Source organism: Luedemannella helvata (assembly GCF_039528415.1).
GTDB classification, from domain to species: Bacteria; Actinomycetota; Actinomycetes; order Mycobacteriales; family Micromonosporaceae; genus Luedemannella; species Luedemannella helvata.
The window spans coordinates 114,494-170,558 of sequence record NZ_BAAALS010000003.1; the positions used below are offsets into that span (position 1 = coordinate 114,494).

Consider the following 56,065-nt stretch of genomic DNA (forward strand, 5'->3'; position numbering starts at 1 on the left):
CGCAAGCGCAGCACCTGGTCCAAGGTGAACCGGGTGCGGGTGGCCAAGCTGATCGAGGCCGGCCGGATGCGTCCGGCCGGCCTGCGTCAGGTCGAGCTGGCCAAGGCGGACGGGCGCTGGGACGCGGCGTACGACTCGCCGAGCCGGGCCGAGCCGTCGCCGGAGTTCGCCGCCGCGCTGAACGCCTCGCCGGCCGCGAAGGCGGCGTGGGACGCGCTGGGTTCCAGCGCCCGGTACGTCATGATCGTGACCCTGCAGAAGCTGAAGCGCCCGCAGACCCGCGAGCGGCGCATCCGCGAGTTCATCACGAAGCTGGCGGCGGGTTCCTGAGGGCTTCGAGCTGGTCGAGGTAGTGCGGGCTGTACATGATGCCCAGGACGTTGCCGAAGGGGTCGGTCACGGCGGCGGTCACGAAGCCGGCCTCGCGCTTGGTGATCGGCTGGTACTCGGTGGCGCCCATGGCCAGCAGGCGGTCGTACACGGCCTCGATGTCGTCGACATGCCAGTACGCGACGGCGCCGCCCGGGCCGGCCGCCGCGCCGGGCGGGGCCCAGCTCCGGTCGATGATGCCCAGCTCGTGCTCGTGGTCGCCGATCCGCCATTCCATGTACGCGCCGCCGCGCTCGAAGTACGGCTCGGCGCCCAGCAACTCCGTGTACCAGGCCCGGGCCGCCGGCACGTCGTCCGTCCAGAAGCTGATGGTGCTGAGCCCTCGAAGGGTCTGAATCTTCTGCACGATATGCCGCCTTCCGTCCGATAGAGCCGCAAATCATACATTCCGGCGTCGGTACGGTCGGCGGCCGGTCCCGAGAAGAAGCCCTTATCGCGGGTCCGTTGTTCCGATCTTGTTACCAGCATACCGTTTTGATCGGTAACTACATCGGAGCGTGGAAGGGAACGACGTGATGAAGACCTATGCCGCCTACATAGGCGGCCGGGACGTCGTCGGTGACAACCCCCGGTACGTCCACACCGTCTCCGCCCGGGCGCTGCTCGACGACACCTTCGCCGCGCTGCGGCTCAAGCGCGACCTGGACGAGGGCCGTCCCGGAGTGTCCATCCCCGACGGTGACGTGGTGGCCGGGGCCTGCCTCGTGGCCGGGGAGGACCTGGCGCGGCAGGCGCTGGAGGCGGCCGCCGCGGCGGCGCCGCACTGGCGCCGCGTCCCGCTGGAGCGGCGGATGGCCATCGGTCGCCGGATCGTCGAACGCCTGGCGGAGCGCGGTGGCCCGCTGGTCGAGCTGCTCGTCGCCGAGGGGCAGCCCCGGGACATGTCCGAGGGCATCGTCTACGGCGTCCCGCACACCACGTGGAGCGAGCAGACCCTCGGCTGGTGCGCCGAGCAGATGGCGGTCACGCGCCGCGACGAGCAGCGCGAGATGCTGCTGCGCCGGGTCCCGGACGGGGTCGTCTGCCTCAACCCGCCGCAGAACGCGGCCACCGTCAACACCCTCAACGGGCTCGCCGCCATGCTGGCCGGCAACACCCTGGTCGTGCGGGCACCCCGCGGGGTCGGGCTCAGCTGCATGTACCTGCTGCGTGAGATCGTGGCGCCCGTGCTGGAGGAGGCCGGCGCCCCGCCCGGCACCCTCAACGCCCTGTGCGCGCCGCCGCTGCTGGACAGCTGGGTCGCCAGCCCGCTGGTCAACGACATCATCTACTTCGGCGGAAGCGCCAAGGGCATGCAGTTCGAGCGCGACTGCGTCGCCGCCGGCAAGAAGCCGATCCTGGAGCTGGCCGGCAACGACTGCTGCGTGGTCTGGCACGACGCCGACCTGGTCGCCGCCGTCGAGTCGCTGGCCCAGTTCTTCATGAACTCCGGCCAGATCTGCAACGTGCCGAACCAGGTCGTGCTGCACCCGGCGATCGCCGACGAGGTGATCGAGATGCTGGTCGCGGCGATCGGGAAGATCCGGCCGGGCTACCCGCACGAGCGCGGCGTGGTGCTCACCCCGGTGCTCGGGGCCGACTGGTTCTTCGGCTGCCTCGGCGAGGCCCTGGCGAAGGGCGCCAAGCTGGTGCACGGCGCGCGGCGGCTGGAGGTCGACGGCACCCCCTCGGACACCGGCTTCTTCATCGAGCCGACCGTGGTGCGCGTCGACGGCCTGGCCGGTGCGCGTGACCTGTCGGTGGTGCGCGACGAGACCTTCTTCCCCCTGCTGCCGATCATCGTGCCGGACACCGGGTCCGCGGACGACGAGCTGTTCGACGAGGTGCTCGCTTTCGTCAACAGCAACGCGTACGGGCTGCGCAACTCGCTCTGGTCGCGCGGCGAGGCGAACGTCACCCGGTTCCTGGACACGGTCACCAACGGCGGGAACCTCAAGATCAACGACTCGCACGGCAACTTCCTGCCGTTCCTGCCCAACCAGGGTGGCACCGGCCTCACCGGTGGCGCCTTCGGCGAGGCCAGCCACCCGATGCTGCGCACGACCCACCTGCAGGCCGTCAGCATCGGCCGTCCCTGACCATCCGGAGGAGACACATGGCAAAGCGCGCCCTGACAGCGATCGTCGACGGGACCGCCGACGACATCATCCGCCGGCTCGCCCACGACGAGACCTTCCCGGCGTACGCCCCCGAACTGCTCTCCGTCGACCGCGACGGCGATCGCAGCGACTGGGTCCTCGCCTTCCGTGGCGGCGTGGCCCGCTGGACCCAGCGGCGCCGGGTCCTGCCCGGCCGGATCGAGTTCACCCAGACCGACGGCGACTTCCAGGACTACGCCGGGCACTGGGCCGCCACGGACGGACCGGACGGCTGCGCGGTGGAGTTCGCGGTCCAGTTCCGCACGAGCGTCCCGCACCTCGCCGGCGCCGTGGAGTCGGCGGCCGGCCGGGTGCTCACCCGCACCGCCCTGGCCGTCCTCGAAGGCGTCGCCGGCCCGGCCCGGGTCACCAAGGGGCGCCACTTCCTGCAGGACCTTCCGGACGGGAGCCCCAGCCATGCGCTTCGATGACATCTGGATCGCCGGGACCGGCGCCACCCTCGGCGACGCGGTGCCCATCTCCGGCGCGGTCGCGGCCGGGTCGTACTCGGCGGAGGCCGCGGAGAGCACCGGCATGATCAGCTACTCCCAGACGGCCGAGGCCCCGCCCGAGATGGCCGTCACCAGCGGTCGTCAGGCGATCAAGGCCGCCGCGGAGCGCGGGGTCGAGGTCGGCCCGGCCAGCCTGCACCTGCACAGCCACGCCGGCTTCCAGGGCATCGACCAGTGGTCTGCCGCCTGCTGGATCGCCGGCGAGCTGATCGGCACCCGGCTCGACACCATGCCGATCACCGTGGCGGCCTGGTCGAACGGGTCCGTGGCCAGCCTCGACGTGGCGGCGGGCATGCTCAGCGCCAACCCGGCGCTGCCGTCCGCGTTGATCACCCTCGCGGACCGCTTCGGCCCGCCGGGGAACCGCTTCTACACCTCGCCGGGCATGGTCTTCGGCGACGGGGCGGCGGCTGCGGTGCTCACCCGCGGCGGCGGCCGCCTCCGCCTGGTCTCCTGCGTCGCGGAGGCCGACACCGTCCTGGGTGGACTCTCGCGCGGCGACGAGCCCTTCCGCCTGTCGCCCAGCCCGGAGCCGGCGGACTCCCGCCGGCGGACCCGGGAGTTCCTGGCCCGCGGCGAGGTGTCCCTGCGCGACGTGCGTGACCGGACCGCGGAGCGCATCCGCAGCGTCGTCACCCGCGCGTTGGCCGAGGCGGAGGTCGGTACGGCGGAGGTGGACTGGCTCGTCGGCCCGTTCATCGGCCGCGCCCTCTACCACGACAGCTTCGTGCGCCCCCTGGACATCCGGCCCAGGAACACCCTGCTGGAGCTCGGGCTGACGATCGGGCACCTGGGCGCCGCCGACCAGATCTACGGACTGCACCACCTCGTGGAATCCGACCGGCTCGATCCGGGATCCCGGATCCTCCTGATCGGCACCGGTATGGGTTTCACCTTCTCCGCCGCGGTGCTGACCGCGGAGGACGTCTGAGACGGAAGGATCATCGCGATGCACATCGCCCGGACCATCGCCTCACGGATCACCGCGACCCAGCCGCTGATGTCACCCGCGGACCTGCGCGCCGAGATCCCGTTGCCGGCAAGCGTTGCCGATCGGGTCGAGCACGCCCGGCACACCATCGCCCGCGTCCTGCGTGGCGAGGAGGACCGCCTCGTCGTGGTCGCCGGACCCTGTTCCGTCCACGATCCCGTCGCGGCGCTGGCGTACGCGGAGAAGCTCGCCGCCGTGGCCGCCCGGTTCGCCGGCTCCCTGCAGATCGTCATGCGGGTGTACGTGGAGAAGCCGCGTACCCGCCTCGGCTGGAAGGGACTCGTCAGCGACCCGCTGCTCGACGGCTCGGAGGACCTCCCGGCCGGGCTGCGCGCGGCCCGCCGCACGATGATCGACGTGCTGGGCACGGGCCTGCCGGTGGGCTGCGAGTTCCTCGACCCGGCGGTCGCCCGGTACCTCTCCGATGTCGTGTCGTGGGGCTCGGTCGGGGCCCGTACGGTCCAGAGCCAGCCGCACCGCCAGCTCACCAGCGGCCTGCCGATGCCGGTCGGGTTCAAGAACTCCACCGGCGGCAACGTCGCCGACTCGATCGACGCGATCGTCGCGGCCGGCCGGGGGCACGCGTTCCCCGGGCTCAGCGACGACGGCCGCGGCGCCGTGCTGCGTACCGCCGGCAATCCCGACTGCCACGTGGTGCTGCGCGGCGGCAGCGACGGCCCCAACTACGACCCGGTGCACGTCGCCCGGGCCGTCCACCAGCTGCGCGCCGCGGACCTGCCGCCGGCCCTGTTCGTGGACGCCAGCCACGGCAACTGCGGCAAGGACCACGAGAGGCAGTCGAAGGTCGTCGAGGACCTGGCGCTGCGCATCGCCGACGGGGAGAACGGCATCGCCGGCGTGATGATCGAGAGCTTCCTGGCCGAGGGCCGGCAGGACCTTTCGCCGGGCCAGAACCACCGGCTGACCTTCGGGCAGAGCGTCACCGACGCCTGCGTCGGCTGGGAGCGCACCGAGCACCTGATCGAGCTGCTCGCCGACGCGGTGAGCACCCGCCGTTCCGCCTACGACCTCGCGATGGCCGGCTGATCCGCCGCCGGAGAAAGGAAGGTTCCCATGTCCACGACATCCACCCCGTCGCTGCCGCTGGCCCGACCGGGCACGGGAGCGGCCGGCGCGCCGCCGCACCGGGTACCGATCGCCGGCGTGGCCGACCCGGCCGCCGCCGTCACCGCGCTCGCGGCCTTGCTCCAGCGGTACACCGGGGAGACCGAGATCCGCATCGGGCGACGCGCCCCGGGGGTCTCCACGACGCTCGCCCTGTCGGTCGCCGACAACGCCCCGCTCGGCGGTCTGGCCGGCACGGCGGTCGAGACCCCGGCCGGGGACGAGCCGCCGCACGCCATCGTGATCAGCGACGGCGCGCCCGCCCGCGCGGCTGCCGCCGCGCTGACCCTGGTGGTCGGGGAGACCGGTCTTGAGCTGCTCATGCCGGCCGAGAGCTTCGACGGGGAGGCGGTGGCCCAGTACGCGCGGCACCTGGAGCGCGTCCTGGCCGCCGGGCCGGACACGACCGTGGCCGACGTGGCGCTGCTGACCGGCGAGGAGACCCACCGGGCGCTGGTCGAGTGGAACGACACCGACGCGCCGATTCCCGCGCCGTTCATCCACGAGCTCGTCGCCGGGTACGCCCGGAGCACCCCGGACGCGGTGGCCGTGGCCTTGCCGGGGGAGCAGGTCACGTACCGGGAGCTGGACCGCAGGGCCAACCAGTTCGCGCACCGGCTGCGCGCGGCCGGGGTGCGGCGCGGCGACCGGATCGGCGTCTGCTTCCCGCGCGGCGCCGACGCCCTGATCGCCCAGCTGGCCTGCTTCAAGCTGACCGCCGCCGCGATCCTGATGGATCCCGGCTTCCCGGCCGACCGGCTGCGGTTCATGCTCGAGGACTCCGCGGCCGCGGCGGTGCTGACCCTGACCGAGCACACCGCGCTCGTCGAGGGCGGCGGCTGCCCGGTAATCACCCTGGACACGACCGACTGGGCCACCGCGCCGACGACCGAGGTGCACGAACAGGTCGGTCCGGACGACTTCATCCACATCGGATACACCTCCGGGTCGACCGGGGCGCCGAAGGCCGTACAGGCCCGGTTCGGTCCGGCCCGCAACCTGATCCACGGCATGCGCAGCCTGTGCGGGATGACCGCCCGGTCGCGCGGCACCTGGCTCGCCGCCCCGGGGTACGGGATGATCCAGGTCGAGTGCTTCCCGGTGCTCGCCGCCGGTGCCACCGTGCACATCCCGGAGGCGGGCGTCGTGGCCTCGCCGGAGCGGCTGCAGGAGTGGATCCTGGCGCACGGCATCACCACCACCCTGCTGATGAAGCCGATGGCCGAGCGGCTGTGGCTGCTGGACTGGCCGGCCGACGCGGCGCTGCGCGACATCCGGGTGTGCGGCGAGCGCATCCAGGCGTGGCCGCCCGCCGGCCTGCCGTTCCGGCTGATCAACCTGTACGGGTCGTCCGAAGCCACGACGGTCTCCTCCTGCGACATCACGGCGCTGGGGGAGGCCCTCGGCGAGGCCGGCCGGGCGCGGACCCTGCCGCCGATCGGCCGCCCGATCGAGAACGTGCGGACCTACGTGGTGGACGGCCGGTTCCGTCCGGTGCCGCCGGGCGTGGTCGGGGAGCTGTGCGTCACCGGCGACAGCCTGTCCGCGGGCTACGTCAACCGGCCGGAGATGACCGCGGACAAGTGGATCCCCAACCCGATCGACCCGCAGCGTTCCCCGATCCTGTACCGCACGGGCGACATGGCGCGCTACTGGGCGGACGGCAGCATCGAGATCGTGGGGCGCCGCGACAACCAGATCAAGGTGCGCGGCAACACCGTGCACCTGGCCGAGATCGAGATCGTGCTGGGCGCCCAGCCCGGGGTGCGGCGGGCCGCGGTGCTCGCCCGTACGGACGGGCAGGGCGACACGCAGCTCACCGCGTACATTGAGCCCGACCGGGGCACCACGCCGGCGGTGCGCGACATCCGGAGGGCGCTGCGGCTGCGGCTGCCGGCGTTCATGGTGCCGTCCTCGTTCGTGGTCGGCGACATCCCGCTCAACACCAACGGCAAGATCGACCGCAACGCGCTGCCGGAGCCGCCGCGCTCGCGGCCCGATGTGGACAGCGCGTACCGGGCACCGGCCACCGACCTGGAGCGCGAGCTGCACGGGCTGTGGACCGCCGCCCTGGAGATCGAGGGGATCGGGGTGCTGGACAACTTCTTCGACCTGGGCGGGGACTCGCTGCGGGCGGCCCGGGTGGCCGGTCAGGTGTCCGAGCGGTACGACCTCGACGTGGAGGTCGACGACCTGTTCCACGAGCCGACCATCGAGCGGATGGCCGCCTACCTGGTGCCGAACGTGCGGCCGGTCCTGGCCAACGCCTGAGACATAAGGAAAGGAGGGCCGCCCACCCGGGCGGCCCTCCTTCGGCGTATGTGGCCGTCAGTCCCGCAGGTCACGGTCGACGAGGTCACCGGCCGCGCCGAGGTACGCCACCGGGTCCAGCAGGCGCGCCAGCTCGGCCTCGGTCAGGTGCGGCGCGACCTGCGGGTGCGAGCCGAGTACGGTCGCCAGCGGGTGACCGGTCAGCTCGGCGGTCTGACCGGCCTCGGTGAGCAGCGCCTTGGCCCGGGCCTTGCCGACGTGCGGGGCCAGTACCGCGGCCACCCGCTCGGTGGCCACCCGGTTGCCGGTCAGGCCCAGGTTCTCCAGCATCCGCTCCGGTCGCACCGTCAGCCCTCCGGCCAGTTCCACGGCCGTGTGGGCGGCGCCGCCGACCAGCCGCAGCAGCTCGCGCAGTGGCAGCCACTCGGCGTGCCACACCCCGGCGGACCGCTCGTCCTCCGCGACCAGGCACTGGGTCAGGGCCGCCGCGTAGCTCGGCGCCTGCAGGGCGGCGCTGCGGATGAGGGTGGACAGCACCGGGTTGGCCTTGTGCGGCATCGCCGAGGAGCTGCCGCGGCCGGCGACGGCCGGCTCGGCCACCTCGCCGATCTCGGTGCGCACGAGCACCAGGACGTCGGCCGCGAACTTGCCGAGCGCCCCGGCCGTCAGCGCGAGGGCCGCCGCGAGGTCCGCCATCGGGGTACGCAGGGCGTGCCACGGCAGGACGGTCGCCGCCAGGCCGGTCTCCGCGGCGTACGCGGCGGTCAGCCGCTCGGCGTACCCGTCGCCGGCGTATCCGTCCACATCGGCGTACTGCAGGTAGCCGGCCAGGGTGCCGGCCGCGCCACCCAGGGCGACCGGCAGCACGAGCGCGTCGAGGCGGTCTCGGGCGTCGAGCACCAGCCGGCGCCAGCCGGCCGCCTTGAGTCCGAAGCTCGTCGGCACGGCGTGCAGGGCCAGCGTCCGCCCGGCCATCGGGGTGTCCCGGTGCCCGCCGGCCAGCTCGCCCAGCGACCGCGCGATCGCGGTCAGGTCGGCGCGGATCAGCCCGACCGCGCGCCGGGCCACCAGCATCGCGCCCGTGTCGAACACATCCTGGCTGGTGGAGCCGCGGTGGACGTACTCGGCCGCGGCCGGGTCCTTGCCCGCCACCTCGGCTGTCAGCGCCTGCACGAGGGCGACGACCGGGTTGGCGGTCTCGCGGGAGGCCAACGCGATGGCGCGCACGTCGAAGGCCTCCACCCGGGCACACCGGGTGATCACCTCCGCGGCCTCCGGCGGCAGGGTGCCCAGACGGGCCTGGGCCCGGGCCAGTCCCGACTCGGCGTCGAGCATGGCCTGGACCCAGGCTTCGTCACTGACGGCGGCCTCGACCGGTGTCCCGGCGCGGACCGGCGACAGCAGTCCGGTCGATTCGGTCATACGATCACTCCAATCAGGTCGTTGTCCGGCACCTGCGCGTAGGCCGGGCGCACCTCGGCGGGCACCCGGGCGACCTCGGGCAGGCCCAGCACCTCACGGGCGATGGCGTCCGAGTCGGCGAGGGTCACCGAGTCGACCCCGGGCCGGATGCCGGCCGCGGTCACCCAGTGCACCGACTCGGTCGGCACGCCGTACGCGAACCGGCGGGGGTGCGGCCGGCCGCGCCCGTCGAGCACCCGGTACGGGCGCTGCGTGACGGCCAGCCCACCGGTCTCGTAACCGCCGATCCGGTACGGCGCGGCCTGATCGGTGTCCAGCAGGTGGCGCAGCAGCGGGTCCTCGGTGCGGCGCAGGTCGGGCTCCGGCAGCCGGGCCTCGATGAGTACCCGGGACCGGATCGGCTCGCCGGGCACGACCGTGGACCCGGTGACGAAGGCCGGCTCGGTGACGTCCAGGCGGATCCACGTGCCCGGCCCGGTGAGGGTGAGCACGCCCGCCTCGATCAGGGCGATCATCTGCTCGATCCGTACGGCCGGCGGCCCGATGGAGAGGAACCCGTTGAGCGGCGTGTACCAGCCCTCCAGGTCGTCGCGGTGCGAGTCGCCGGTCAGGCCGCCGTGGTCGACCGCGAGCCGGATCTCGTTGCGCAGGTCCCGGAGCACGTCCAGGGCGGCCTTGAGCGGCCCGTCGACGTTGCCGGCGCGGGCGTGCCCGACATCGGTGCGCAGGTAGTCCAGCAGCCAGTCACGGAACTCGGCCCGGTCGGTGAAGGCGCGCTCCCCGTACGGGCGGGCCAGCCGTTCCCAGCTGAACCGCCGCTGCGGCGCGATGCCGAAGGCGTCCAGCACCGGCCCGGTGTCCTCGCCGAGCGGGACCTCCAGGAACCGCCGCTGGAACGCCTCCCGCGTCGGGCCGCGGCCGAGCAGCGTCGTGTAGTACACGGTCTCGACCTCGCGGGCGATCACCGGCCACAGGTCGCGGGTGAAGACGATCGGCCGGGTCAGGCCGGCGACGTACTCGGCCGTGAGCAGCAGCGGCAGGTGCCGGCCGTACGCGCCCTTCTGGTTCTCGCCGCGCGCGTGGTACGGGACCCCGCGCCGGGAGCTGGCGTACAGCCGGGGCTCGCGGCCCGACGGGTGATAGGCCAGCCGCCCGTCCGGTCCGGTCGCGAAGGAGCCGCCGCGGCCGGTGGTGAACAGCGCCATGTGGTCGAAGAAGTTGAGCCCCAGCCCGCGAAGCAGCACGGGCTCGCCCGGCTCGATGCCGTCCAGGTCCAGCTCGGCCGGGTTCGCCGGGGTCACGTACGTGAGGTTGTGGATGCGCGCCAGGCTCGCCGTGCGCGCCTCGCGGGCGGACAGCCGGACCGGCTGGTGGCCCAGGGCGAGCACGACCGCGTCCAGGTCGTGCAGCCGGGTGCCGTCGGCCAGCCGGACGCCCTGCGGCCCGCCGGGCACGCCGTGCGTGTCGGCCAGCGCGACCGCCCGCGACCGGTGGGTGCGGATGGTCACGTGGTCGGGCGCGTTGGCGATCACGTGCCGGAAGGCGGCCTCCAGGTAGCGACCGTAGAACGCGCGGGTCGGGTAGGAGTCCGGGCCGAGCGCACGGGCCTCCTCGTCGTCCTGGGTCCGCGCCCACTCATACAGGCTCGGTCCCGGCTCGATGGGGCCGTCGATGCGCGAGCGGGGGTCGGTCCAGACGGTGATCTGGGAGGCCACCGTGTTGGTCATCAGGTGCCGGGACTGGTCGCAGCGCCAGACCGCCCCGGCCCCCGGGCCGGCCGGGTCGACCACGTGCACGACGACGGTGTCGTGGGTACGCCGGGCGCGTTCGTTGGCGCAGAGCCGCTCCAGGACGGACAGCCCGCGCGGGCCGGCCCCGACGACGCAGATCTCGGTCATGTCGACACCCCTCCCACCGCCGGCACGGGCGCGGCCAGGGCGACCCGCATCCCGTGCATCCACGCCACGTGCCCGCGCAGGTCGTCCTGGGACAGCCCGCGCAGGGTCGCGTTGCGGGCCCCGGCCGCGGCACCGGCCGGGTGCCACAGGGCGACGCTGGCGCGGGCGGCCCGCTGCACAGCCGCTGTCCGGTCGCGGCGCCGCGCCGCGTACGCCTGAAGTTGATCTTCAATGTCCGGCCCGCCGACCAGGTGCCGGGCCAGGACCACCGCGTCCTCGACCGCCTGGCAGGCGCCCTGCGCGGCGTAGTGCAACATCGGATGGGCCGCGTCGCCGAGCAACGCCACCCGCCCGTCGGTCCACGTGTCCACCGGCTCCCGGTCCACCAGGGTCCAGGTCTTCCACTGGTCGCCGAGGGCCAGCAACGCCTGCGCGGTGCCGCCCAGGGCGGGGAACTCCGCGCGGGCGCGCTCCCGGCTCACCGGCCTGCCGGCGACCGCCTCGGTGCTGCCGTCGACGCTGCTGGCGGCCAGGTTGAGATACCGGCCCCCGGCGATCGGGTAGTGCACGAAGTGGCAGCCGGGCCCGGCCCACCACACGACCGACCGGTCGTAGCGCAGCTCCCTCGGCACCCGGTCCATCTCGATGACCGCCCGGTACACGGTGATGCCGGAGACGACCGGGTCACCGTCGCCGACCAGCTGCCGCCGGACGGCGGAGTGCAGGCCGTCGGCGCCGATCACCACCTCGCCGCGGACCCGTTCCCCGCCGGGCAGGTTCACCCAGGCCCCGGCGGCGTCCTGGCCGTACCCGGTGACCGGGGAGCTGCCGCGCAGCTCGATCGCGCCGTCGCCGACACACCGCTCCAGCAGGGCGGCGTGCAGTTCGGCGCGGTGCACCACGACGTACGGGCTGGCGAAGCGCCGCCGGTACGCCTCCGTGAGTTCGAGGCTGGTGACGTGCTCGCCGGTCACCCCGTCCATGAACCGCAGCTCGTCCATGTGCACCGCGCCGGCGCGCACGGTGGCGCCGACCCCGAGCTGGTCCAGGGCGTGCAGGCCGTTGGGGGCGATCTGGATGCCGGCCCCGATCTCGGCGAAGCGCTCCGCCTTCTCCAGCACGGTGACCCGGTGACCGGCACCCGCCAGGGCGAGGGCGGCGGCGAGGCCGCCGATGCCGCCGCCCGCGACAATCACGTGGGCCATCACGCGCCCCTGTCCGCGGCCAGCAACCGGGCCAGCTCCAGCCGCTTGATCTTCGTGGTCGCCGTGTGGGGCAGGTCCTCGATGAGCCACTGGACCGGCTCGGACATCGGGGGCAGCCCGGAGACCGCCCGGCGCCAGGTGTCCGGGTCGAGCGGGCTGCCGTCCCGGGTGCAGATCACCGGCACGGCGGAGCCGTCCGCGCCCGGCACGATGACCACCTCGGCCAGCTCCGGGATCTTGCCGAACAGGGTGTCCTCGGCGGCCAGGGTCGAACCGAAGCCCTCGATGAGGTCGACCTCGCGGTCGAGCAGGTGCACGCAGCCCCAGCGGGTGCGGTACCCGACGTCGCCCATCCGCCACCAGCCACCCTTGGACAGCTGGGCGTCGTAGCGCTTCTGCTCGCCCAGGTAGGTGACGATCCGGCCGTCGCTGCGCACCTCGATGAAGCCGGGGTTCTCGGGCGAGGGCGGCCGGCCGTTGCGGCTCACCACCCGCACCTCGGTCATGCCCGGGAACGGCATGCCCACGCACCGCCCGTCGGCGTCCTCCCGGCGGTGCCGGGTGTACGTGCGACCGATCACCGGGCCGACCTCGCTCTGCCCGTACAGCTGGCCGAACAGCGGGTTGCGCCGGCGCGAGGCGCTGAGCAGGCGGCGGATGGTACGCGGGTGGATGGCGTCGAACGTGGAGCTGAACAGCTTCACCCCGGCCAGCGGACCGCGCGGGTCGTCGGCCAGCTCCTCCCACTCCATCAACGAGTTGGGGTGCGCCTCCACCACGCCCGGCCGCAGCCGGCTGAACAGGTCCGCGACCCGGGCCGGATCGGAGTCGACGAGCACCGCGATCGGGCAACCGCGCAGCAGCGACATGGCCAGCGCGGTCATCAGCCGGGAGTGCACGAAGGACACGTGGATCGCCACGGTCTCCCGGCGCCGCAGCAGCGGGGTGACCACGGAGATCTGCGGACGGTACCGGGCCTGCAACGTCCGTCCGGTGTGGACGGCCAGCTTGGGGATGCCGGTGGTGCCGGAGGTGTGCGTGACCAGGGCCGGGTGATCGGCCGGCATGGCGACCGCCGGCACCCGCTCGACCCCGGCGAGGCCGCTCAGCTCGACCGCCCCCGGGTGGCTGCCGGCGCTGAGCAGCACCGCCTCGGCCCGGTCGAAGACCACCTCCGGCAGGTCGGCCAGCTTAGCCCCGTCGGTGATCAGATAGGGCCGGTCGGCGCGCCGCAGCAGCTCCGCCACGGTGTCGCCGTCCAGACTCGGGGACAACAGCACCGGTACGGCACCGATCCGGGAGACCGCGAAGGCGAGCAGGGTGATGTCGAACCCGTTGGTCTTGTGGATGACCACCCGGTCGGCCGGGCGCACCCGCGCGGCCCACAGCCGGGAGGCGTAGTCGTCGATCACGTCGGCGATCTCGCCGACCATGGCCCGCCGGCCCAGGTGCGGCGCGATCTCCAGGTCGTGGTCGAGGACGACCACGTTGGCGGGGTGCCGCTCGGCGGCCCGCTCGAACAGGGTACCCAGGCGGATGCCCTTGTTGTTGACGCGCTGAAGAAGCATGGATCAGTCCCCCTCTACGATCTGACGGATTCGGCCGAGGGTCACCCGCATGTCGCCGGCGACCTTGGCGCCCCACTCGGCGAAGAACCGCTCGCGCGCCGCCTCGTCCATCCCGGCGGTGATGCCGCGGATGCCCTCGGTGGCCTCGCCCATCCGGAACCGGTGCGTCAGCACCGATCCGCCGCCGGGCGCCGCGGCGATGTCGTACGCCCACACGCTGTCCTGCCTGACGCCCGCCCTGGTCCGCATTGACCACGCGAAGGTCCGGCCGGGCTCGGCCGCGACCACCTCGGACTCGGTGAACCAGGTGCCGCGCACCACCGGCGCCCAGGCGACGACCTCGACGGCCCGCCGGTTCTCGCCGCGGAACACGGCACCGACCGTTCCCGGCTCGCCGGTGGTCCACGACCCGCCCACGCACTCGGGGCTCCACTCGCCGCTGCGCCCGAGGTCGCTGATGACCGCGTAGACGCGATCGGGTGGCGCGGAAACCTCGGTCTGCACCGACACGTCGAACAAAGGCCGGGAGACGGTCTGCATCTCAATCCCCTCACGTCGTTGCCCATTCGCTTCTTTTCTCGAAGCTAGGGAATGCCGGGATGGGGATCGATGGCTTGGCGATAAGGCCTTCTAACCGCGATATTCCGGTGCGTGCATAACCGCCGTGCGACAGTGGCGACCATGCGAGCTGCGTACATTGAGCGATTCGGGCCGCCGGAGGAGATCCGGTGCGGCACGCTGCCCGACCCCGTCGCCGGCCCCACGGACGTGCTCGTCGAGGTGCGGGCGACCACGGTCAACCCGGTCGACACCTTCGTCCGCTCGGGACTGTTCCGCACCCCGGTGGCGTTCCCGTTCGTCGTCTCCCGTGACCTGGTCGGCCGGGTCGTCGCGGCCGGGCCGGGGGCGAGCGGGTTCGCGCCCGGCGACCCGGTGTGGTGCAACAGCCTCGGCCACGGCGGGCGGCAGGGCGCCGCCGCCGAACTCGCGGTCGTACCGGTCGACCGGCTGTACCGGCTGCCGGCCGGCGCCGACCCGCTCGCCGCGGTGGCCGTGCTGCACCCGGCGGCCACGGCGTACCTGGGCCTGTTCCGTCACGGCGGCCTGCGTACGGGCGACACCGTGCTGGTCGCGGGCGCGGCCGGCAACGTGGGCGGCGCGGCGCTCACCCTGGCCGCCGAGGCGGGCGCCCGGGTGATCGCCACGGCCCGGGCCGCCGACGCGGACCGCTGCCGGTCGCTCGGCGCGGCCGAGGTGATTCCCTACGACGAGCCCGACCTGGCCGCCCGGCTGCGCGCGGCCGCCCCCGACGGCGTCGACGTGCATGTGGACACCTCCGGCCACAACGACCTGCGGCTCGCGGTCGACCTGCTGGCCCACGGCGGGCGCATCGTGCTGCTGGCCGGGGCGCGCACGGAGCCGGTGCTGCCGGCGGGCCGGCTGTACATGAAGGACGGCTCGATCCGCGGCTTCGTCATCTCGCACGCCACCACGGCCGACCTGGCCGACGCGGCCCGGGCGATCAACCGGCTGCTGCCCTCCGGTGCGCTGCGGTCCCGGGAGGTGGAATTGCTGCCTCTCGACGCCGCGGCCGACGCGCACGCAGCCATCGAGAAAGGCGCCGATAAAAGAATCTTATTGGGGCTCTGAACCATTTCCGGGCTAACGTCCTGCGTTATTCGAGACGTCGGCGAGAGAAAGAGAAAATCATGGCCAAGGTATGGTTCGTGACCGGTTCCTCGCGCGGCTTCGGCCGCGAATTCGTCACCGCGGCGCTGTCCCGCGGTGACCGGGTGGCGGCCACCGCCCGTGACACGGGCGCGCTGGCCGATCTCGTGGCCGAGTTCGGCGACGCGATCCTGCCGCTGACCCTGGACGTGACCGACCGGGCCGCCGTGACCGACGCGGTCCAGCGGGCGCACGACCACTTCGGCCGCCTCGACGTGGTCGTCAACAACGCCGGGTACGGGCTGTTCGGCACGGTCGAGGAGCTGAGCGAGACCGACATCCGGGCGCAGCTCGAGACGAACGTGCTGGGCGCGCTGTGGGTGACCCAGGCGGTCGTGCCCCACCTGCGTGAGCAGGGCGGCGGCCACATCGTGCAGATCTCCAGCGCTGGCGGGGTCCTGGCCTTCCCGGGGATGGGCGGCTACCACGCCTCGAAGTGGGCCCTGGAGGGCCTCAGCGAGTCGCTCGCCCAGGAGGTGGCCGCCTTCGGCATCAAGGTGACCATTGTGGAGCCCGGGTCGTACGGCACGGACTGGGGCGGCCCGTCCGCGGTCTTCTCGGCTCCGCACCCCGCCTACGACGGCCTGCGTCAGGCGATGGCCGGCTTCCAGTTGCGCCAGGGCGACCCGGCCGCGGCGGCGCAGGCCCTGCTCGCCGTCGTGGACGCCGAGGCGCCGCCGCTGCGGGTCTTCTTCGGCACCCAGCCGTACGAGGCCGCGCAGGCGGTCTACGCGTCGCGGCTTCGGACCTGGTCGGACTGGGCGCACCTGTCGGCGCAGGCGGAGGGGCAGCACGCCCTGCAGAACGTCCGCGCCTGACCCGTACAGTCCCGCGATGCCCCACCCCGCTCGGCCGGGGTGGGGCATCGGCTTGCGGGGCCGGCGCCCCGATAAGCGCGGCTGATCGCACCGAAATGATCGGCTATCGCCGGACAGAGTAGCTAAAGGGCGTTTCCACCTAGCCTGGCACCATGACATCACGACACCAGGAACCAGTGGCAAACCAGACGGACAGAAGGCGCTGGATCGCGCTGGCCATCGTGATGGCCGCGGCCTTCATGGATCTGGTCGATGTGACGATCGTGAACATCGCCATCCCGTCGATCCGGGGCGACATCGGTGCCACCGTGAGCCAGATCCAGTGGATCGTCGCCGGGTACGCCCTCGCCTTCGCCGTCGGCCTGATCACCGGTGGCCGCCTCGGCGACATCTACGGCCGCAAGCGCCTCTTCCTCGTCGGCGTCGCCGGCTTCACCCTCGCGTCCGCCCTGTGCGGCGTCGCGCAGACGCCCGAGGTGCTGATCGGCGCCCGGATCCTGCAGGGTGCGGCGGCGGCCCTGATGGTCCCGCAGGTGCTGGCCATCATCCACGCCACCTTCCCGCCGCAGGAGAAGGGCAAGGTGTTCGGCCTCTGGGGCGCCATCGTCGGCCTCGGCGGCATCTCCGGCCCGCTGCTCGGCGCCCTACTGACCCAGTGGAACCTCTTCGGCCTCGAATGGCGACCGATCTTCCTCGTCAACCTGCCGGTCGGCGTCGTCGCGCTGGTCCTCGGCGCCAGGTTCATCGAGGAGTCCAGGTCCCCGTACGCCCTGCGCCTCGACGTCGTCGGCGTGCTCCTCGGCACGGTCGGCCTGCTGATGCTGCTCTACCCCCTGACCCGGGGCGAGGAGACCGGCTGGCCGGCGTGGGGCTTCGTCACCATGGGCGCCGCCGTCCCGGTCTTCGCCGTCCTGGTCGCGTACGAGAGGGCCAAGTCCCGCCGGGACGGATCGCCCCTGATCGAGCTGTCCCTGTTCAAGGTCAAGGGCTTCTCCGGCGGTGTCGCGGTCCAGCTCGCCTTCGGCGTCGTGACCGGCATCTTCTTCCTCGTCTGGACCCTGTACCTGCAGCTCGGCCTCGGCTGGAGCGTGCTGCGGGCCGGCCTGACCGGCATCCCGTTCTCGGTCGCCACGACCATCGCGGCCGGCATCTCCGTGCAGGTCCTGATCCCCAAGCTCGGCCGCAAGGTGCTCCAGCTCGGCGCGCTGCTCATGGGCGCCGGCCTGGCCCTGTACGGCTGGCTGGCCGCGTACCACGGGTTGGAGATCACGGTCTGGCACATGGTCGGGCCGCTGCTGGTCGTCGGCCTCGGCATGGGCCTGATCGTGTCGCCGCTGGCCAACGCGATCCTGGCCGAGGTGCCGTTCGCCCACGCCGGCTCGGCGTCCGGTCTGATCAACACCATGCTCCAGGTCGGGCAGGCGCTCGGCCTGGCGTTGACCTCGGTGTTCTTCTTCGGCGCGCTGTCCGAGGACGGCGCGGGCGGCGGAGCCGGGTTCGTCGGCGCCTTCGAGAACACGACGTACTGGCTGGCCGGCATCCTGGCCGCGACCGCGGTCCTGATGACCACGCTGCCCGCCGCGGCGGCCCCGCCCCGGTTCGACGGCCCGCCGCCGGCAGCCCCGGCCGACCCGGAGCCTGCCGCCGGGAAGCTCCCGGTCCCCGTCGGCCGCTGACCCGCCCCCACGCCGGGCGGCCCGCTCATCCTTCCCCCGGATGGGCGGGCCGCCCACTCGGCCTGCGTACAGCCTTGACCGGGCCGTGAGATCAGCTGCCGCAGCAGCCGCCGCTGGCCTGCTCGACCACGGGCAGGGTCAGCAGCCCGCCGGCGACGCCGGTCGCCAGTCCGCGCGGGGCGCTGGCCGACACTGGTGCCGGAGTGCCGCAGCACGAGTCTGCCGGCTCGTCGGCGGAGGAGGAGCAGACGCCGGTCTCGGGGAGTTCGAGCTGGACGTCGCGGGCGGCCGCCCAGTCCCCGGCCAGCGCGGCGACGACGGATCGGGCCTGCTCGTAGCCGGTCGCCATGAGGAACGTCGGCGCACGGCCGTAGGACTTGGCGCCGATGGCGTAGTAGCCCGGCTCCGGATGCGCCAGCTCGTCCACGCCGTGCGGCGGGACCGTCCCGCAGGAGTGCTGGTTCGGGTCGATCAGCGGGGCCAGCGCCCGGGTTGACCCGAGGATCGGGTCGAGGTCGAGGCGCAGTTCGCTCGTGATGGTGTGGTCGGGCCGGAATCCGGTCGCCGACACGATCCGGTCCACCGTGACCGTCTCGCCGCCGCGCGCGACGGCGGTCACTCTGTTCCCGTCGACCGCGATCGACCGGATGGAGAAGCCCGGCAGCAGGGTGACCGCGCCGGACTCGACCAGGTCACGCACGCGGGTGCCCAGCGCGCCCCGGGCGGGCAGCGCGTCGGCTTCGCCGCCGCCGTAGGTGCGGGCCGCGTTGCCCGTACGGATGGCCCAGCTGATGGTCGTGCCGGGGACCTCGGCGGCCAGCTGCGCCAGCGAGAGCAGCGTGTTCGCGGCCGAGTGGCCGGCCCCGACGACGAGGGTGTGCCTGCCGGCGAACCGGTCGCGGTCCGCGCCGAGCACGTCGGGCAGCGCCGTGTCGATGAACGCGGCGGCTTCGGTTTCGCCGTGCGCGGGCAGGCCGGACCCGCCGAGCACGTTCGGGGTGGGCCAGGTGCCGGAGGCGTCGATGACCGCGCGGGCGGTCAGCTCCTCGCCATCGGCGAGGCGGATCAGGAACGGGGTGTTCTCCCGCCCGGTGGATCGGACGCGGTCCAGCCCGTCACGGCTGACCGCCACGACTCTGGCGCCGTAGCGCACGCGCTCGGCCAGGGCGGGCACCTTGGTCAGCGGGGCAAGGTAGTCGTCGACGATCTGCGACGCCAGCGGCAGCCGCTCCGGGTCCGGGGCGATCCAGCCCTCGGCCTCCAGCAGGCGTCGGGCGGCGGCGTCGATGTTGAACCGCCACGGGCTGAACACCCGCACATGTCCCCAACTGGCGACGGCCGCGGCCGGGCCGGAGCCGGCCTCCAGGACGACGAAGTCGACGCCCCGTTCGGCCAGGTGTGCGGCGGCGGCCAGGCCGACCGGGCCCGCGCCGATGACGACCACGGGCAGCTCAGTTGCGTTCACGGTCCCAGCTCCTTGTTTCGAAGAGTCTCTAAGCTACATGGTTAGACTGCCGCCTACTTAGAGAACTGTCAACTTAACGGGGTGGCGCCGGTGCCGTGAGGCCCGCCACCGTGCTGCGCCGCTCGATCGCGATCACGTCGCGCCACACTCCGTGCAGGCAGCCGGGCCGCTGCCGGGTCCCGATGACCCGGAACCCGGCGGAGGCGTGCAGGGCCAGGCTCGCGGTGTTCTCCGGGAAGATCCCGGACTGGATCGTCCAGATGCCCGCCGCCTCCGTCGAGGTGATCAGGGCCCGCAGCAGCGTGGCCCCGACCCCACGGCCCCGCGCGTCGGGATGCACGTAGACGCTGTGCTCGACCACCCCGGCGTACGCCGGCCGCGCCGACACCGGGCTGGCCGCGACCCAGCCCAACACCCGCCCGCCGGCGTCGCAGGCCACGAAGCGGTGCTGGGGCAGTCGGCCGGCGTCGAACGCCGCCCAGGTCGGGGCGGCCGTCTCGAACGTGGCGTCGCCGGTGTCGATGCCGGCCTGGTAGATCGCGAGGACGTCATCCGCGTCGGCGGCCGTCATGGCGCGGATGGTCAGCACGGCTGCCGCCCGGGGAAGGCGACGGGGCGACCCATGACGACGTCGGCGGCGGTCGGGAACTGCGCCAGGCACGTCTCGTTGATCCGGTACAGGTTGGCGTTGCCGGACGGCTCGACCAGCACGAACCTGACCTCTGTCAGGATCTTCAGGTGCTGTGACACGGTCGATTGGGCCATCCCGACCGCCGCGGTGATCTGCCCGACGCTCATCGGTTCCCGCCGCCGGGCCAGCAGTTCCGCGATCTGCACGCGGGTGGCGTCCGCGAGGGCTCGAAACCATGACGCGTACCGCTGGGCGACCTCGCGGTCCAACAGTGCCTCCACGCGACCATCCTCTCGTCGTACATCGCCGATTAACGATGATATTGGGAAGCGTGACAAGGCGCGTTGCCGGCTGCTTCGAGATCTGTCAACCTAGGGGCATGTCGAAGCGGCTGCCCGTCCTGGACCCGGCCACCTGCTGCGCGCCCATCGCGACCGCCGCCGTACCCGCGGCGGCGGCCGGGGACCTGGCTGCCGCCTTCAAGGCGATGGGTGACCCGGTCCGGTTGCAGCTGCTCTCGATGATCGCCTCCGCCGATGGGGGAGAGGTCTGCGTCTGCGACCTCACCCCCGCGTTCGACCTCACCGGTCCCACGATCTCCCACCACCTGAGGGTCCTGCGCGAGGCGGGCCTGGTCGACTCCGATCGCCGGGGCACCTGGGTCTGGTACCGCGCCAACCGCGCCAAGCTGGCCGCCCTGTCCGCCGTGCTGGACGTGGCCGTGCCGGGCTGACCGCGTCACCAGAAGTTCATGATCAGGAAGTTGCGCGCCGAGCCGGCGTCGCGTCTTATGACCACGTGGTGATATCAGTCCCCAGTGATTCGATGGCGGGCATCGTCCGGCTGCTGGCCGACCCGGCCCGCACCGCGATCGTCGAAGCCCTCGCGGCCGGACCCGCGTGCACCTGCCACCTTGTCGCGGACCTGGGTCTGTCCCAGCCGAACGTCTCCAACCACCTGCGCGCCCTGCGCCATGCCGGAGTGGTGAAAGCCGAGCCTCACGGCCGCTACACCTACTACCACCTCAACCCCGCCGTTCTCGACGCGGCCGCCGCGCACCTCGCCGACCTGGCGCAGCGCGCTCGGGCCACCGCCGGCCAGCGACGGGAATGCTGACGGCCCGCGCCGGCCTGCCCCGCCGGCTGCTCGCTGAGCTGATCGGCACCGCGCTGCTCGTCACCTCGGTCGTCGGCTCCGGGATCATGGCGGCCCGCCTTTCCCCGGATGACGTGGGCCTGCAACTGCTGCAGAACTCCACGGCGACGGTCCTCGCGCTGACCGTACTGATCCTGGTCTTCGGGCCGGTGTCCGGCGCGCACTTCAACCCGGTCGTCACGGCCGTCGACTGGTGGCTGCACCGGGGTGGGTCCCTCGGCGGCGTCGCCGCGTACGCCGCGGCCCAGACGGTGGGCGCGGTTGCGGGAGCGCTGCTGGCCAACGCCATGTTCGGCGTCCCCGCCGCGGTGTCGGGCAGGGTCCGCGAGGGCGCGAACCTGTGGCTGGGCGAGACGGTGGCCACCGCCGGCCTGGTCCTGCTCATCTTCGCCCTCGTACGGACCGGCCGCGCGGCGCTGGCCGCCCCAGCCGTGGGCGCCTACATCGGCGCGGCCTACTGGTTCACCAGCTCCACCAGCTTCGCCAATCCCGCCGTCACGATCGGGCGGACGTTCACGGACACCTTCGCCGGCATCGCGCCGGCCTCGGTGGCCCCGTTCATCGCCGCGCAGGTCATCGGTGCGTTCATCGGCGCGGGGCTGGTCGTCGCGTTGTACCCGGCGCCCGTATCCCAGCCCGTTGCGGCGAGCGACCTGCGGTGACCGCTCGACACGGCCAACATTCCAAGGAGGGAAGCACCATGTCCGACACGAGACCCAGTGTGCTGTTCGTATGCGTCCACAACGCCGGCCGCTCCCAGATGGCCGCCGGCTGGCTGCGCCACCTCGCGGGCGACGCCGTCGAGGTCCGCTCCGCCGGTTCGGCCCCGGCCGACCAGATCAACCCTGTCGCCGTCGAGGCGATGCGCGAGGTCGGTATCGACCTCACCGACCAGACCCCGAAGATCCTCACCCACGAGGACGCGCGGGCGTCCTCCATCGTGGTCACCATGGGCTGCGGTGACGTGTGCCCCCACTTCCCGGGACAGCGGCACGAGGACTGGCAACTCGCCGACCCCGCAGGTCAGGGCATCGCGGCCGTGCGGCCGATCCGTGACGAGATCCGCGACCGCGTCGAGGCTCTCATCAAGGACCTCCTGCCCAACCGCTGAGCGGTCGTCCCCGAGCGCCGGGCGGACCGGTCCCGGCGGTCGTGCCTCTGCCGATCTCGTACCCTTCTCCATCGACGGAGGGGAGAGTGGCGTGGAGGCGATCGTCATCGGCGGTGGCATCGGCGGGCTGTGCGCCGCGATCGGCCTGCGCCGGCGTGGCTGGCGGGTATCCGTGCTCGAGCGGGTACCCGAGTTCCGTGAGGTCGGGGCCGGCATCACCCTGATGGCCAACGGCCTGCGCGGGCTCGACGCCCTCGGCGTGGGTGACGCCGTGCGCGGCGCCGGGTCGGCGGACGCGGCGGGTGGCACCCGTACGCCGTCGGGCCGGTGGATCTCGCGCATCGACGGCGCGGCGCTGACAGCCGTGCTGGGCACCGCGGCGATCGGGATCCACCGGGCCGCCCTGCACGAGGTCCTGCGCGCGGCGTTGCCCGCGGAGTCGCTGGTCACCGGCGCCGAGGTCCTGGACGTGAGCACCGGGGTGACCTACCGGCACCGGGGCGTGACGGTCACCCGCGACGCCGCGCTCGTGATCGGGGCCGACGGCATCGACAGCACGGTGCGGGCCCGGCTGTGGCCGGCGCATCCGGCCCCGGTGTACAGCGGATCGACCGCGTGGCGCGGGGTCACGGCGCGGCCCTGGGACGGCGAGCGCGTCGCCGCGATCACCTGGGGTCCGGGCGCCGAGTTCGGCATGGTGCCGCTCGGGGACGGGCGTGTGTACTGGTACGGCGCCGTCAACGCGCCGGCCGGCCTGCGGGTCGACGACGAGCTGGCCGCGATGCGGGCGCGCTTCGGTGGCTGGCACGCGCCGGTGTCCGACCTGCTCGACGCCACCGACCCCGCCGCCGTGATCCGTACGGACCTGCGCCACCTCGCCGCCCCGCTGTCCTCGTACGCGGCTGACAATGTCGCCCTGCTCGGCGACGCGGCCCACGCCATGCTGCCGAACCTCGGCCAGGGCGCCAACCAGGCCATTGAGGACGCCGCCGTGCTGGCCTCGGTCTGCGCGCCCGGCGAGGATGTCGAAGCCTCGCTGCGTAAGTACGACCGGCTGCGCCGCCCGCGGTCGCAGCAGGTCGCCCGCGCGGCGGCGCAGATCTGCCGGTTCGGGCAGCAGCTGACCAACCCGGTGGCCATCGCCCTGCGCGACACGCTGATGCGGCTCACGCCAGCGCGGGTGGCGCTTCGCTCGATGGCCCGCTACGCGAGCTGGGACGCTCCCGACATCCCCCGCGCCGCGGGCACGGACTAGCTGCCGGGTGACCGGAGGACCAGCAGGGTCAGGTCGCGCGGCCCGTGGACGCCCTCGACGCGGTTGAGCTCGATGTCGCTCGTGGCGGACGGCCCGCTGATCCAGGTCTGCGGCCGGCGCGGGTCGAGGCGGCCCAGCGCCTGCGCGACAGTGCCGACGATCTGGTCGGCGCGCACCACGCAGATGTGCCGGTCGGGCAGCAGTGTCAACGCCCGCCGTCCCTGCGTGGGCCCCGCGTCGAGGACGACCGTGCCGGTGAGCGCGATGGCCACGGCCGCCCCGGTCAGCACGCCGTCGAGCCGGTCCAACGCGGCGTTGGCCAGCAGCGGTTCGTCACGTACCACGGCCAGGCCGTCGACCCACTCCGGCGGGATGTCGGCGGGCACGGCCAGGCGCAGGCCCGCCGCGACCCGCGCGATCGTCGCGGGCAGCGAGGCGGCGTCCGTGAGTGTGACCGTCGCCCGGTACTCCGCGGCCCGCTCGGCGAACAGCGCCACGACGTCGACGTCGTCGGGGAGCCGCAGCGCGTACTCCCGGGGGGTCTGCCCGCGCGGGGGGAGCGCGGCGCGGATGCGGGTGAGGATCTCGTCGCGGGCGGTCATCGCGGGCTCCTTGTGCGGCGCCACCAGCGGCGGAACGACTGGCGGGCGGGTGGGGGCAGGTCGCGGGCGCCGAACCAGGCACCCACCCAGCCGGGGCCGCGCAGCCGCAGCCGGCGGGCCCGGCGCAGCAGCGCGCCGCCGGCCCGCTGCGCCGCGCCCAGCCGGCCCGCCGACGCGAACGTGGCCGCGGCGGCGGCCATGGTCGCCCGCTCCAGCGGGTGCCCGCCCTGGTCGACGACCTTGGCGCGCAGGTGTACGAGGACCTCGGGAATGTCGATGCGCACGGGGCAGGCCTCGAAGCAGGCGCCGCACAGGCTGGACGCGAACGGCAGCGACGCGGTCTGCTCGTCAACCGGGTGCCGGTTGATGCCGCGCAACTGCGGGGTGAGGATCGCGCCGATCGGGCCGGGGTACACCGACCCGTACGCCCTACCGCCCGTGCGCTCGTAGACGGGGCACACGTTCAGACAGGCCGAGCAGCGGATGCAGCGCAGCGCCTGGCGGCCGACCGGGTCGATGAGGGTGTCCGTGCGGCCGTTGTCGAGCAGGATCAGGTGGAACTCCCGTGGCCCGTCGCCGGGGGTCACGCCGGTCCAGATAGTCGTGTAGGGGTTCATCCGCTCGGCGGTCGACGATCGGGGCAGCAGTTGCAGGAACACCTCCAGGTCCCGCCACGTCGGCAGGAGCTTCTCGATGCCGAGGACGGTGACGAGCACCTCGGGCAGGGTCAGGCACATGCGGCCGTTGCCCTCGGATTCGAGCACGACGATCGAGCCGGTCTCGGCGATCGCGAAGTTCCCGCCGGAGACGGCCATGCGGGCGCGCAGGAACTTCTCGCGCAGGTGCAGGCGGGCGGCCTCGGCCAGCTCGGCGGGATCGTCGCTGATGCCGTCAGGCGCGGGGCGGCCGACCGCGCCCATCTCGCGGACGAAGATGTCGCGGATCTCCGAGCGGTTGCGGTGGATCGCCGGCACCAGGATGTGGCTGGGCACGTCGTGCCCCAACTGGACGATCAGCTCGGCGAGGTCGGTCTCCCACACGTCGATGCCGTGGCCCTCCAGGGCCGCGTTCAGCTCGATCTCCTGGGTCGCCATCGACTTGACCTTCACGATCTCGTCAACCCCATGGGTACGGGCGACCTTGGCCACGATCGCGTTGGCCTCGGCGGCGTCGCGCGCCCAGTGGACGACACCGCCGGCCCGGGTGACGGCGGCCTCCAGCTGGACGAGCAGCTCGGGCCAGCGGGCGAGCACGTCGTCCTTGATGGCCGCGCCGGCCTCGCGCAGCGCCTCCCAGTCGTCCAGCTCCGCGACGGCGCGCAGCCGCCGGTCGCGGATCGTCGTGGTGGCCCGGTTCAGGTTGGCCCGCAGTTGCGTGTCCCGCAACGCGATGCGGGCCGCGTCCGGAAACGGCGGCATGCCCAGAAACGTCGGCGTGCTCACGCGGTTGCCAGGATCTCGGCGAGGTGCATGGTCTTCACCGGCGACGCGCCGCGCGACAGCAGGCCGCCGATGTGCATGAGGCACGACGTGTCCGTGCTGGTCAGCACCTCGGCGCCGGAGCCGGTCACGTCCGCGGCCTTGTCCAGGCCCATGGCCACGGAGGTCTGCGGGTTCTTCACGCTGAACGTGCCGCCGAAGCCGCAGCACTCGCGCGGGCCGGCCAGGTCGACCAGCGTCAGCCCGCCGACCGCGCGCAGCAGCCGCCCGGGCCGGTCGCCGACCTTGAGCAGGCGCAGCGAGTGGCAGGTCTCGTGCAGCGCCACCCGGTGCGGGAAGTGCGCGCCGACGTCGGTCACGCCCAGCACGTCGACCAGGAACTCGGTGAGCTCGTAGACCGGCGGCGGGGTCACGGCGGGATCCACGACCCGGTGGTAGTGGCGCACCATCGAGGCGCACGACGCCGACGGCGTGACGACGGCCTCGTACCCGCAGAAGGTGTCGGCGAAGCCGCGCACCAGGGGGACGCACGCCGCCCGGTACCCGGAATTGAAATGCATCTGGCCGCAGCAGGTCTGCGCGGCCGGGAAGTCCACCTCGACCCCCAGCCGTTCCAGCACGGCCACCGTGGCCCTGCCCGCCTGCGGGAACAGGGTGTCATTGAGGCAGGTGACGAACAGTGCGACGCGCATGGCCTCACCTCACTCCGATCCGCGCGGCGGCGTCCCAGCCCGGGCCCACCGCCGGGTCCGGCTCGAAGCGGCGGGCCGGTTGCGAGGCCCGGGACACGGCCCGCAGGCCGGCCAGGTCCCGCGGCCGGCCGGCCGCGCTTGCTGCACGAGCACATTACCGACCGCGGTGGCCGGGCCACCACGACCAGGCCCCACGCGGCCACTCAATCAATCGAAGTTCCTCTATCATTTCCTCATCGTTCTATCGATGGAGGTCTCATGCGTAGACTCAAGATGGCGATCGTGGCAACGGTCCTGGCCGGCTCGACCGTGTTCGTCGGGGCCGCGCCCGCGCACGCCACGCCCATCCTCCGCGGCGTCGTCTACGACTACTCGGAATGCGTCCGGATCGGCAACTACGGCATGCAGAACTACGGCTGGACCGGCCCGCTGCAGTGCGTCTGGTACCAGACCAGCAACACCTACCCCTACGGCTACTGGTTCATCTACGCCTGACCGGCACCCCGTGCCGCGGACCGGTCGGGTGCCCGCCCCGACCGGTCCGCGCCGGCGTGGACATGCGGCCCGGTGCCAGGCGCGGGCGGCCGTGACCCATAGCCTGGTGGCATGGCGACCGTGCGGGAGACGATCAGGGCGGTCCTGGCCGGGGCGGCGCGCTACGAACCCGCACTGGACACGCTGACGGTCGCGCCCGCGGTCGAGGTCGACGCCGTGCTGACGGAGAGCCTCCATGATTCGCTGGCCACGCTGTGGCGCCGCGGGTGGCAGCCGGTCGAGCTGCACCGGGTCGTCGCCCGGCGCGGCCACGCGACGCACGCCCGCCTGCTGTCGTACGCCATCGCCACGTACCTGGCCGGGTTCGCTCCGGACGCCCTGGACGAGCGGTGGCGCGCCCAGGTGGACGAGCTGCGCGCGTACGTCATGTGGGAAGGCGAGTCCTACCTGCGCGCCTTCGCCCGCGACGGGCGGCTCGAGCGGGTGGAGGTCGTGGACACCGCGCTGACGCTGCTCGCCATCCTGTCCGAGCTGCCGCCCATCGAACTGCTCGGTCCGCCGCCCGGCGCCGCCGGCCGGGCCCGCGCCCGGCCAGGGCCGGTCCACCGGGCCGACGCCCGGCTGCTGGACCGGGTGCGCGGCCTGCTCGCCAAGGCCGAGTCGACCGAGTTCCCCGCGGAGGCCGAGACGTACACGGCCAAGGCCCAGCAGCTCGTCACCCGGTACAGCCTCGACGAGGCGCTGCTGGAAACCCAGGCGGGTGACCAGGTCTTCGCGCTCGCGAGGCGGATCGGCGTGGACCATCCGTACGAGGCTGAGAAGGCCGCGCTGCTGGACGCCATCGCGGGCGCCAACCGCTGCTACGCGGTGTGGTCGCCGGAGCTCGGCTTCTCGACCGTCTTCGGGTTCGACGCCGACCTCGACGCGGTCGACATGCTGTACACCTCCCTCCTGGTGCAGGCGCACCAGGCGATGGCCCGGACCGAGCCGCCGGGCGGCAAGGCGGGCCGCGCGCGGCTGCGGGCGTACCGGCAGTCGTTCCTGGTGGCGTTCGCGGTGCGCATCGGCGAGCGGCTCGCCGCCGTCGCCGAGGCCGCCCTGACGGAGGCCGTGGGAGACACCGACCTGTTGCCGGTGCTGGCATCACGCGACGAGCGGGTCCGCGACTCCATGCGCGCGGCGTTCCCGCACACCACGCGCGGCCGGGGCGCCCGCGTAGACAGCGTCGAGGGCTGGGACTCCGGCCGGGCCGCCGCCGACCGGGCCGGGCTCCGCGGACGGGGCGCCTGACGGGCTAGGCTCCGGGTGATGTCGCACAGTGAACGCCCGGCGGCGGCAGACGACGCGGACCGGCTCGCCGCGTCACTGGCTGACTGGATCGACGCGATGTCGTTCGCCGACCGCGACGCCGACCAGGTCACCGAACTGCTGGTGGAGGCCGTCGTCGAGTGGGGCCGGTCGCACCACTGGCGGGTCTACCGCCGCGCGCGCAGCGTCATGCCACTGCCCGCCCCGTACGCCGAGCGGCACTCCGTGGTCGACGTCGGCATCGCCCGCGCGGGCGCCGCGCCGATCGTCGTCGAGGTGGACCGCTCCGACCGCCGGCGCACGCTCGACAAACTCCTCGCGGAGGCGGGGGCCGGCCGGGTCGCCCTGTGGGTCCGCTGGGGGCCAGGCCCGTTCAGCGCGCCGCCGCCGCCCGTACGCCTGGTCACCTGCGTGGTCACCAGCCGTCGTGACCGGGCCAGCGGGCGGCGGCTGCACTCGGCGCGCGCCGACCGCCTGCCCGCGCCGCAGCACGGCGTGGACCTCGACTCCGGGGAGCAGACCACTCTGTTCGGCGAGCGGTGACACTGGAGGCCCTATCGCGCGCGCATGGAGGACGGTCATGACCGGAACGGCACGACGACGCACCAGTGAAACGCCGACCGACCGCCAGAGGCGGGTGTGGGACAGGACCGCGCCGAAGTACGACAGGCAGATGGCGTTCTTCGATCGGACCTGGTTCGCCGGCGGTCGGGAATGGATCGGCCGGCGGGCGCGCGGCCGGGTCCTGGAGGTCGCCATCGGCACCGGGAGCAACCTGCCCCACTACGGGCCCGACGTCACCGTCACCGGGGTCGAGCTGAGCCCGGCGATGCTGGCCATCGCCCACGATCGGGCGGCCGCCCTCGGCCTGGCGGTCGACCTGCGCGAAGGCGACGCCGAACGGTTGCCTTTCGACGACGCGTCATTCGACACGGTGGTGTGCGCGCTCGCGCTGTGCTCCATCCCCGACCCGGCCGCGGCCATCGCCGAGATGAAACGCGTGCTCGTACCCGGTGGGACGCTGCTGCTGGTGGATCACATCGGGAGCAACTGGTGGCCGATCCGGGCCGCCCAGTGGCTGGTCGGACAGGTCACGGTGCGCACCGAGGGGGAGTACTTCACCCGCCGCCAGCTACCCCTCGTGCAGGCCGCCGGGTTCGCCGTCGAGGAGACCGAACGGCTGAAGGCCGGCACGGTGGAACGCGTCCGCGCCCGCAAGCCGCACCGTCGCTGACGGCCGATGGGGTGCCGGCCGGCTCCGGCGGGCACCCCATCGGCGCTGCGTCACTTGTAGGTGATGTCGCTCTTCGTCACCTTGCAGTTGCTGTCGTTCCAGCCCTCGCCGAGGTAGGTGGGCTCGCTGCCCTTGCTGACGCCCTTGTACTTGCCGCAGACGACGTCGCCGCTGATCAGCGTGACGCGGGTGATCGTCGCGGTGTCACCCCAGTTGCTGTTGATGCCGGCGACCATGTCGACGTTGTCCAGGAGGACGTTGTCGATGATCACGTGCCGCTGGTACGAGCTGGAGCAGTTGCCGCAGGCCCGGTACAGCTTGCCGCCGGACCTGGCGTAGAACCCGGTGATCTTCACCGTGCCCTTGCCGTTGTGCTGGAAGATCTTGTCGCCGGCGGACCTGGCGCCACCGCCGATGACGTACGAGGTGCCGCCGCTGGTGTCCTTGAACGTCGCGGCGTCCTCGCCCACGTCGTTCCACCACACGTTGCGCAGGGTGCAGGTGCCTTCGCAGTGCACGCCGTCGCCGGCCGGCGAGCCGAGGATGACGTTCTGCAGCGTCGCGCCGTTCGCCAGCTTGAAGATCGGGTCCTGACTCTCGCTGCCACTGCCGTCGCCGGCGCAACAGTAGGTCTTCATGCCACCGTCGAACGTGCCGGACACCGAGATGATGCCGCTGGTCTGCACGTTGCCCTGCGACGCCGGCCACGACCCGGTGGGGGTCCCCGTGCTGGGCGCGGACGAGGTGGCCGGCGGCCGGGTCGTGGTCGCGGCCGTGGTGGTGGGGGTCGAGCCGCCACTGCCGTACGTCTCGACCTCAGCGATGCGCGGAGCGCTGGACGCGCTGGTGATCTCAAAACTGATCTTCTTCAGCGACGTCGAGGAGAAGTTGATGGTGCTCGGGCTGCCGCTGCCGCTGGCCAGGACGCTGCCCGAGTCGTGGTTGACGACGCGCCAGGCGTTGATGGAGCCGCCGCCGGAGGCCTGCTTGATGACGACGGAGGCCACCGTCGTCGCGCTGCCCCACTTGACGGAAATGGTGCCGGTCGAGCCGCTCGGCGACCAGTAGGTACCGGTGTTGCCGTCGATGACGTTGCCATAGCTGGTGCCACTGGCCTTGCTGGAACCGTCGGCGCCCGCACCGATGCTCAGGTTTGTCGCGGCGGAGGCGCTCGGCATCTGCAGCGTCAACGCGACGGCGGCAGTTGCGACCACGGTGGCTCCTCCGGCTAGCCAACGCAGGGCGGATAGTCGTCTCATCAGGTCACCTTTCAGGGGACGGCGCTCAGGTGGACGGGAAAGCGCTTTCCGCCGATGATAGAGAGCGGTCTATCCGGGCACAAGTATGCGACCGATACGCCCCTATTGATGCGTTGATGCCGAAGACCTCCGCGTGTGACGGGGGGACGGTCGCGAAGATCGGATGGGGTGGGAGCCGCCGTTCCGCGTCAGAGGCGTTCGAGGAACTCCAGGGCGTACGCCGCGACCTGGTCGGCGCACTGCTCCATGGCCGGGATCATCGCTGCGTCCAGAGTGGCCGTGACGACGCGTTCCGCGTTGGTCAGGCCCGCCACGACCTTCGGGCCAGCGGGACTCGCGAACGGGTCGTCAGAGGGGGTCAACACCAGGACGGGGCACCGGACCAGGCCGATGCGCTCGTCCATCGCGTACCGGCCACACGCGCGATGGCCCTCGGCCGGGTCAAGTCCCGGCGCCAGCGCGTCGCGCACGAACCGGTCCAGCAGGTCGGGGCGGTTGGCGGGGTAGTAGGGCTGGCGCTGGCGCCACAGTTCGGTCAGATGGCCCCCGTCAGCGTGCTGTTCAGCCTCGTCGACGCGGGTGCCGTGGCCGCCGGACCGCCGCTGCCGGTCGATCCAGGGGGTGGCGGAGAGGATCAATGCTCGTACCCGGTCGGGTGCGGCCGCAGCCACCTCGAGGGCGACCGCCGATCCGGTGTGATGCCCGAGGAGTACGGCGCTCGGGATGGTGAGAGCGTCCAGTAGGGCGAGCACACCGGCCGCCATGCCTTCGATCGTCTGCGGCTTCGGGAGAGGGGCGCTGAGGCCGAAGCCGCGCATGTCCATGGCGATGGTCCGTACCCGCCCGGCCAGTTCGGTCTGGACCTCGCGGAACTCGTCATGGCTTCGGGGGGTCTGGTGGAGCATCACCACGGGGGTGCCGCTGCCCGCCTCGGCGAAGTGCAGCTGGCCGAGCGGGGTGTCGATATAGGCACGTCGTAGGGTCATGTCAGGGGCCTTTCTGGATGCTTGACCGGGCTGGCCGGCGCTCGGCCGCCGATCGTGGGCGGGCGGAGATCGCGGCGATGGCCGCGATGCCGAGGAGGACCGCCATGGCGGCCCAGGCCGGTCCGAAGCCGGCGCGGACGGCGATGACGGCGAAGATCGCCGGGCCGACGGTGCCGCCGAGGAAGACGCCGGCCTGGGTGATTCCCGTGGTCGTGGCGACCCGCCCGGGTGAGGCCACCGCCACCAGTTGGTTGTAGAGCCCGTTCCAGCCCCAGCCGAAGGCGAAGCCGAGAACGGCCCCGCAGACGAACCCGACCTGCCCGCCGGTGACCAGTAGAAGGAGACCCACCGTTCCGACGGCCATGAGAGCCGCGACGACGCCGAGGCGGCGACCGAGCGCGGCGTTGCTCATGGCGACGGGAGCGGCGATCCGTACGGCGACGCTTCCGAGACTGCCCGCTATCTGCGCCAGGGCGATGGCCGTCGGGCTGAGCCCATTGGCGTGACCGGCGGTGGCCGTGAAGGAGGGGAGGGTCGAGGCCGCCGCCGACGCGATCGTCCCGGTCACGAGCAAGGGCAGGACCGCAAGTCGGGGCGAGGCGACCGGGTTGGCCGGACGCGACCGGGCCGGGGCGACGGCAGGCCGGCCCACACCGATCGTGAACTGCGCGCAGGCGGTCGCGGCTGCCGCGACGAGCGTGATGAGCCGCCAGTCCGGGCCGGCACCGGCGACGGCGAGGGAGGCGCCCGACAACAGGGCGGCGACGGGGATCGCGCCCTGCACGGTGCCGAAGCCGAACGCCTGCCGGCGGGGTTCGCTGACCCCGAGGAGAAGGCTGTTCGACGCTGGCTGGAACATCGTGTTCGCGCATCCCACGACGGCGAGCGCGAGCACGAGGTGACCCGCGGAGCCGGCCGCGCTGATGCCGAGCAGCCCGAGGGTGGCGAGCGCGCAGGTGAGGCGCGCGGCCACGGTCGTGCCCAGGCGCGCCACGACCCGGCCGCCGAGCGGCGAGAGCACCCCGGCGACCGTGTAACACACCGTCATCGCAATGCCGATCTCCGTCGCGCCGAACCGCATGTCCTCGTTGATCCGCGGCGCGAGGGCCCCGACCAGGAACGACGGCAGCGCCGCCGACAGCGCGATGACCGCTGCCGCCCGGATCAAACGCTGGTCCGACATGGTGTGCACCGCGGGAGCCTTTCCAACACGTGACGGGTGCAGGTGCCAACGGACCCTAGAGGCCGGGACCCGTGCGGGTGCCGCGGGTGGACCGCTGAGCGGACCACGTCCCACCTCCGGGGTCCCGGCCATTTCGGTAGATGAACCGGAGTGGTTGTGCGTTCGGGCGGCTCGATGATCCGGTGGCGGGCATCACCGGGACCGCTGCCATCACCGGCGCGGGCTGGGAGGGGTCTTCCGTAACCACTGGGAGGTAGTCGGTGACCATGATGCGAGCCGCTCGGCTGTACGAATGGGGCAAGTCTCCGGTGGTGGAGGAGGTGCCCATACCAACCCTCCGGGAGGGTGAGTCCCTGGTCCGCGTCGACGCCGCAGCCGTCTCACATCTGGATCTCACGATCGCCTCCGGATCGTTCGATCTGCGCCCGGACCTGCCCTATATCCCCGGTGTCGAGGGTTGCGGGGTGGTCGAGGCCTCGAATGAGTTGCCGCCGGGCACCCGGGTCCTCCTGCGTGGGGCCGGTCTCGGGATGGTCAAGCCAGGTACCTGGGCGGAGTACGTCGCGGTCAAGTCCAAAGCCCTCACCGAGGTGCCCGCGAACCTGCTCCCGGAGTTGGCCGCCACGTTCTTCCAGCCGGCGACCACCGCGCAGGTCACGCTGGAAGAGGTCGGTCGCCTGGGCGACTGGCCCGGCGTCGACGGAGCGCAGAGCGAGGTCGTCGTCGTGGCCGGGGCGGCGGGTGCGGTGGGATCGATCGTCGCCCAGTTGGCGCTGAGAGCCGGCTCGCGGGTCGTGGGGCTGGCCGAGGAGTCCCAACGTGATCTCGTTCCCGCCGGAGTTGAGTTCTGTGCCCATGGCGACGAGGCCGCGATGCGGGAGATGGACACCGAGCGACCGGCCACCGTGCTGATCGACACGGTCGGTGGCGATGCCATGCCGCGGCGGATGCGGTGGGTGCGGCCGGGCGGCCGTGCCGTCGCGGTTGGCTACGTTGCCGGTACGACGCTGCGGCTCGACCTGCCGAGCTGGCTTCTGGCCGACGTGGCGCTGCTGCCGGTGAACATGATGCGCCGCGAGAGCGCGGCCCGCAGCCGGGGCCTGGGGTTGGCGGACCTGTTCCTCAGCGGCGATCTGACGCTGAACACGGAGACCTTCGGCCTCGAGGAGCTGGGTCGCGCCCTTGAATCGCTCGCCTCAGGCCGCATCCGGGGACGAGGTGTCGTTCTGCCCGCCCGTGGGAGCGGTGAGCCCGCGCGTCCCCGGCAGGACTGACCAGCTCCAACTCCGGTGAGGTCCGCGCCGGCCTGACCGGGGATCGCGTATCGCGATCCCCGGGTCGCGCCCCGCGCCCACGTCATGGCCACCCACATATCCATTCCGCGGCCCGGCTATATCGGTGCCGCTAATGGCGCGATCGCCAGCGCGGAAATCGCAGGCAGGTGCCGTTCCACTAGACGAACCACACCAGTGGCGCACCTTCGGGGGTGACTGCATGCTGACGCACCAAGTAACGAGCAAAGCCCAGGTCGGAGCCATTGGGATCACGAGCAGCACGGCGAACTGTCCCGCAGGAATGCCGCCAGGAAGGAAGCTCCAAGTGCGTCCAAGAATCGAGTCCACGCAGTGAGCACCGTGGCGCTGACCGAGTCGGAGAGTCTCGCGTTCATCGGCGACGTACCCCGTCCGCGGCAACGCCTGACGAGGACCGCGGCCGAGGCCGCGGAGTTCCTTGCCGAGGTCGGCGGTCCGGTCGTCGCCAAGGTGTCGGGTGTCGCCCACAAGAGCGACATCGATGGTGTCCGCGCCGGACTGACCGCGGAGAGCCTCGAGCGGACCTGGACTGAACTGGCCGGCTTGGGTGACGGCACCGTCCTGGTGGCGGAGCAGGTCGGTCCCATCGACTTCGAGCTCATCGTCGGCGCGTTCCGGGACCCCCAGTTCGGTCCGGTGGCGATGGTCGGTGTCGGCGGGATCTTCGCCGAGGTGCTTTCCGACGTGTGCTTTCTCGCCCCGCCGTACACCAGGCGAGACGTCGAGCGCGCGCTGCGGGGACTGCGGGCGTACGACCTTCTCGCCGGAACACGTGGCCGTACAGGCGTCGACCCCACAGCTCTCACGGATCTGCTCACCCGGTTGGTCGCGGCGCTGAACTCGTCGGCCAGCGTCAAAGAAATCGAGTGCAACCCGGTCGCGGTGACGGCTGGCGCCCTCAACGTGCTCGATGCTCTCGTCGTCCTCGCCGACGCCGAGGGCTTAGCCCCTCAAACGAAGGGAACGAATGGCGATGATAACGCCCGAGCGTCTGCTGGCGGCCGGGACCATGACTGACCCAACGCCGCCGAAGCTGCTCGTGGATGGACTGGCGGTGCGCTACGAGTCGGCTGCGCCGGGTCAGTACGCCTGTCAGGGCATCGAGTTCCGCCTTGAGCCGGGTGATCGGCTCACGGTGCTCGGTCCGACCGGATGTGGGAAGAGCACCATGCTGAAGGCCATCGCTGGCTACCTGCCCATCGCCGCCGGCCGGGTCGAGGTCAGCGGGCGTGCGGTCTCGGCCCCCGGCCAGGACCGGTTCGTCATGTTCCAGGAATTCGACCAGCTCTTCCCGTGGCAGACGATCCGGTCGAATATCGTGTATGCGCTGAAGGCCCGGACAAAACGGCGTAGCGAAAAGATGCGCGCCAGCGAGATGTCCACCCGGGCCGACGAACTGTTGTCCATGGTCGGGCTGGCCGGCCGCGGCGACCTCTATCCGGGCGAATGCTCGGGAGGAATGAAGCAGCGCGTCGCGCTCGCCCGCGCCCTGGCGATCTCGCCCGAGGTTTTGCTGCTCGATGAACCCTTCGGCGCGCTGGACGCACAGACCCGCCGACGTCTTCAGGAACAGCTGCTCGGGCTCTGTGAGCGTCTGGACACCACGATTCTGTTCGTCACCCACGACATTCCCGAGGCCGTCATGATCGGCAACCGGATCATGATGATGAGCGCCGCCGGCCGGGTGACCAACATCTATGAAGCCGAGAATCACGACCAGGTCGCGCTCGAAGAGCACCTTCGCGACGAGCTCCGCAGCAACCAGACACGAGGGCCGGGCGCCCAGAATCCGACCGATGCGTCCGCACCGCCGAAGCGGGCCGGCCTTCTGGGCTGGGCGAAGGGGTGGCGCTGATGTCCGTCGCACCCGTAACCCCGGCCGTCCCGGCTCTCGCCGGTGCCCGCTCTGCCGCTCGCCGGCCCCGTCATGACTGGCTGAAGCAACTTCTCGTGATCACCGGCCTGCTGGTGGTGTGGGAAGTCGTGGTGCGTGTCTACGACGTGGACCCGCTCATCCTGCCGCCGCCCTCGTCCATCGCCGAGAACTCCGTCTCCCTGATCGCGGACGGAACGCTGATCGAGGCCGCGGCGAACACGTTCTGGATTCTGTTGCAGAGCATTGTGGTGGGTAGTGCCATCGCCGTGGGGCTCGCCGCTTTCGGCGTCTTCTCCAATTTCGGTGGCCTGTTCCTGCGGACGATCAGCAGCATCATGAATCCGCTGCCGGGCGTTGCTCTCCTGCCGCTCGTCATGGTGTGGCTGGGCTTCGGCACGAAGGCCATCATCGCGGTCATTCTCAATACCGTCGTATGGGTCGTGGCCCTCAATCTCTACACAGGTTTCCAGGCGACGCCCCTCACATTGCGTCGCGTCGGGCGAAGCATGCAGCTGAGCCACTTCCGAATGCTGAAGGACATCTACCTTCCGTCGGCGGTGCCCAGCGCCCTGACCGCGATGCGGATGGCCTGGGCCTACGGATGGCGCACGGTCATCTCCGTCGAACTGATCCTGGGAGCTACGGCCGGGCAGTCCGGTCTCGGCTCCTTCATCTTCAGCGCTCGGTACAACTACCAGGTCGAGGACCTCTTCAGCGGCCTGATCGCGATCATCATTCTCGGACTTCTTATCGAGCAGACGATTCGTGCTGTCGAACGCCGTACGGCCGTTCGATGGGGCCTGCTCGAGAACAACACCTAGACAGCAGAATCCGCCCTCCACACGGTTGAAAGGTAGGACTGTCATGAAGTCACAACAAGCATCGGGCCGCATCGGGGGCGGCTGGTCGAAGAGAATAGTTGCGGGCGTCAGCGCCACCGTGCTGGCCCTGGCTATGGCCGCTTGCGGCGATTCGGACGAAGGCGGAGAGTCCGCCGCCGCCCCCACCCTGCGCTTCGCGATCAAGGAGAACTTCGCCTACCTCCCGATCTACGTGATGATCGATGAGGGCATCCTGGAGAAGCACATCCCCGGCGCCAAGCTGGAGTACATCGGAGTCAACTCCAGCGTCGACGCCGCCAACGGGGTGGTGTCCGGTCAGGTCGACGCGACCATCGCCGGAACGACGTCCTTCCTCACGGCGTGGGCGAACAACGTGCCCTGGAAGATCGCGTCGGGGAGCAGCACGGCGCAGATCAGGCTCATCGCCAAGAAGGGTCGATACGCCAGTCTGAAGGACATCAAGCCGGGCGACCGGATCGCCTACCCCTCTCCGGGCTCGATCCAGGAGATCGTGCTCGCCATGGCCGCGAAGCAGCAGGTGGGTAACGCACAGGCCTTCAAGGCCCAGCTCCAGCCGCTCGGCGAACCGGACGCGTCGAACGCGTTGCGCAATGACGGGGTCAGCCTGGACTTCACGCAGTCGCCGTTCTCGGACAAGTTGCTGGAAGACCCCGGCTACGAGGTGGTGCTGGACTCCAAGGATGTCGTCGGTGACACCGCGCTCGGTGTGTTCGTGCTGAGCGACAAGTTCGGCAAGGACGACCCGAGCCTCCGCGACAAGCTGACCAAGGCGTTCGCCGAGGCGCTCGATCTCATCACCAAGAGCCCCGACAAGGCCGCGCAGGTGGCGCTGAACCGCAAGATCGGCACCAGCGTGGACGCCAACAAGGCCAGTATCGCCGCCAACACCTACACCACCGCGCTGGGCGGTGCCGAGAACCTGGCCGCCTTCATGTACCAGGAGGGATTCATCAAGCGGGAGGCGAAGCCGTCGGACTTCATCGACCAGACGCTCGCCGGCACCCGCTAGTAGCGCAACCGTTCAACGGAACAGGAGAGTCATGAGCACCGTCACGTACGAGGTCGCCGACAAGGTGGCCGTGATCACCATGAACCGTCCCGACAAGCTCAACGCGATGAACTTCGAAATGCGCTGCGAGCTGGCCGAAGTATGGCGCCGGGTCGAAGCCGACCCCGACGTGTGGGTGGCGATCGTGACCGGCGCGGGTCGGGCCTTCTCCGTCGGCCACGACCTGGTCGAGGTGGTCACGCCGGAGATGAAGCTGGCCGACCCCGACGCCGCCGGCGTGTACGGCGGCATCGCGGACATCTACAAGCCGGTGATCGCGGCCGTGAACGGGATGGCGTACGCCGGTGGCTCCGCGGTCGCGCTCATGTCTGACATCCGGATCGCCAGCACGACGGCCAAGATGGGCTGGCCACAGGTGCGGCACGGCATCTCCTCGGTGTCCGGCCCCACGATCCTGTCGCGGTTGCTGCCGATGAACCAGGCATACGAGTTCCTGTTCACCGGCGACGACCTGCTGCCGCAACGGGCGTTGGAACTCGGCCTGCTGAACGCGGTCGTGGAGCCGGACCAGCTGATGAAGAAGGCCTACGAGTACGCCGAGCGCATCCTGCGGTGTGCTCCGCTGGCCCTGCGCAACATCAAGTACACGACCGCGCACACCAAGGGACTCTCGCTCCGCGACGCCATCGCGATCGGTGAGAAGACCGGTGACCTCGTGCACCACACCGAGGACGCGAAGAACGGCCTCAAGGCCTTCGCGGAGCGCAGGACCCCTCAGTGGACGGGGCGTTGACGGGGCTGGCGGCCCGCACCGGGGAAACCGGTGCGGGCCGCCAGGCCGCGAGCCTCGCGGCGTTCTTCGAGCCGGCGACCATCGCGGTCGTGGGCGCAACGGATCAGCCGGGCAAGCTGGGCACCACCGTCATGCGGGCCCTCATCGAAGGGCCGTACGCCGGGCGGGTGGTGCCGGTGAATCCCCGGCGGGACGTGCTGTTCGGGCTTGACGTGGCAGCCGGCCTGGCCGACATCCAGGGTAATGTCGATCTTGTTTTCGTCTGCGTCGGCGACGCGGCGGTGCCTGACGTGCTGCGTGCCTGCGCCGACCGGCGGGTCGCGGCCGTCGTCGTCCTCAACGCGACCCTCGGGCCGGCGGAGGAGACCGGCGCGTTGCTCGACACCCTGCGGGCCGCGGGCACCCGCGTGATCGGCCCCAACTGCATGGGCGTCTACTCGTCGAACAGCGGCGTCTCCTGGACCCCCCGGGCCGCGTTCGACAAGGACGGCGGCCTCGGCCTGGTGTCGCACAGCGGCGGCATGGCACAGGACCTGTTGCTCTCCGCCAGCGCCCGCGGGCTCGGGGTGAGCGTGGCCGCCTCGCTCGGCAACTGCTGCGATGTCGACGAGGTCGATGTCGTCGAGTACCTCACCGAGGACGAGCGGACCGGCGCCATCGGGATGTACCTGGAGGGTACGTCGCGGGGTCCCGCCCTGCTGGCCGCCATAGCGTCGGCCAGCGCGACCAAGCCGGTCGTCTGCATGAAGGGTGGGCGCGATTCGGCCGCGGCCGAGGCTGTGGCGACTCACACCGGCAGGATCGCGGGCGACTACCGCGTCTGGGAGGGCCTGCTGAGGCAGGCCGGCGCCTACTTCGTGAACTCTCCGGAAGAGTTGCTGGACTGCCTGGCCCTGGTCGGCAGCGAGTTCGTCGACGGCCCGCTCTGCTTCGTCGGCAACGGCGGCGGGGCGTCGGTGTTGCTCTCCGACCTCGCCGCGGCCGGTCGGCTGCCCCTCGCACGACTGGCTGACGATCTCATCGCCAGGCTGGAGGGCGCGGTCGGTGTCCCGTCGTCTCGCGGCGGTGCGATCTGGGACATCCCCCTTAACTTCCTGCTGGCCAACGATGGTGACGGTGCCAGTCTCCTGGCGGGCGAACTGAGCCGGGACGCGGGTGTGGGCCGTCTGGTGCTGCACCTGAACCTGACGTCGTTCGCGAATCAGGACAACGCCGAGGACGAGGTCAGGAAGCTTGTCCGGCGCCTGCGCGAGGCTACCCGGACGGGCAACAGGGTCCTGGTGCTGAGGACCGACGGCTCCGCGCCGGTCAACGCGCTGCGGGCGATCGCTATCGAGGAGGCCGGCGAGGAAGGTGACCTGCCCTGCTTCAACTCGATTGAGTCGCTCATGCAGGCGTTGACCACGGTCGCCAGGCACCGGTCCGTCCGGGCCGGAGAGGGTGCCGATGTCGGTCCTTGACGCCCTCTTCAACCCGGAATCGATCGCCGTGTACGGCGCTTCCCTCGCCGACCCGGACAAGCTCGGGAGCCGGCTCCTGGCCAACGCCCGGGCCGCGCAGGACGCCGGGCAGATCTCCGTCACGGCGGTGCATCCCAAGGCGGCGGAGTTCGAGGACGCCCACGCCGTACCGTCCCTGGACCGGCCCACGGACCTGGCACTGATCTCGGTACCGGCGGCGGCTGCTCCGGCGGCGCTGGCCGACGCCGTCAGGGCCGGCGCCCGGGTCGCGGTGGTCCTCTCCTCGGGCTTCGGTGAAGCCGGCCCTCGAGGAGCCCAACTGCAGGCCGACCTGGTCGGGATCGCGGGGGAGGGGGGAACCCGCCTGATCGGCCCCAACTGCATGGGAGTCCTCAGCCGGTTCGGAAACGGAAGCTGGCTGAACGGCTCCTACTTCTGGGACGTGCCGCTGCGGGCCGGCTCCATCGCGTTCGTGAGCCAGAGCGGCGCCTTCGGCGGCATGTTCCTGTCGGAGCTGGACCGCAGGAGCCTCGGCCTGTCCCGATTCGCGAGCCTGGGTAACGCGGCCGACGTCACCGAGACGGACGTCATCGAATGGCTGGGCCGGGACCCGGCGACCCGGACCATCGCGGTGTTCTCCGAGTCCATCCGGGACGGCCGCCGCTTCGTGGACGTCACCCGCAAGATCACTGTCGACAAGCCGGTGGTGCTGCTGAAGGGCGGACGCAGCGTCGGCGGCACCCGGGCCGCCATGAGCCACACAGGTTCGCTCGCCGGCAGCTACCGCACGACGCAGGCCGCGCTGCGGCGCGCCGGGGTGCTCATGCCGACCGGATCGGACGAGTTCTTCGATGCGGTCACAGCGGCGGACGCGACGACCGGGCGGCCCCGTGGTGGGCCCAGCGTCGCCATCGTCACCGTGTCAGGAGGTCCCAGCGTCCTGGCGTGCGATGCCGCCGAATCCGCCGGCCTGCGGGTGCCGGTCCTCACCGACCGGACCCGGCAACGGCTCGGGGCGGTCCTGCCCCACTTCGCCGGCACGTCGAATCCGGTGGACCTGACCCCGCAGTGCCCGGCCGACGGCTTCTCGCCGGCCGTGCGGGCGGTGTATGACGATCCCGGCGTGGACGGGGTCATCGCCATCAACTGCGGCCTCGACGTGCCGGAGTTCGGCCACGCGGTGGCTGCCGCGGCGGCGTCGTCCGGCAAACCGACGACGGCGTTCCTGCTCGATGTGCCCCAGGTCCGCCAGCGGATCGTGGCTGCCGGGATTCCGTGCTTCGACTCTCCCGAGCGTGCGGTGCGGGGGTATGCCGCATGGGTATGACGCGATCCGATTCCACCAGGACTTTCCTGACCGAGTGGGAGAGCCGGGCCCTGCTGGCGCTTCCCGGACCCGCGCAGGCGTTGACCAGGTCCGTGACGGAGGCCGTGGACTTCGCGGCCCGGTACGAACGCGTGGTCGCCAAGGTCTCCGGCGTGGCCCACAAGACCGAGGTGGACGGGGTTCGCCTCAACCTGTCGGTGGCCGGCGTCCGCGCCTGCTGGGCCGAACTCGCGGCCCTGGGCGACGGCACGGTCATTGTCGCCGAGCAGGTCACCGGGAGCCACGAGCTGATCATCGGCGCGGTCCGTGATCCGCAGTTCGGTCCGGTGGTGACGATCGGGTTCGGCGGTGAGCTCACGGAACTCCTCGATGACGCGGTCGCCCTCCTCGCGCCGGTGGAGGAAGGGGAACTGGAGCGCGCCATCTCGACGCTGCGCACCGCTCCGCTGTTCTACGGCTACCGTGGGCATCCAGCTGTCGACCTGGTCGCGATCCGCGCGATCCTGGACCGGCTCAGTGCCGTTCTCGACGAGGACCCCGCGGTCGTCGAGATCGACTGCAATCCGGTCGTCGTCCGCAACGGCAAACCGTGTGTGCTCGACGCCCTCGTCGTTGTCGAGGCGGGCCGCGCATGACCGGCATGGTTCCCGGCTACCGGGCGCTGGCGGGGGCGGTCCGCGCGCTCGGCTCCGACCCGGTGTTCGGCCTCATGGGCGAGGCCAACCTGGCGTGGGTCAGCTGCCTCACCGAGGAACTCGGCGGGCGCTTCCTGTCGAGCCGGCACGAGGCGGGCGCGATCTGCATGGCCGTCGGACACCAGGTGGCGACCGGCCGGCCCTCGATCTGCACGGTCACGCACGGACCCGGCCTGATGAACGGACTTACCGCGTTGAAGGCCGCCGTGGACCTCGGCGCGGCCATCACGGTGATCACGGCCGACACCCCGCGGGACCGCCCGCTGCACCTGCAGCGGGCGGATCACCGGCTCCTCGCGCGGGCCGCCGGCGCGCACTATGTCCAACCGACCGATCCCGACGATCTCACGTCAGCGGTTCTCGACGCGGCTCACAGTGCGGGCCGAAACGCCCGGCCGGTGCTGCTCAACCTGCCACTTGAGTGGCTGTACGAGCAGCGCGAGTGGCGCGGCCCCGGACCCACCCCGAACGGGGACGCCGCGCCGCCACCCGAGGCGCGAAGCGAATGCGTCGCCGACATCGTGGCACTTCTCGCCGAGGCCGACCGGCCGCTCATCCTTGCCGGCCGAGGGGCGTGGCGCTCCGGCGCTGAGCCCGTACTGCCCGCGCTGTCCGCGCGGTTCGGCGCGCCGGTCGTGACGACCCTGGCCGCACGGGGTCTCGCCGCCGGTGTCGCGGTCGGGGCCGTGGGTGGGTACGGCGCTGACCACGCCAACGCGCTCGCGCAGTCCTGCGACCTGGTGATCGCGCTGGGAGCGAGCCTGAACGAGTACACCACCGACGGCGGCCGGCTCTTCCGGGGCGCCACCGTGGTCCAGGTCGACACCGATGAGGCCGCGTTCGGCAGACACGGCGACCGGCCCGGCCACGCGGTGCTGGGCGATGTGGCGGGCGTGGTCCGACAACTGCTGGCCACGACGCCGGATCGACCCGCCCCGTCCTGGGCGCCGGAGGCGGCCGAGCCGCGGCCCGAGCCGGTTCCCGGTCCGGGCGTACCGTCGGGCGTGGACCCGCGTGCCGCGATGCGTGTCCTCGACGAGGAGCTTCCCGCCGGCCGGCGGGTGATCGTGGACGGCGGGCACTGTGCCGAGTGGCCCAGCCGGTACCTCTCGGTGTCCGCCCCGGGGCGGTTCCTGCAGTCCACCGGCGCGGGTGCCATCGGACACGCCCTCGGCCTGGGCATCGGCGCGGCGCTCGGGGATCGCGACGAGCCCACGGTCGTGGTGCTGGGTGACGGCGCGTTGATGATGAGCGCGCCCGAGCTGGACACCGCCGTGCGCAGCCGGGCCCGACTGATGATCGTCGTACTCGACGACGCGGCGTACGGGGCCGAGGTGCACCGGCTGCATGCTCTGGGGCTCCCGCCCGGGCAGGCGACCTTCCAGCCGGTGAAGGCGGCCGCACTGATGGCGGCGGTCGGCGGCCGCGCCGTCCGGGTCACCGACCTCGCCGACCTGCGATCGGCGGCCAGGGACTGGTCGGGAACCGGGCCACTCCTGCTCGACGTGCCGGTCGATCCCGCGATCGTGTCGCGTCGCCTTCAGCCGATCACCGGGGTCACGTAGGCGCAGCGCATCCGCCTCCACCAGTTCACTGGACCAGCAACCGCAAGAGGAGCCTCCGTGTCGATACCCTTGACCACGTTCGATGAGATCAATACCGGGCACGTTAACGGCCCCGTCCCGTGGCGTCTGACCGCAGCGCAGGTGGACGCGGCACTGTGCGAGTACGACCAGTGGCGGCCACCGTTCGTCGGCTCGGATGAGCAGGGCCGGCGGATCATCCCGCCGTGCGTCAGCGTCGGTCCGGCCGTCGCCGCGTCACCGTTCCGGTTCCGGGGGATCGCGGCGGGCGTCGAGCTGCACAACCACGGGCACCTCTACCAGGACCGGGACTACGCGATCGACCTCTACGTCGACGAAAAGTACGAAAAGCGTGGCCGGCAGTACATCTGGTTCCGCGCCACGTTCAGTGACGAGGCGCGAACGGCGCATGAGTACCGTTGGCTGCAGGTGTTGTCGCCGGTGGCCAACCGCGACATCAGCTCCGAACTCACCCTGGCCGACGTCCGCGATGTCCAGGTCGACCAGCTCAACGAGTTCCCGTACGTGCCACCTGTCCCGGTTGTGCGCGGCCCGGACTGGCAGTTGACGGAGGCCTCGCCGGCGGTGCGGGCGGGCTACCTGCCCGACAAACCGGAGCCGGGCACACAGCTCCTCCCGCGGTCGGTCCGCTTCACGTGGACCAGGGCCCGCGACTACGCCGAGTGGCGGCGCCTGCGTACCGGGGAACCGCCGAGTTCGGCCGCCTGGAGCGTGCACTCCCACAGCGGGGCGGCCCGGGAGATCGGTCTGGACGCCGCCAACATCAGCGGCGCAAACATCGCGCCGTACCTTACGGACCTGGTACTGGACGCGTTCGGCGACCGCTGGCTGCTGGCCGGGTCCCTGTCGGTCAAGTTCCTCAAGCCGCTCGGGCTGACGGACTATTTCGTCGCGTCCGGGTCCGTGGAATCCACGACGCCGGAGGCCACGACCGTCACTCTCACGGGCCAGAACCAGGCGGGGGAGACGGTGCTGGTCGGTTCGGCCACGGTCGCCCGGCGATGACCACCGCGGCGGCCGGCGCCTTCCCCACCTTCGGCGACGCGCTCCGGATCCTTCCGGGCGTGACCGTGCTGGAGATCGGTACCCAGGCGTCGGCACCCTCGTGCGGTGCCGTTCTCGCCTCACTGGGCGCCGACGTGATCAAAGTGGAGCACCCCCGCGCGGGCGACCCGGCCCGGGCGGTCGGCCCCTTCCGCGGCTTCCCCGACCTGCACAACGGCCTGCTCTTCGAAGGGCTCAACCGTGCCAAGCGCTCCGTCACGCTGAACCTGACGATGCCCAGCAGCGTGCCGCTCGTGGCCGAACTCGCCCGCAACGCCGATGTCGTCATCGAGAACGCCGCCCCGGGGGGATACCCGTGGCCGTGGCTGGAGACGACCTGGCAGTCGGCGCGGCCCGCCGGCCTGGTGGCGTGCCACCTGAGTCCGCTGGGGGCACCCGCCGGCGAGCGGTTCGGTCCCCAGCACGAACTACAGGCGAGCGCCGCCAGTGGCATGAGCGCCACCATGGGGCTCCCGGATCGCCCGCCGCTGCCCCTGCCCCCCTTGGTCAGCGGGATAAACGCCGGCCTGTACGCCGCCACAGCGGTGCTCGCGGTCCTGAGCGACCCGAACCGCCGCGCCACCGTGTCGATCGAGGTGACCGAGGCCGAGGCACTCCTCGCGGTGCACACCGCTTCGGACCTGATCGACTGGGTTGTGGCGCAACGAGCGCCGATCCGCACCGGTGCCAAGCAGACCCGCGACGGTTTCAGCAGCGAGACCGTCGCCTGCGCGGACGGTTGGGCGCACGTGAGCCTGGTCGTGCCAGCCCAGCGGGAACACCTGCGGGCGCTGATGGCCGGGGCCGGGTTCGAGACCGACGAGGAACTCCAGGACGAGACCGGCGGTGTCAGTGAGCTGGTCCGGAGGTGGTTGGTGACCCAGACACGCAGACAGCTGCTGGAGGCCGAGCTGGCCCATGACGTCGGAGTCGTACCGCTGCTCAGCGGGTCCGAGTTCGCCGCCATCGTGGCGGAGCGTCGGGGTACGGCGGCGGAACTGGAGGACGCGTTGCTGGTGCCCCGCGTGACCGCGACGGATGAGTGCGCGCCCAGGCTCGGGCAGCACAACGGCGAGGTCTGGCCCGCGGTGTTCGACCGTGTGTACGGTGACGCCGGGTGGGCGACCGAGGCCTTCGTTCAGGGGCTGCTGTGACCGGCCAACCATTGACGTCCCTACGTGGGCTCACGGTGATCGACCTCTCCCACTACCTGGCGGGCTCAACGGCGACGGTGATCCTGGCGGACCTCGGCGCCCGGGTGATCAAAGTGGAGAGCAGCGGCCGGCCGGACGGGATCCGGCGCCAGATTCCCCGACCGGCGGGGACGATGCGACGGCCGGTCAGCTACCAACTCATCCGCGACAAGGAGCACCTCGACCTGGATCTCAAGTCGGCGGCAGGCAGAAGCCGACTCGAAGACCTGGTTCGCGAGTCCGACGTCCTGGTGGAGAACTTCTCCGCCGGCACCCTGGATCGACTCGGTATCGGATTCGCGTGGCTGAGTTCCGTCAACCCGGCGCTCTCGCTGGTCTCGATCCGTGCCTTCACCACCGGCACCGACCTCGACGCGATCAAGGCCGGAGCTCCGTCCATCCAGGCCATGACCGGCGTCGACGCCGCGCTCGGCACCATGGACGGCCGGCCGCTGGCGCTGGGCCGGCCCACCGGGGACATGGTCGCCGGCATTGACGCGGCGCTCGCGGTCGTGGCGGCCTGGCGCCGGGCACGCGTCACGGGCCGGGGCGGCCATGTCACCGTGGGGATCGACCGGGCGCTGCGGCAGCTGTTCGTCGCGGGGATGGCGGGGCAGGGTCGGCACGGGGCCGGACCGACCGGCTGCCCGCACGCCTTCTTCCGTTGCCGTGGGCACGAGGAGTGGTTGGCGCTGAGCTGCAACTCGGAAGCCGAATGGCGGGCGTTGGTCGCGGCCACGGTGGGCGACCGGGTGGGCAACGACCCGCGGTACGCCGACCGGTTCCTGCGCAAGGTGAACAGCGAGGCGCTGCATCGGGAGTTCGATCAGTGGTTCGAGGGCATCACGTTGGCCGACGCTGTCGACCGGCTGAGCGGCCGAGGCGTCACCTTCATGCCGCTGCTCGCGCCGGAGCGGCAGCTGACCACCGAGTTGTTCTCCGCCGCGGCGACGATCGTCGTACGCCCTGACGACGAGGTCGGTGACCATCCGACCGTCAGGCACTTTGCGCGCGTGTCGTGACCGACGGTTCCACCCTGGGGCCGCGCACCCACACCGCGACCCTGGTCGCCGCGGTGATGGCCACGGTAGGTTCGCTGCCGGTGTTCCTGCTCTCCTCGCAGGTCGTCCTGATGCGCGCGGACCTCGACCTGACCTCGGCCGAGCAGGGAATCATCGTCAGCACCTTCTTCACCACTGCCGCCCTGGGCACGACCGTGGTGTCGTACGTCATCCGGGCGGCGCACCTGGTCGCGGTGCCGGCCATCGGGGTGCTCGCGTCCGCGGCGGTGTGTGGCCTGTTCGCGGCGACGACCGGCTTCGTGCTGTGCCTGTCGTTCATGGCGATGGCGGGCGTCGTCCACGGAGCGCTCCAGATGGTCGGCAACATGCTGCTCGTCAGCAAGGTGCGCACGGAAGGCCTGGGTCTGGCCTTCGGCCTCAAGCAGTCCGCCGGCCCCGCCGCGCTGCTCGTGGGGGCTCTTGCCGTGCCGGTCGTGTCGACCGCGATCGGGTGGCGTGGGACGTTCCTGGTCGCCGCCGCGGGCAGCGCGCTCGTGGCGGCGGGCCTGCGCCGGGCCCTGGCCCGGATGTCGTCCACGATCGTTGCCGACAGGCCTGCCGTGCCCGTGCCGTCCGGGGCGGCCGACCCGGGGGAGACGCGACGCCGTGCGGGATCGGCTCGGCAGACCGTCTTCGCGGTGGGATCCGGGTGCGCCAGCGGTGCGGTCAACGCGTTGGCCGCCTTCCTCCCGGCCTGGGCTTTCCTCAGCGGCTACAGCGTGGCAGCGGCGGCGCTGCTCACGGCCGTCGTGACCGCCGGATCCCTGCTCATGCGCATCGGTCTGGGCGTGGCAGCCGACCGCGGCCTGGTCAGGCCGGCACGAACCACCGCGGTGGCGATGGTGATCGGCTGTGTCGGCCTGCTGCTGCTCGCGCGCGGTGACGGGACCAGCGTGATGGTGGGCGCGGTCCTGGCCGTCATGGTCGGCTGGGGGTGGACGGGCCTGGCGCTGGTGGCGAGCGTGCGCAACCGCACCGAACTCGGTGGCCGGACATCGCGGGGAGTCCAGACGGGAGCCTTCGTCGGCGGTGCGGTCGGTCCGGCCGGATTCGGCTTGTTGGCCGGGTACGGCTATCCGCTCGCCTGGTGGGCCGCGGCCGGCGTCATGCTGGCGAGCGGTCTCACGGTCCTGTTCGCGGAGCGACTGCCGCGTTGAGCCGGATGACGTCCCGGCCGTGGCGTCATGACACCTGGTCGTCGGGTGATGGCACCTGGAGCCGGGCGGAGACGACCGCCGGATCTGCCTTGATCTCAAGCAGACGCGGCCCGGTGGCAGCGATCAACCGAGGGAGCACCGTCTCGATATCGGCGGTGCTGGCGACGGCCTCGGCCGCCAGGCCCAGCGACCGGGCGAGCGCGACGAACGAGGGATTGTGGAAACGCGCGAACGTCACGGGAAGTCCCATGGCGCGCAGCTTGTGTACCTCCGCGCTGTAGGCACCGTCGTTCACCACCACGATCAGGGCGTCGATGCGTTCGCGTGCCGCGGTTTCGAGCTCCGGCAGCGTCATCAGCAGGCCGCCGTCACCGGCGGCGATCACGCAGGCGCGCTCAGGGCGTGCCAACGCGGCGCCGAGCCCGGTGGCCAGGCCCATCCCGACGGCTCCCGCTCCGATCGCGAGCAGAAATCCGGCCTGGTCGGGCACTGACAGGAAACGGCACGGCCACTCGATGAAGTGTCCGCCGTCCGTGGCGACGATGCGCTCGGCCGGCAACAACTCGTCAAGGCGGGCGAATACCCGCCGGGGATCGACGCCGTCGCCGTCCTCGGCATAGGTGGTGGCGGGAGGCTCGAAGGGCCGTACGGCCGTGGCCCATGCCGGTCTGGGCCCGGTGGCCCAGGCCTCCCGGGCCGCCGCGACGACGGCCTCGGCGGCGGCGGTGGCCGGAGCGACCACACCCATTCCGCCGCGGCCCCGCCTGCCCAGCACGGCGTTGTCCAGGTCGAACTGCACGACCGGGATGTCGCCGAACAGGCTGCCGTGGGCCACGGTGTGGTCACTCAGGCTGGCCCCGAAAACCAACAGCAGGTCGCATTCGGCCAGGAGCGAGCGTGTCGTGGGAGTGGAGAAACCACCGGCGACGCCGAGGTCGTGCGGGTGGTTCCGGAACGCCCCGTGGGCGAGCAGGGTCGTGCAGAGCAGCGCGCCGGACAGGTGAGCGAGCTCGGCCAGCACGGGGTAGGCGGCGTGGGCGCCCGCCCCGGCCAGGATGACCGGCCGTCGCGCGGCGCGTAGGAGATCGACGGCCTGACCGACGGTGGTGTCGCCCGGCGCGAAGGTGTCGAGTGGCCGCTCGTCAGGCCACGAGGGAGAGGCGTCGCGGCCCGGGTCTGGATGCACCTGGGCCATCAACAGGTCGGCGGCCAGGTTGACGAACACGGGCGAGTGGCGCTCGAGCGCCCGGCTGACGGCGTGGGCCAGCCCTGGGCGGAGGTCGTCGGGCCGGGTCACCTGGACGAAGCCCGCCCCGGTCGTGCCGACCAGGGCGGCATGGTCGATGTTCTGCAGGTGGAAGGGGTCGTCCTCGGGAGTGTCGCCGACGACGACGACGATCGGAGCGTGATCGGTGACGGCGGCCCGGAGCGCTGTGATCGCGTTCGACACGCCGGGGCCGTGGGTGACCGTGGCGATCCCTACCCGTCCCGACGTCCGGGCGTAGCCGGAGGCCATGCACAGCGCGCCGTTCTCGTGCCGGGCGGCGACGTACCGGCCGCCGAGAGCGTCGGCGAAGTGGGTGATCATCGCCATGTTGCTGTCGCCCATCACGCCGAAGAGCGTGTCGACGCCATGGTCGCGCAACGCCTGGGCGACGGCCTCGTAGCCGTGCAAAGTGTCCCCCTCTTGTCCAGGTGGTTGGGGTCGCGGTAAGGCTGGCAGAGGAGGACCTGTCAACCTAGGGCCCTGTCTCGGTGAGCGAAACCGCCCGTGCGTCCCTGCCGGCCCGCGACCACGCAGGAGGCGAGTCTGGCCGCCGGGTCGCTCAGCTGACTGCCGCTGCGCCAGATGAGGCGCAGCCGGCGGCGCAGGTCGACCCCCTCCAGCTGCACCCGGACGAGCGTTCCGTTGCGCAGATCGTCGGCGGCGGCCAGGCCGCTGAGAACGCCGATGCCCTGGCCCGCCAGGACCGCCGCCTTGATGGCGGCGGTCGAGCCCAACTCCAGGCGGCTCACCGGCATCCGGCCCACGACACTGCTCACCGCGCGGTCGAACGTGTCCCGGGTTCCCGAACCACGCTCCCGCATCACGAGGGGGACCTCCACCAGTTCGGTCGCGCGCACCGGCCGGCGCGTCCACGGATGGCCCGCGGGAACCACGACGACCAGTTCGTCGCTACCCACCGGCCGGACCCGCAGGCCGGTCGGAAGGCACGGGCCCTCCACGAAGCCCAGGTCGGCGCCGCCCTCAAGCACGTCCCGGGCCACCTCGGTCGAGTTGCACATGCGCAGCGCCACACTCAGCCCGGGCGAGCGGTTGCGCAGGTCGGTCAACCAGTCGGGGAGCAGGTACTCGGCGATCGTCATGCTTGCCGAGATCCGCAACTGGCTGTTGGTCCGGCGCCGGAGCGCGGCCACCCCCACTTCCAGCCGGTCGGACGCGTCGAGGAGCTGGCGCGCCCAGTCCGCCACGGCGGCGCCCTCCTCGGTCAGCGACGTGCCGCGTGGCGTGCGCTCCAGTAACGGCAGGTGCAGTTGGCGTTCGAGACGCCCGAGCCGCTCGGTTACGGATGGTTGCCGAACGCCGAGGGCCCGCGCCGCCCCGCCGATGCTCCCCTGCTCGGCGACGGCGATGAGCCACTCCAGTGAGCGCAGATCGGTGCGCTCCTGGCGGTCGGGAAGTCGTGTCCCCATAGGCCCTCCCTATGTACGGATAGGAGATCAGTGGCTACCGAGGGTGATGTGCTGGTGGAGATCATGAGGCCGTGCCAGCCAAATCAGTGCCATCCGCCACGACGTCGCCGACGCCAACATCGCCGACGTCAGGTCGCGGCTTCTGGGCGACCAACGGTCCGGGATTCGTCGTGATCTCATTGGGTGTCGTCGCCTCCTACGCGGTGAGCAGAGTGGCGCCGGTACTGAGCGCGCTCACGGTCGCGGTGGTCCTCGGCGCGCTCGCGCGGAATATCGGTCTGACGGGACGACGCGTGCTTCCCGGCATCACGATCGCCACCAAGCGGCTCCTGCGTGCCGGTGTGGTCCTGCTGGGTCTGCAACTGTCGGTCTCGCAGGTGCTGGACCTGCCGTACGGGGTGCTGCTCGTCGTCGTGGTGACCGTGGGTGCCACCTTCGCCGGCACCCTGCTGCTCGGACGTTGGCTGGGCGTCAGACCCGGCACGGCTCTGCTCGTGGCCACGGGTTTCTCGATCTGCGGAGCCTCCGCCGCGGCCGCGATGAACGCGGCCAGCGACAGCGACGAGGAGGACCTTGCGACGGCCGTGGGCCTGGTCACCATGTACGGCGGACTCATGATCGTTGTGCTGCCGCTGCTGCAGTCTCCGCTGGGCCTGTCCGCCGAACAGTTCGGCATTTGGTCCGGCGCGAGCGTCCACGAGGTCGCACAGGTCGTGGCGGCGGCGTCGGCCGCGGGCACGGCGGCGATCGCGGTGGCGACGGTCGTCAAGCTGACCCGGGTGCTCCTGCTGGTGCCCATGATCACTGCGTACGGCCTGGTCCAGCGCCGTCGATCGGACGCCGGAGACCAGGGCAAGCGCCCGCCGTTGGTGCCGCTGTTCGTGCTCGGGTTCGTAGCGGCCGTCGCCGTCCGGAGCACGGGCCTGCTTCCCGGGGGCGTCCTCGACACCGCGAAGACACTCACCACATTGCTGCTCGCCGGCGCCCTGTTCGGCCTCGGCTCCGCCGTTGACGTCCGGTCGCTCGTGCGCACCGGCGGTCGGGCCCTGGCCCTCGGCGCGGGGTCCACGGTTATCGCGCTCATGGTGTCTCTCCTCGGCATCTGGGCGGTCACGTGACCACGCGCGCCCCCCGGTAATCCGGCGGTGCTGCGTGGTCAGGCCTGCGGATGGGCCGCCACCAGCGGCGTGTCGACGCCGATGTCGCCGAGGGACGATGCGCCACCGGGGTCGCCGAGCGGAGCGTCCCGGCCCGGCAACGGCTTGTCGAAGAAGTCCGCCGAGTCGGCCAGAAAGATCGCCAGGTCCGGATCCTTCCTGGCCTTGCGGTCCACGACAATCGCCGAGACCGGGCACTCGACCTCGCAGGCACCGCAGTCGATGCACTCGTTGGCGTTGATGTAGCTCTTGCGGTCGCCGACGTAGATGCAGTCGACCGGGCAGACGTCGATGCAGGATCGGTCGAGGACGTCGACGCAGTCGGGTCCGATGACGTAGGTCATGATTCCTCCGCGGGAGTTCGCTGTCCGGGCTCGTCGGTCGAGTGACCGGGAAAAAGGGTGAGGTCGGGGTCGAGGTCGACCGCGACATGGTTGACGGCGAGTGCGACCTCACCGAATCCGACCGACATCAACTTGACCTTGCCGTCGAAGTCGGCGATGTCACCGGCCGCGTAGACGCGCGGGAGGCTGGTCCGCATCGCCCGGTCGACCTCGATCGATCGGCCGCGAAGCGTCAGACCCCAGGTGCGCAGCGGGCCGATGTCGGAGATGAAACCGAGGGCGGCGACGACATGGTCGGCGGCGAGCACCTGCTCCTTGCCGGAGGTGTGCCGCACGGTGACCTTCTCGAGGCGGCCGCTGGCGAGATCACCCTCGAGCGCGGTGACCTGCCGTTCCGTGAGGATCATCGTGCTGGGTGAGGTCCTGACCCGGGCGAGGGTGGCCGCGTGGCCGCGGAAGGCGGCGCGTCGGTGCACCAGCGTGACCGACCTGGCGATCGGGGCCAGCGTGTCCGCCCAGTCGAGCGCGGAGTCGCCGCCGCCGACGACGACCACGTCCTGGCCCCGGTGCGCTTGCGGGTCGACGACGAAGTAGGACAGGCCGGTGCCGAGCCATTCGTGGCCGGCCTCCAGGGGCCGCGCGCGGGGGGTGCCGATGCCTGCGGTGATCACCACGGCGCCGGCGCGGATCACCGTGTCATCGTCAAGGGTGACCACCGGCTGCCCGTCCTCGTGGGCGAGTGCCACGGCCTGGCGGCCCAGGACGTACGTCGGCTCGAAGGCGTCGGCCTGCTGCTTGAGCGCTGTCACGAAGTCGCGCCCGCGGATGCTCGGCAGGCCGGCGACGTCGCGAATCTGCTTCTCGGGGTAGAGGGCCATCACCTGGCCGCCGACCTGGGGCAGGGCATCGACCACGACGGTCGACAGGCCGCGGAAGCCGGCGTAGTAGGCGCCGTAGAGTCCCGTTGGCCCGGCCCCGAGGACGAGGACGTCCGTCGTTATTGTCTGCGCGCTGGTCACGCCGACCTCCTGCGTTGGTGAGCGAGAGACTCGGACTGTAGGAACACAATCGCTGCGGGGTCGTATGGCGTGGATCGCTGACCGGAATGCCCGTCAGGATCGGGCGGTTGTCGGTCCAACCTCAGTGACGCACCCGGTCCGCGGCCGTTCCGGTGGATGAACCGTTCCTGTTGTGAGCCGCCGCGCGCCGGTGGTCTGCTCCGAACAGACCCCAACCTGAGCGACCCGGGAGCATGCGATGACCCAGACTGCGAAGCCGGAGGCGGAGACCGACGCCGCTGCTCCCGCAGCGGCCGAGGAGCTACGGAAGAAGCCCGTGCGCAAGCAACGCGCCGGCAGGCTGCCCGGCCGGCAGGACTGGTCGAGCTGGCCGCGGTACCAGGCCGCCAAGGCGGGGTTCCGCGGCTACTGGTATCCCGTGTGCTTCTCCTCGCACGTCGGGGAGAAGCCCCGTCAGGTGACGCTGCTGGGCGAGAAGCTCTTCCTGATCCGCGACAAGGGCACGGTCTACGGGATGAAGGACCGCTGCCCACACCGTGGCGTGCCGCTCAGCTACGGCAACAAGCAGTTCCCCGGGACGATCTCCTGCGTCTACCACGGCTGGACGTTCGATCTCGAGACCGGCGACCTGACCGCGGTCATCACCGACGGGCCGGAGTCGCCGATCTGCGGCAAGGTGACCCAGCCGACCTATCACGTCGAGGAGCGGCTCGGCCTGGTCTGGGTCTACGTCGGCGACGGCGAGGAGCCGGTCCCGATCGACGAGCATCTTCCCGAGGAGCTGGTCGAGAACCCGGCAGTGGTCGGCATCCGGATCCAGCCGCGCGAGGGCAACTGGCGCTTCGCCTGCGAGAACGGGTACGACGAGGGCCACGCCAAGTTCCTGCACCGTACGGCGCTGTGGCGGCTGTTCAAGCCGATGCCGGTGTGGAACCTCACCAGGATTGTCAAGCGCGGCCGGTGGATCTACCGGGTGCAGACGGAGCAGCACTGGTCGGCGGACTTCCCCGGGGTCGGGCGGTGGAGCAACCAGGCCTGGTACCGGGCCCGGCCGCCGAAGGAGGTCTCCAACATCGGCAACACGGGCTCCCGGCGAAAGGCGAACCCGGCGATCGCCGCCCAGGAGTTCCCCGGCTTCGCCTCGGTCACGATGCCCGGCATCCTCCGGATCGTGTACCCCAAGTTCATCCACTACGAGTACTACGTGCCCGTTGACGCCGACAACCACCTCTACGTCGGCATGATGGCCAACTTCGCGAAGGGCGTCCGGACGCTGCCGTTCTACGCCAAGTACCTCGGCATGGTCCGCTGGCTCTTCCACGGTCAGTTCTCCGGCCAGGACAAGTGGATGGTCGAGGTCACCGACGCTCCGCCCGAGAAGCTCTACCGCCCGGACGACTCGCTGCTGCAGTGGCGGAAGTTGGCCGAGGACGTCACCGAGGAGCGCGTCGAACGGCTCGCGGCGTCGGGACTGGCCCCGTCCGGCCAGGACGAGGACTGAGGCGAGAGGAACCCGACGAGTGACAGCGATCGTGCTCGGTGTGGGAGCTTCCCATTCCACGCTGATGAACACGCACTGGGAAAAGGTCGTCGACACCGCGCGGGCCGAGGCCTTCCGCGACTCCCTTGACGAGGTGAACCGGCGGCTGAAGGAGTTGCGACCCGATGTCGCCATCATCGTGGGGTCCAACCACTTCCGCGGCTTCTGGCTCGATCTGATCCCGCCGTTCACCCTCGGCGTGGGCGAGGTCGTCGCCTCCGGCGAGTCCGGTACGCCCAAAGGCCCCCAGAAGACCGATCCGGTGTTCGCCAACGACCTGGCGACGTACCTGGTCGAGGCCGGCTCCGAGGTGGCGATCTCGGCACGGCTACAGATCGACCACGGTCAGTCGCATGCCATCCAGTACCTCTTGACTGACCTGGACATCCCAGTCGTGCCGCTGGTCATCAACGTGTTCGCCCCGCCCCTGCCGACGCTCGAGCGCTGCGCTCAGCTGGGTCGGCGCCTCGCCGAGGCGATCGAGGCGCACGCCGACGGCCGTACGGTGGCGGTGATCGCCTCCGGTGGCCTCTCCCACCAGCTGCCGTGGCCCAGCAACTGGGCCGATCCACAGGACGACGACGAGAAGTTCATGGTCGACGCGTGGCTCAACGGTCGCGGCGAGTGGGAGCGCTTCGACAAGCGCCGCAGGGAGATCATCCTCGCCGCGCAACCGTGCCTGTTCGAGGACTTCGACCGGCGGTTCCTCGCCGACCTCGAGGCCGGTCGACTGGAGGACTACCTTCGCCTGTCGACCGCGGAACTCGAGGAGATCGCCGGCAACGGCGGCCAGGAGCTGCGCACCTGGCTGGTGATGGCCGCCGCCCTCGGCTTCGCTCCCGGCTCCACTTTGTGCTACTCGCCGATGCCCGAATGGCTCACCGGCATGGGCGTCGGCGTCATCGAGCCGAACACCGCAGGAGACACCACATGACCACTGGCGCCCAACCCCTCACGTCGCCCGCAGCCGGGCCGGCGCCGAAGAGCCATTTCGTCGAGGCGGACGGGCTCACCTACCACTACCACGACCTCGGCAGTGGTCCGGACACGATCTTCCTGCACGGCGGCGGCCCCGGCTGCACGGGCTGGAGCGACTTCGGTCCGGTCGCGCCCTACTTCGCGGAGAACCGCCGGTGCGTGCTGCCGGACATCCTCCAGTACGGCAGGTCCGACAAGTGCCGGATCACGGGTCCCATGTGGGACTTCCACGCCGCCCGGACAGTGGCCCTCATGGACGCGTTGACGATCGAGCGGGCCGACTTCATTTGCAACTCCTGGGGCGGGACGATCGCGCTGGCGCTGGCGGCGTACTACCCGGACCGGGTGCGCTCGCTCGTGATCACCGGGTCGATGCCGGTG

At 71.7% G+C, this 56,065-nt stretch carries 55 protein-coding genes (2 of these 55 cut by a window edge); 36 read left to right on the top strand and 19 right to left on the bottom strand.

The annotated features are described in order from the left end of the window. Window positions 1-330, top strand: partial view of a YdeI/OmpD-associated family protein gene (locus ABD191_RS04160; protein ID WP_344076981.1) — the 3' portion only. Its footprint begins 204 nt before the window's first position; 330 of the gene's 534 nt are visible here — the last part of the coding sequence; the start codon falls outside the window, past its left edge; the stop codon is at window positions 328-330. Here ABD191_RS04160 and ABD191_RS04165 read toward each other — a convergent pair. Beyond that, window positions 305-736 (bottom strand): VOC family protein, encoded by a 432-nt coding sequence (locus ABD191_RS04165; RefSeq protein ID WP_344076983.1) that lies wholly within the window; start codon window positions 734-736, stop codon window positions 305-307. The genes ABD191_RS04160 and ABD191_RS04165 overlap by 26 nt on opposite strands. Before the next feature lie 169 nt (window positions 737-905). Here ABD191_RS04165 and ABD191_RS04170 point away from each other — a divergent pair, with 169 nt between their 5' ends. From ABD191_RS04170 to ABD191_RS04190, 5 genes are read left to right on the top strand one after another with little or no spacing between them, the layout of a single operon-like run. Then, window positions 906-2,468: an aldehyde dehydrogenase family protein gene (locus tag ABD191_RS04170; RefSeq protein ID WP_344077303.1), complete on the top strand. Its 1,563-nt coding sequence runs from the start codon at window positions 906-908 to the stop codon at window positions 2,466-2,468. 17 nt (window positions 2,469-2,485) lie between these two features. Then, window positions 2,486-2,959: a type II toxin-antitoxin system RatA family toxin gene (locus tag ABD191_RS04175; RefSeq protein ID WP_344076985.1), complete on the top strand. Its 474-nt coding sequence runs from the start codon at window positions 2,486-2,488 to the stop codon at window positions 2,957-2,959. Then, window positions 2,946-3,971 (top strand): ketoacyl-ACP synthase III family protein, encoded by a 1,026-nt coding sequence (locus tag ABD191_RS04180; protein ID WP_344076987.1) that lies wholly within the window; start codon window positions 2,946-2,948, stop codon window positions 3,969-3,971. Before ABD191_RS04175 ends, ABD191_RS04180 begins: the two co-directional genes overlap by 14 nt. Window positions 3,972-3,989: 18 nt before the next feature. Next, window positions 3,990-5,078, top strand: a complete 1,089-nt coding sequence (locus ABD191_RS04185; RefSeq protein WP_344076989.1) for a 3-deoxy-7-phosphoheptulonate synthase — start codon at window positions 3,990-3,992, stop codon at window positions 5,076-5,078. Between the two features lie 27 nt (window positions 5,079-5,105). Beyond that, window positions 5,106-7,427 carry a non-ribosomal peptide synthetase gene (locus ABD191_RS04190; RefSeq protein WP_344076991.1) on the top strand — a complete coding sequence of 774 codons (2,322 nt, stop codon included), beginning with the start codon at window positions 5,106-5,108 and terminating at the stop codon, window positions 7,425-7,427. Window positions 7,428-7,484: 57 nt separating this feature from the next. On the opposite strand, the gene ABD191_RS04195 is transcribed toward ABD191_RS04190, so the two are convergent. From ABD191_RS04195 to ABD191_RS04215, 5 genes are read right to left on the bottom strand one after another with little or no spacing between them, the layout of a single operon-like run. Next, on the bottom strand, window positions 7,485-8,849 hold the full coding sequence (locus ABD191_RS04195; protein WP_344076993.1) for a nitrosuccinate lyase: 1,365 nt from the start codon (window positions 8,847-8,849) through the stop codon (window positions 7,485-7,487). Beyond that, window positions 8,846-10,747 carry an FAD/NAD(P)-binding protein gene (locus ABD191_RS04200; RefSeq protein WP_344076995.1) on the bottom strand — a complete coding sequence of 634 codons (1,902 nt, stop codon included), beginning with the start codon at window positions 10,745-10,747 and terminating at the stop codon, window positions 8,846-8,848. Before ABD191_RS04200 ends, ABD191_RS04195 begins: the two co-directional genes overlap by 4 nt. Next, window positions 10,744-11,952, bottom strand: a complete 1,209-nt coding sequence (locus tag ABD191_RS04205) for an FAD-dependent monooxygenase (RefSeq protein WP_344076997.1) — start codon at window positions 11,950-11,952, stop codon at window positions 10,744-10,746. The genes ABD191_RS04200 and ABD191_RS04205 overlap by 4 nt, the downstream gene beginning before the upstream one ends. Then, complete coding sequence (locus ABD191_RS04210) at window positions 11,952-13,520, bottom strand: class I adenylate-forming enzyme family protein (protein WP_344076998.1); 1,569 nt, start codon at window positions 13,518-13,520, stop codon at window positions 11,952-11,954. Before ABD191_RS04210 ends, ABD191_RS04205 begins: the two co-directional genes overlap by 1 nt. 3 nt (window positions 13,521-13,523) lie before the next feature. Continuing rightward, a complete protein-coding gene (locus ABD191_RS04215; RefSeq protein ID WP_344076999.1) occupies window positions 13,524-14,060 on the bottom strand; it encodes an SRPBCC family protein in 537 nt (178 codons plus the stop codon). Between the two features lie 141 nt (window positions 14,061-14,201). Here ABD191_RS04215 and ABD191_RS04220 point away from each other — a divergent pair, with 141 nt between their 5' ends. The 3 genes from ABD191_RS04220 (at window position 14,202) to ABD191_RS04230 (ending at window position 17,742) form a co-directional block, all read left to right on the top strand. Continuing rightward, window positions 14,202-15,170, top strand: a complete 969-nt coding sequence (locus ABD191_RS04220; protein WP_344077001.1) for an NADPH:quinone reductase — start codon at window positions 14,202-14,204, stop codon at window positions 15,168-15,170. Between the two features lie 59 nt (window positions 15,171-15,229). Then, entirely contained in the window at window positions 15,230-16,066 is an 837-nt protein-coding gene (locus ABD191_RS04225; protein WP_344077003.1) for an SDR family oxidoreductase, read from the top strand. Window positions 16,067-16,218: 152 nt separating this feature from the next. Further along, complete coding sequence (locus tag ABD191_RS04230) at window positions 16,219-17,742, top strand: MFS transporter (RefSeq protein ID WP_344077006.1); 1,524 nt, start codon at window positions 16,219-16,221, stop codon at window positions 17,740-17,742. 91 nt (window positions 17,743-17,833) lie between these two features. Here the strand turns inward: ABD191_RS04230 and ABD191_RS04235 are convergent, their stop codons facing one another. The 3 genes from ABD191_RS04235 to ABD191_RS04245 all read right to left on the bottom strand — a co-directional run bounded on the left by ABD191_RS04235 (window position 17,834) and on the right by ABD191_RS04245 (window position 20,119). Further along, window positions 17,834-19,207 carry an FAD-dependent oxidoreductase gene (locus tag ABD191_RS04235; RefSeq protein WP_344077008.1) on the bottom strand — a complete coding sequence of 458 codons (1,374 nt, stop codon included), beginning with the start codon at window positions 19,205-19,207 and terminating at the stop codon, window positions 17,834-17,836. Window positions 19,208-19,280: 73 nt separating this feature from the next. Further along, entirely contained in the window at window positions 19,281-19,778 is a 498-nt protein-coding gene (locus ABD191_RS04240) for a GNAT family N-acetyltransferase (RefSeq protein ID WP_344077011.1), read from the bottom strand. An 11-nt stretch (window positions 19,779-19,789) separates the two neighbouring features. Beyond that, the gene (locus ABD191_RS04245) at window positions 19,790-20,119 is read right to left on the bottom strand and encodes an ArsR/SmtB family transcription factor (protein WP_344077013.1); all 330 of its coding nucleotides are present in this window, start codon (window positions 20,117-20,119) and stop codon (window positions 19,790-19,792) included. Between the two features lie 98 nt (window positions 20,120-20,217). Here ABD191_RS04245 and ABD191_RS04250 point away from each other — a divergent pair, with 98 nt between their 5' ends. From ABD191_RS04250 to ABD191_RS04270, 5 genes are all read left to right on the top strand, one after another. Continuing rightward, window positions 20,218-20,571, top strand: coding sequence for an ArsR/SmtB family transcription factor (locus ABD191_RS04250; RefSeq protein ID WP_344077015.1), 354 nt, complete (start codon window positions 20,218-20,220; stop codon window positions 20,569-20,571). Window positions 20,572-20,663: 92 nt separating this feature from the next. After that, entirely contained in the window at window positions 20,664-20,954 is a 291-nt protein-coding gene (locus ABD191_RS04255; RefSeq protein ID WP_344077017.1) for an ArsR/SmtB family transcription factor, read from the top strand. After that, window positions 20,948-21,655, top strand: a complete 708-nt coding sequence (locus ABD191_RS04260; protein WP_344077019.1) for an aquaporin — start codon at window positions 20,948-20,950, stop codon at window positions 21,653-21,655. Before ABD191_RS04255 ends, ABD191_RS04260 begins: the two co-directional genes overlap by 7 nt. 38 nt (window positions 21,656-21,693) lie before the next feature. Beyond that, window positions 21,694-22,104: an arsenate reductase ArsC gene (locus tag ABD191_RS04265; RefSeq protein ID WP_344077021.1), complete on the top strand. Its 411-nt coding sequence runs from the start codon at window positions 21,694-21,696 to the stop codon at window positions 22,102-22,104. A gap of 91 nt (window positions 22,105-22,195) precedes the next feature. Further along, complete coding sequence (locus ABD191_RS04270) at window positions 22,196-23,359, top strand: FAD-dependent monooxygenase (RefSeq protein WP_344077023.1); 1,164 nt, start codon at window positions 22,196-22,198, stop codon at window positions 23,357-23,359. On the opposite strand, the gene ABD191_RS04275 is transcribed toward ABD191_RS04270, so the two are convergent. From ABD191_RS04275 to ABD191_RS04285, 3 genes are read right to left on the bottom strand one after another with little or no spacing between them, the layout of a single operon-like run. Continuing rightward, window positions 23,356-23,961 (bottom strand): LutC/YkgG family protein, encoded by a 606-nt coding sequence (locus tag ABD191_RS04275; protein WP_344077025.1) that lies wholly within the window; start codon window positions 23,959-23,961, stop codon window positions 23,356-23,358. The genes ABD191_RS04270 and ABD191_RS04275 overlap by 4 nt on opposite strands. Then, complete coding sequence (locus ABD191_RS04280) at window positions 23,958-25,379, bottom strand: lactate utilization protein B (RefSeq protein ID WP_344077305.1); 1,422 nt, start codon at window positions 25,377-25,379, stop codon at window positions 23,958-23,960. Before ABD191_RS04280 ends, ABD191_RS04275 begins: the two co-directional genes overlap by 4 nt. Before the next feature lie 20 nt (window positions 25,380-25,399). Continuing rightward, on the bottom strand, window positions 25,400-26,092 hold the full coding sequence (locus ABD191_RS04285) for a (Fe-S)-binding protein (protein ID WP_344077027.1): 693 nt from the start codon (window positions 26,090-26,092) through the stop codon (window positions 25,400-25,402). 258 nt (window positions 26,093-26,350) lie between these two features. Here ABD191_RS04285 and ABD191_RS04290 point away from each other — a divergent pair, with 258 nt between their 5' ends. From ABD191_RS04290 to ABD191_RS04305, 4 genes are all read left to right on the top strand, one after another. Then, complete coding sequence (locus ABD191_RS04290; protein ID WP_344077029.1) at window positions 26,351-26,587, top strand: hypothetical protein; 237 nt, start codon at window positions 26,351-26,353, stop codon at window positions 26,585-26,587. 111 nt (window positions 26,588-26,698) lie between these two features. After that, the gene (locus ABD191_RS04295; RefSeq protein ID WP_344077031.1) at window positions 26,699-27,877 is read left to right on the top strand and encodes a DUF2786 domain-containing protein; all 1,179 of its coding nucleotides are present in this window, start codon (window positions 26,699-26,701) and stop codon (window positions 27,875-27,877) included. Window positions 27,878-27,895: 18 nt separating this feature from the next. Next, window positions 27,896-28,438 carry a hypothetical protein gene (locus ABD191_RS04300; RefSeq protein ID WP_344077034.1) on the top strand — a complete coding sequence of 181 codons (543 nt, stop codon included), beginning with the start codon at window positions 27,896-27,898 and terminating at the stop codon, window positions 28,436-28,438. A gap of 130 nt (window positions 28,439-28,568) precedes the next feature. Continuing rightward, window positions 28,569-29,129: a class I SAM-dependent methyltransferase gene (locus ABD191_RS04305; protein ID WP_344077036.1), complete on the top strand. Its 561-nt coding sequence runs from the start codon at window positions 28,569-28,571 to the stop codon at window positions 29,127-29,129. A gap of 50 nt (window positions 29,130-29,179) precedes the next feature. Here ABD191_RS04305 and ABD191_RS04310 read toward each other — a convergent pair whose 3' ends face one another. The 3 genes from ABD191_RS04310 to ABD191_RS04320 all read right to left on the bottom strand — a co-directional run bounded on the left by ABD191_RS04310 (window position 29,180) and on the right by ABD191_RS04320 (window position 32,557). Next, window positions 29,180-30,343, bottom strand: coding sequence for a pectate lyase (locus tag ABD191_RS04310; protein ID WP_344077039.1), 1,164 nt, complete (start codon window positions 30,341-30,343; stop codon window positions 29,180-29,182). Between the two features lie 233 nt (window positions 30,344-30,576). Beyond that, on the bottom strand, window positions 30,577-31,374 hold the full coding sequence (locus ABD191_RS04315; RefSeq protein ID WP_344077042.1) for an alpha/beta fold hydrolase: 798 nt from the start codon (window positions 31,372-31,374) through the stop codon (window positions 30,577-30,579). A gap of 1 nt (window position 31,375) precedes the next feature. Next, a complete protein-coding gene (locus ABD191_RS04320; RefSeq protein WP_344077044.1) occupies window positions 31,376-32,557 on the bottom strand; it encodes an MFS transporter in 1,182 nt (393 codons plus the stop codon). A gap of 311 nt (window positions 32,558-32,868) precedes the next feature. Between ABD191_RS04320 and ABD191_RS04325 the strand changes: the two genes are divergently transcribed. From ABD191_RS04325 to ABD191_RS04390, 14 genes are all read left to right on the top strand, one after another. Then, window positions 32,869-33,831 (top strand): quinone oxidoreductase family protein, encoded by a 963-nt coding sequence (locus tag ABD191_RS04325; protein WP_344077046.1) that lies wholly within the window; start codon window positions 32,869-32,871, stop codon window positions 33,829-33,831. 351 nt (window positions 33,832-34,182) lie between these two features. Continuing rightward, on the top strand, window positions 34,183-34,887 hold the full coding sequence (locus ABD191_RS04330; protein ID WP_344077048.1) for an acetate--CoA ligase family protein: 705 nt from the start codon (window positions 34,183-34,185) through the stop codon (window positions 34,885-34,887). Next, window positions 34,844-35,725, top strand: coding sequence for an ABC transporter ATP-binding protein (locus ABD191_RS04335; RefSeq protein WP_344077050.1), 882 nt, complete (start codon window positions 34,844-34,846; stop codon window positions 35,723-35,725). Before ABD191_RS04330 ends, ABD191_RS04335 begins: the two co-directional genes overlap by 44 nt. After that, complete coding sequence (locus tag ABD191_RS04340) at window positions 35,725-36,567, top strand: ABC transporter permease (RefSeq protein WP_344077051.1); 843 nt, start codon at window positions 35,725-35,727, stop codon at window positions 36,565-36,567. Before ABD191_RS04335 ends, ABD191_RS04340 begins: the two co-directional genes overlap by 1 nt. Then, window positions 36,512-37,618, top strand: coding sequence for an ABC transporter substrate-binding protein (locus tag ABD191_RS04345; protein WP_344077053.1), 1,107 nt, complete (start codon window positions 36,512-36,514; stop codon window positions 37,616-37,618). The genes ABD191_RS04340 and ABD191_RS04345 overlap by 56 nt, the downstream gene beginning before the upstream one ends. A 31-nt stretch (window positions 37,619-37,649) precedes the next feature. Then, a complete protein-coding gene (locus ABD191_RS04350; RefSeq protein WP_344077055.1) occupies window positions 37,650-38,411 on the top strand; it encodes an enoyl-CoA hydratase/isomerase family protein in 762 nt (253 codons plus the stop codon). Next, window positions 38,396-39,871 carry a CoA-binding protein gene (locus ABD191_RS04355; RefSeq protein WP_344077057.1) on the top strand — a complete coding sequence of 492 codons (1,476 nt, stop codon included), beginning with the start codon at window positions 38,396-38,398 and terminating at the stop codon, window positions 39,869-39,871. Before ABD191_RS04350 ends, ABD191_RS04355 begins: the two co-directional genes overlap by 16 nt. Further along, window positions 39,858-41,198, top strand: coding sequence for an acetate--CoA ligase family protein (locus tag ABD191_RS04360; RefSeq protein WP_344077059.1), 1,341 nt, complete (start codon window positions 39,858-39,860; stop codon window positions 41,196-41,198). The genes ABD191_RS04355 and ABD191_RS04360 overlap by 14 nt, the downstream gene beginning before the upstream one ends. Beyond that, window positions 41,195-41,833: an acetate--CoA ligase family protein gene (locus ABD191_RS04365; protein ID WP_344077061.1), complete on the top strand. Its 639-nt coding sequence runs from the start codon at window positions 41,195-41,197 to the stop codon at window positions 41,831-41,833. The genes ABD191_RS04360 and ABD191_RS04365 overlap by 4 nt, the downstream gene beginning before the upstream one ends. Then, entirely contained in the window at window positions 41,830-43,458 is a 1,629-nt protein-coding gene (locus ABD191_RS04370; RefSeq protein WP_344077063.1) for a thiamine pyrophosphate-binding protein, read from the top strand. Before ABD191_RS04365 ends, ABD191_RS04370 begins: the two co-directional genes overlap by 4 nt. A 57-nt stretch (window positions 43,459-43,515) precedes the next feature. Further along, entirely contained in the window at window positions 43,516-44,502 is a 987-nt protein-coding gene (locus tag ABD191_RS04375; RefSeq protein ID WP_344077065.1) for a hypothetical protein, read from the top strand. Then, window positions 44,499-45,695, top strand: a complete 1,197-nt coding sequence (locus ABD191_RS04380; RefSeq protein ID WP_344077067.1) for a CoA transferase — start codon at window positions 44,499-44,501, stop codon at window positions 45,693-45,695. The genes ABD191_RS04375 and ABD191_RS04380 overlap by 4 nt, the downstream gene beginning before the upstream one ends. After that, window positions 45,692-46,756 (top strand): CaiB/BaiF CoA transferase family protein, encoded by a 1,065-nt coding sequence (locus ABD191_RS04385; RefSeq protein WP_344077068.1) that lies wholly within the window; start codon window positions 45,692-45,694, stop codon window positions 46,754-46,756. The genes ABD191_RS04380 and ABD191_RS04385 overlap by 4 nt, the downstream gene beginning before the upstream one ends. Then, window positions 46,753-47,952, top strand: coding sequence for an MFS transporter (locus ABD191_RS04390; protein WP_344077070.1), 1,200 nt, complete (start codon window positions 46,753-46,755; stop codon window positions 47,950-47,952). Before ABD191_RS04385 ends, ABD191_RS04390 begins: the two co-directional genes overlap by 4 nt. A gap of 25 nt (window positions 47,953-47,977) precedes the next feature. Here ABD191_RS04390 and ABD191_RS04395 read toward each other — a convergent pair whose 3' ends face one another. Then, the gene (locus ABD191_RS04395) at window positions 47,978-49,627 is read right to left on the bottom strand and encodes a thiamine pyrophosphate-binding protein (RefSeq protein ID WP_344077072.1); all 1,650 of its coding nucleotides are present in this window, start codon (window positions 49,625-49,627) and stop codon (window positions 47,978-47,980) included. A 59-nt stretch (window positions 49,628-49,686) separates the two neighbouring features. Then, window positions 49,687-50,646: a LysR substrate-binding domain-containing protein gene (locus tag ABD191_RS04400; protein WP_344077074.1), complete on the bottom strand. Its 960-nt coding sequence runs from the start codon at window positions 50,644-50,646 to the stop codon at window positions 49,687-49,689. Between the two features lie 170 nt (window positions 50,647-50,816). On the opposite strand from ABD191_RS04400, the gene ABD191_RS04405 reads away from it, so the two are divergent. Beyond that, window positions 50,817-51,764 (top strand): YeiH family protein, encoded by a 948-nt coding sequence (locus ABD191_RS04405; protein WP_344077076.1) that lies wholly within the window; start codon window positions 50,817-50,819, stop codon window positions 51,762-51,764. A 38-nt stretch (window positions 51,765-51,802) separates the two neighbouring features. On the opposite strand, the gene ABD191_RS04410 is transcribed toward ABD191_RS04405, so the two are convergent. Together ABD191_RS04410 and ABD191_RS04415 are read right to left on the bottom strand one after the other, a co-directional pair. Then, complete coding sequence (locus ABD191_RS04410) at window positions 51,803-52,147, bottom strand: ferredoxin family protein (RefSeq protein WP_344077078.1); 345 nt, start codon at window positions 52,145-52,147, stop codon at window positions 51,803-51,805. Continuing rightward, window positions 52,144-53,166, bottom strand: a complete 1,023-nt coding sequence (locus ABD191_RS04415) for an NAD(P)/FAD-dependent oxidoreductase (RefSeq protein ID WP_344077080.1) — start codon at window positions 53,164-53,166, stop codon at window positions 52,144-52,146. Before ABD191_RS04415 ends, ABD191_RS04410 begins: the two co-directional genes overlap by 4 nt. Before the next feature lie 238 nt (window positions 53,167-53,404). Here ABD191_RS04415 and ABD191_RS04420 point away from each other — a divergent pair, with 238 nt between their 5' ends. The 3 genes in view from ABD191_RS04420 to ABD191_RS04430 are tightly spaced (at most 40 nt apart) and all read left to right on the top strand, a layout consistent with a single transcriptional unit that may run on beyond the window. Next, entirely contained in the window at window positions 53,405-54,667 is a 1,263-nt protein-coding gene (locus ABD191_RS04420; RefSeq protein WP_344077082.1) for a Rieske 2Fe-2S domain-containing protein, read from the top strand. Between the two features lie 40 nt (window positions 54,668-54,707). Beyond that, on the top strand, window positions 54,708-55,640 hold the full coding sequence (locus tag ABD191_RS04425) for a DODA-type extradiol aromatic ring-opening family dioxygenase (protein WP_344077084.1): 933 nt from the start codon (window positions 54,708-54,710) through the stop codon (window positions 55,638-55,640). Then, a protein-coding gene (locus tag ABD191_RS04430) for an alpha/beta fold hydrolase (protein ID WP_344077085.1) crosses the window boundary here: on the top strand, window positions 55,637-56,065 show its 5' portion. Its footprint extends 462 nt past the window's final position; the window shows 429 of its 891 coding nt (coding positions 1-429); its start codon is at window positions 55,637-55,639; the stop codon falls past the right edge of the window. The genes ABD191_RS04425 and ABD191_RS04430 overlap by 4 nt, the downstream gene beginning before the upstream one ends.

Bases quoted from the DNA above. Each gene is read 5' to 3' on its own strand.
- ABD191_RS04170 (WP_344077303.1), top strand. From the start codon at position 906: ATGAAGACCTATGCCGCCTACATAGGCGGCCGGGACGTCGTCGGTGAC.
- ABD191_RS04175 (WP_344076985.1), top strand. From the start codon at position 2,486: ATGGCAAAGCGCGCCCTGACAGCGATCGTCGACGGGACCGCCGACGAC.
- ABD191_RS04180 (WP_344076987.1), top strand. From the start codon at position 2,946: ATGCGCTTCGATGACATCTGGATCGCCGGGACCGGCGCCACCCTCGGC.
- ABD191_RS04185 (WP_344076989.1), top strand. From the start codon at position 3,990: ATGCACATCGCCCGGACCATCGCCTCACGGATCACCGCGACCCAGCCG.
- ABD191_RS04190 (WP_344076991.1), top strand. From the start codon at position 5,106: ATGTCCACGACATCCACCCCGTCGCTGCCGCTGGCCCGACCGGGCACG.
- ABD191_RS04195 (WP_344076993.1), bottom strand. From the start codon at position 8,849: ATGACCGAATCGACCGGACTGCTGTCGCCGGTCCGCGCCGGGACACCG.
- ABD191_RS04200 (WP_344076995.1), bottom strand. From the start codon at position 10,747: ATGACCGAGATCTGCGTCGTCGGGGCCGGCCCGCGCGGGCTGTCCGTC.
- ABD191_RS04205 (WP_344076997.1), bottom strand. From the start codon at position 11,952: ATGGCCCACGTGATTGTCGCGGGCGGCGGCATCGGCGGCCTCGCCGCC.
- ABD191_RS04210 (WP_344076998.1), bottom strand. From the start codon at position 13,520: ATGCTTCTTCAGCGCGTCAACAACAAGGGCATCCGCCTGGGTACCCTG.
- ABD191_RS04215 (WP_344076999.1), bottom strand. From the start codon at position 14,060: ATGCAGACCGTCTCCCGGCCTTTGTTCGACGTGTCGGTGCAGACCGAG.
- ABD191_RS04220 (WP_344077001.1), top strand. From the start codon at position 14,202: ATGCGAGCTGCGTACATTGAGCGATTCGGGCCGCCGGAGGAGATCCGG.
- ABD191_RS04225 (WP_344077003.1), top strand. From the start codon at position 15,230: ATGGCCAAGGTATGGTTCGTGACCGGTTCCTCGCGCGGCTTCGGCCGC.
- ABD191_RS04230 (WP_344077006.1), top strand. From the start codon at position 16,219: ATGACATCACGACACCAGGAACCAGTGGCAAACCAGACGGACAGAAGG.
- ABD191_RS04240 (WP_344077011.1), bottom strand. From the start codon at position 19,778: ATGACGGCCGCCGACGCGGATGACGTCCTCGCGATCTACCAGGCCGGC.
- ABD191_RS04250 (WP_344077015.1), top strand. From the start codon at position 20,218: ATGTCGAAGCGGCTGCCCGTCCTGGACCCGGCCACCTGCTGCGCGCCC.
- ABD191_RS04255 (WP_344077017.1), top strand. From the start codon at position 20,664: ATGGCGGGCATCGTCCGGCTGCTGGCCGACCCGGCCCGCACCGCGATC.
- ABD191_RS04260 (WP_344077019.1), top strand. From the start codon at position 20,948: ATGCTGACGGCCCGCGCCGGCCTGCCCCGCCGGCTGCTCGCTGAGCTG.
- ABD191_RS04265 (WP_344077021.1), top strand. From the start codon at position 21,694: ATGTCCGACACGAGACCCAGTGTGCTGTTCGTATGCGTCCACAACGCC.
- ABD191_RS04275 (WP_344077025.1), bottom strand. From the start codon at position 23,961: ATGACCGCCCGCGACGAGATCCTCACCCGCATCCGCGCCGCGCTCCCC.
- ABD191_RS04280 (WP_344077305.1), bottom strand. From the start codon at position 25,379: ATGCCGCCGTTTCCGGACGCGGCCCGCATCGCGTTGCGGGACACGCAA.
- ABD191_RS04285 (WP_344077027.1), bottom strand. From the start codon at position 26,092: ATGCGCGTCGCACTGTTCGTCACCTGCCTCAATGACACCCTGTTCCCG.
- ABD191_RS04290 (WP_344077029.1), top strand. From the start codon at position 26,351: ATGCGTAGACTCAAGATGGCGATCGTGGCAACGGTCCTGGCCGGCTCG.
- ABD191_RS04295 (WP_344077031.1), top strand. From the start codon at position 26,699: ATGGCGACCGTGCGGGAGACGATCAGGGCGGTCCTGGCCGGGGCGGCG.
- ABD191_RS04300 (WP_344077034.1), top strand. From the start codon at position 27,896: ATGTCGCACAGTGAACGCCCGGCGGCGGCAGACGACGCGGACCGGCTC.
- ABD191_RS04305 (WP_344077036.1), top strand. From the start codon at position 28,569: ATGGCGTTCTTCGATCGGACCTGGTTCGCCGGCGGTCGGGAATGGATC.
- ABD191_RS04315 (WP_344077042.1), bottom strand. From the start codon at position 31,374: ATGACCCTACGACGTGCCTATATCGACACCCCGCTCGGCCAGCTGCAC.
- ABD191_RS04320 (WP_344077044.1), bottom strand. From the start codon at position 32,557: ATGTCGGACCAGCGTTTGATCCGGGCGGCAGCGGTCATCGCGCTGTCG.
- ABD191_RS04335 (WP_344077050.1), top strand. From the start codon at position 34,844: ATGATAACGCCCGAGCGTCTGCTGGCGGCCGGGACCATGACTGACCCA.
- ABD191_RS04340 (WP_344077051.1), top strand. From the start codon at position 35,725: ATGTCCGTCGCACCCGTAACCCCGGCCGTCCCGGCTCTCGCCGGTGCC.
- ABD191_RS04350 (WP_344077055.1), top strand. From the start codon at position 37,650: ATGAGCACCGTCACGTACGAGGTCGCCGACAAGGTGGCCGTGATCACC.
- ABD191_RS04360 (WP_344077059.1), top strand. From the start codon at position 39,858: ATGTCGGTCCTTGACGCCCTCTTCAACCCGGAATCGATCGCCGTGTAC.
- ABD191_RS04365 (WP_344077061.1), top strand. From the start codon at position 41,195: ATGACGCGATCCGATTCCACCAGGACTTTCCTGACCGAGTGGGAGAGC.
- ABD191_RS04370 (WP_344077063.1), top strand. From the start codon at position 41,830: ATGACCGGCATGGTTCCCGGCTACCGGGCGCTGGCGGGGGCGGTCCGC.
- ABD191_RS04380 (WP_344077067.1), top strand. From the start codon at position 44,499: ATGACCACCGCGGCGGCCGGCGCCTTCCCCACCTTCGGCGACGCGCTC.
- ABD191_RS04400 (WP_344077074.1), bottom strand. From the start codon at position 50,646: ATGGGGACACGACTTCCCGACCGCCAGGAGCGCACCGATCTGCGCTCA.
- ABD191_RS04410 (WP_344077078.1), bottom strand. From the start codon at position 52,147: ATGACCTACGTCATCGGACCCGACTGCGTCGACGTCCTCGACCGATCC.
- ABD191_RS04420 (WP_344077082.1), top strand. From the start codon at position 53,405: ATGACCCAGACTGCGAAGCCGGAGGCGGAGACCGACGCCGCTGCTCCC.